Here is a 57,671-nt window from a genome sequence, read left to right as displayed (position 1 = left end):
GGCTTTATTTCGACACTTTTCGAAGGGGGGAGTCGGCCGTGGAAGGCGATCAGCCGGGACCCAGCAGCATTCGTTCGTCAACCCGCACAGAGCAGGACCGCAAGCCGTCGCGAAGGTTCCGCCGCCCGATTTCGCCGCGGCCGGCCCTTCCTTCTTTTGAACGATCGGCATTACGGCCTCCTGCATGATTTTCATGCAAAGGAGCGGATACCGATGAAAATCCGATTGGTAAACAAAGGCGTCTTTACGCCGGTGGAAGACGTACGCGCGGCGCTGACCCCGCCGGAGGACGGCTTTTACTGGATCGACGCGAACATCGAAGACCTTGTCGACCTTCAGCCGCTGTTCGGGCTGCACGATCTGGCCGTGGAGGACTGCATGACCGAGGAAGAGCAGCGGCCCAAGCTGGAGGTTTACGAAAATCATTATTTCATCGTCATCAACAGCATACGTTTCGACGACGAGGAAATTTTCCTCCGGGCGCTCAACATGTTTCTCGGACGGCACTATCTCATCACCGTAACGCGGCAAAAAATCAACGAGCTTCGTTCGATCAAGCCGATTCTGTGGGAGCAGGAAGTCAACAAGGCCGACCGGCTGCTTTATCATCTCGTCGACATCGTCGTAGACAATTACTTTCTCGTCGGCGACCGGATCGAAGCCCGCATCGACAGTCTCGAAGAGGACATTCTGATGCACTCGAAGAAATCGCACCTGACCGAAATCGTCGGTCTGCGAAGCGAAATTTTATGGCTGAAAAAGGTGCTCGGACCGCAGCGCGACGTCATCGGAGCGCTGAACAAGCGCGATCTCCGGCTCATCGACGACGAGCTGCAGAAGTATTTCGTGGACATTCACGAAAACGCGATTAAAATTTACGAAACGTTCGAGACGTACCGCGATTTGATGGGGAACTTGCGAGAAGCCTACCAGTCGAGCATCAACACGAGGGCCAACGAAATCATGCGCGTTTTTACCGCTCTTACGACGATCTTCATGCCGCTGACCTTCATTACGGGCGTTTACGGGATGAATTTCGATTATATTCCGGGCATGCACGAGGAATACGGCTCGATCGTTTTGCTCGTCATCATGGTTTTGATCGGGTTCGGCATGTTTTATTATTTTCGAAAAAGAGATTGGCTGTAACGGCGCAAACGGACCCCGGGCTTCCCGCCTCAGAAGCGGAAGCGCCGGGGTCTGCCGTTACCGTCTAGACCGCTTGCGCGTCCCGGCGATAACGGATCCGGACGAAGCGAACCTTTTCGTAGCAGCGTTCGGCTTCCCCGCCGCCTTCTTCCGTGACGCCGTAAATCCGCTTGACGAGCGGCTTCAAAAAGCGATCGCCCAAATCCTTCATCGCCTTGAGCGCGCCGTCGATTTCCGTCTGGGGCATGCCGGCCAGCTCCTTATCGACCAGCATCGACACGTCGTAGCCTTCCTCGTCCAGCTTCTCGATCCGCTCGATCAGCTGCCTTCGCGGCACATTCAACTCCCGCTCCAGCTCGTCCAACGTGTGCCCCTGGCGAATGCCGGCCAGCAGCTTGCGCTTTTCCCGGACGAGCGACAGGCTTTTCCCGTATTTCTCCTCCTTCTGGCGGAACGTCCACTCGCTCCACGTGTTCAAATCGATTTTCCGCTCGACCCAATTCAGCGGAAACGAATGCTCCCGCGGCAGCGGCTTCAGCAATTCGAGCAGCTCCGCTCCGTAGCGCTCGGTCTTTCTCGGGCCGAATCCCGGAATTTGCCCGAGCTCCTCCATCGTCCGCGGCACGTAAACGGCCAGCATTTGCAATTCGCGATTCGTCGCCACCAAATAAGCCGCCCGGCGCTCTTCCGCCGACTTGGCGCGTCTCCACTGGCGCAGCGGCTCCAGCTCCTTCTCCCTGTCATTCAAATCGGCGTAGCAAGCCAGCAGCCCCGGCAACGCGGGCGTGCGCTCCCAATAAGGAGCATCCTCCAGCATGCTGTCCAGCAGCGGGCGGAATCCGTCCTTCATCCGCTTGGCGATTCCGTACCGGAACGAGGCCAGCAGCTCTTCCCAGCTCGCGCCTTCATACCAAAGCTCCCGTTCCGCCGTCTCCGCGTCCCGGAGCTCCTGCCATCCGGCCGTCCACATTCCCTGCTCTTCGCCGATAAACACTTGCCCCCGCTCGACGTCCGACAGTCCGGCCGTCCGTTCAAACCGATTCAGAAATACGACTTCCATTCGAGATTCCTCCTTGCCCGCTTCCGCGGCATATTGGCATGTTCCGGCACGAACGCCATGCGGAGACACAAAAAAGCACCTCCCGCCGCATGGACGAAAGAGGTGCTTCCTCTCGAATGCCTGAACTATGTATGGCTATTATACTGAATATGGATCGAATTGGCAAGTTAACTTTTTTTGTCCGCCGCTGCCCCGTCCTGTCACAGGTTCTCCTTTTGCCGCGATCTCCGAAATTATGTTAAGGTTAAGTCATCTTCGGATATTTTAGACCGGTTATGGCAGGAAGGCAGGTACGCCCTTATGAACAGCGCGAGAACGTCCGCGACGGGGACGGACAAACGATACGCGGAAGCGGAAACTTTCATCAGACAGGCTTACGGGGAACTGGACAAGTCGCCCGCGGAAGCGGAAAGGCGCATTCGGGAAATCGGACGGCAGCTCGAAACGGAAGGCCGCTACAGCCACACGTTCGAGGAACTGTCGCACGGAGCGAAAATGGCGTGGCGCAACGCCAACCGCTGCATCGGCAGGCTGTTCTGGAACCGGATGCACGTCCTCGACGCCAGGGATTGCGAGACTTCCGACGACGTATACGCCGCGTTGCTGCGGCATATCGAATTCGCCACCAACGGCGGCGAAATCCGTCCGGCGATCACCGTGTTCGCGCCGGCAACCGGCGGAAGGGAACCGGTGCGCATCTGGAACCACCAGCTCATCCGCTACGCGGGCTACCGGACGGAGGACGGCATCATCGGCGACCCCGCTTCGGCAAGCTTTACGGATGTTTGCCGCAAGCTGGGCTGGCAGGGCGCAGGCACTCCGTTCGACGTGCTGCCTCTCGTCATCCAGACGGACGAACAGGAGCCGCGGCTGTATCCGATTCCCGAGCGGCTTGTGCTGGAAGTCCCCCTGTCCCATCCCGAACTCGACCTTTTCGGCGAAACCGCAGTCAAATGGTACGCCGTTCCGATCATATCGGATATGGCGCTTGAAATCGGAGGCGTTCGCTATCCCGCGGCCCCGTTCAACGGCTGGTACATGGGAACGGAAATCGGGGCCCGCAATTTGGCCGACGAGTTCCGCTACGATATGCTGCCTGCGGTCGCACGCAATATGGGGCTGGATACGAGCACCCATTCATCCCTTTGGAAGGATCGCGCCCTCGTCGAGCTGAATGCGGCCGTGCTTCATTCGTTTCGAAAAAGCGGCGTCAGCATCGTCGACCATCATACGGCCGCGCAGCAATTCAAAATGTTCGAGAAAAACGAGGCCCGGGCCGGCCGCGAAGTGACCGGCCGCTGGTCGTGGCTCATTCCGCCGATGTCTCCGGCGACGACCGACATTTTTCACGGCAGCTATGAGGACCGCACGGTTTTCCCGGGGTTTGTTTATCAGGACCGGCCATACGGGCAATAAAGAAAGGAGGCTTGTTTTTTGAAACCGAACGATTTCGACTTTATGTCCGACAGCACCGAGCAGACTTCGACGAGATTCGTAACCTTCATTACGCCGGGCATGCACCGGTTCGACCTGGCCATTACGACGACGAACCGGTTCTACGGCAAAAAGCTGGTTGTCGACATGCAATCGGGACGCAGCGCCGTGCTCGGCGCGGACGATTTGGAGGAAGAGGGCGTTCTGAACTCCGTCTTCAAGCTCGATGACGAGCAGGCGGCCGAGCTGTCCCAATTTTTAAGCCTCGTGCTGGGCGAGCCACACTTTACCGATTGAAAAGCTTTTTGCCGATCCCGCGTTATCTCGCTTTGTTTTTTTGCTTGTGAGCCGCTTCCTCCAGCCGCTGAAAGCGCCGCAAGTCGGCCTTCCGGATCGGCAGCGGCTCTTTGCGCAGCAATTTGACGATCGACCAGATCAAAAGCAAGAGCAGCACGGTAAAAGGCAGCGCCGCGATCAAGGAGGCGGTTTGCAGCGCTTCGAGCCCGCCCGCGTACAACAGCGTCGCCGCGATTCCCGCCATCAGCGCGCCGCAGACGATTTTGGCGGCGAGCGGCGGATTCAGGCTGCCGCGGGTCGTCATGCTCGCCAAAATAAACGTCGCGGAATCCGCCGACGTGACCAGGAAAGTCGCGATGAGCAAAATCGACAGAAAAGACAAAATCGCCGTAAACGGCATATGCCTGTAGAGCTCGAACAAAGCCGAGGTCAGATCCGCATTTACGGCCGCCGCAATGCCGGCGCCGCGATTCAAGTCGTGCCACAAGGCGGTCCCCCCGAACGCCGCCATCCACAGGCAGGCGATCAGCGGCGGGACGACCATGACGCCGATAATGAATTCGCGGATCGTCCTTCCTTTCGATACCCGGGCCACGAATCCGCCCACGAACGGCGACCAGGCGATCGCCCAAGCCCAGTAGAAAATCGTCCAATCCCGAATCCAGGTGCCTCCGGCATAAGGCTGCAACCGCAGGCTGTACTGGATGAAGTTGGCGATATAATCCCCGAGCGCCAGCGTGAACGTCTCCAGAATAAAGACGGTAGGGCCGGCAACGAAAATAAACAGCACGAGAGCCAATGCCGCTGCCAGATTCAAATTGCTGAGCACGCGAATGCCCTTATCCAGCCCCGTCGTCGACGAAAGCATATAGAGAACGAAAAGCGCCGCGATCATGAGCAGCTGTATGCCGACGGAATCCCCGATGCCCCATACGGCTTTCAGGCCTCCGTTCATTTGCAGGACGCCGAGGCCGACGGAAGTGGCGATTCCCATGACGGTGGCAATGACGGCCAAGCTGTCGATCGCGTTTTTCACGATCGGCCTGGAGCCCGTAACCGGTTCGGTCGCGGTCGAAATCAGACCGTTTTTTTGCTTTTTGAACTGCATGAAAGCGATGGCGAGACCGACGATGGCGGACACCGACCATTGGCTGATTCCCCAGTGAAAAAAGGAATAGCCCATCGCGATTCGCGCCGCTTCCTCCGTCAACGGCGGAACGCCCGCGAACGGCGTCGTAAAAAAGTGGCTCATCGGTTCGGCGACGCCGTAAAAGACGAGCCCCGCCCCGAAGCCCGCGGAAAACAGCATCCCGATCCAGGTAAAAAAGGGAAACTCGGGCTTTTCCTTGTCTCCGCCTAGACGAATCGACCCGTATTTGCTGATCGCCAGTCCGATCAAAAAAACGATAATCAAAAAGACGGCCAGCAAATAAAACCAGCCGAAGTTGTCCGTCGTAAACAGAAACAGCCGGTTCGCGATATCGCCGAACGCCGTCGGCGCGAACGCTCCGAACGCAACGAACAACAGGATGACGGCGACCGACACCGCGAACACCGGGTTTTTCCACAGTTTTTGTTCCATGCTGTCCCCCTCGAACACCGTTGTCCCCTAATTGTTTCCTTACGGTTGCTTGTTATGCAGCGGGAGAACAGCGACAAAAAGCGGCGCATGGATCCTATGTTCGGGGAGAAGCTAACGGAAACCCCTTCGAAAAGGAGACGTTACCGATGCCGCGTTCCCGCCCCGAAACCCGGCACCAGGTCCCGGACCTGGCGACCGTGGAATCGCAGCGCAACGACCTGACCGCCGAAGAATTTCCGGAAGGCCCGTACGGCAGCCCGGTTTCCGTCAAGCTTGGCAAAAGCACGCCGTGGCGGGAGGAGCAGCGTCCGCCGAACAGCTATACGTATGAAAACCGGGAGCTTCATGCCGGGATGGAGCGGGACTACCCCGGGGACCATCCGACGCACGCCGAGCGTCCCGAGCCCGAATCCGAATAACGAGCAAACAAAACGACCCTGCTTTTTCCGAGATTCCGTTTTCGGAAAAAGCGGGGTCGTTTTGAAGAGGCGAACCGCGTCACCCGATCCAGCGAAGGCGATCCCGGAACTCCAGCTCCTCGCACATCGCCAGCGCGCGTACCCGGTCGAGGTTCCAGACGCATTGCTCTAGCGGCAAGTCGACGGGCGCGTCGCAGCGGATCGTGGCAAGCTCCCGGGACAGATGAAGCATCTCCAGATCGTCCTCGATTTTGCGCCGGAGCGAGGCCGAAATATGCGGCAAATTTTCCAAAATGCCGTCAATGGACGCGTACTCGCGGATCAGCTTCATCGCCGTCTTTTCCCCGATGCCGCGCACCCCGGGATAGTTGTCGCTCGCATCGCCCATCAGCCCTTTCAAATCGACGATCTGGGCGGGCGTCATTTGCCGTTCTTCCATCAAAACCTCGGGCGTATAAACGATATAATTGCCGTGTCCTTTTTTCATGATCGCGACCCGGATGCGTTCGTCCGTCAATTGCAGCAGGTCGTGGTCGCCGGTCATGATCGTCACCAGCGCCTCGCCGCTGAACCGCCTGGCCAGCGTCCCGATGCAATCGTCGGCTTCGAAATCCCGGACGCCGACGTTCACGACGCCGAAGCTCTCCATCACGTCCCGGATCAGGCCGAACTGGGGAACCAAATCTTCCGGGGCCTCCGGGCGATTTCCCTTGTAGCCCGCGTATTGGCCCGTCCGAAACGTCGTGCTGCCCATATCCCAGCAGCAGACGATATGGGTGGGCGAAAAACGCTGCACCGCATCGCCGAAATACCGCAAATACCCGTGAATCGCATTGACCGGCGTGCCGTTTTGCGTCCTTTTGACCGATCCTCCGTAAGCGGTGGCGTAAAAGGCGCGAAACAGCACGGCCATGCCGTCGATAAGCAGCACGCGCCTCGTCTCGTCCGGCTCCGTCTCCCTGATCAGCGCCATCGGTTTCATCCTTCCCGTTCTAAGTTTTACCTTGGTTCATGTTCCCGCAAAAAGCGGCCGATCCGGCGGGCGGCGCAAACAAGCCGCTCTTCTTCCTCGACCAGCGCCAGCCTCGCATACCCTTCTCCCCGCGCGCCGAACGCATGGCCCGGCACCGAAGCTACGCCCGCGGCCGCGAGCAGCTCCCGGGAGAACGTCCTGGACGTCCACCCGGAGGGAAGCGGCGCCCAGACGAACATCGTCGCTTTCGGAAGAGGAATGGCCCACCCTTCTTCCCGAAGCGCCTCGACGAACCGGTCCCTCCTCCGCTCGTAGAGGGCGGCCACCGGCTCGGGAGCCGCCATGTCCCGCTCCATCGCGGCGACGGCGGCCTCCTGCACGGCGAGAAAAACGCCGAAATCGATATTGTCCTTCAGCGCCCGCAGCGATTCGAGCGCATCCCGATTGCCGACGGCAAAGCCGATGCGGCCTCCTGCCAGATGAAACGATTTCGAGAGCGAATGGAATTCGACCGCTACCTCCTTCGCGCCCGGCACTTCCAGCACGCTCGGCGGGCGGAAGCCGTCGAAGGCCATTTCGCTGTACGCGTTGTCGTGAACGAGCAGCACGCCGCGCCGCCGGGCGACTTCAACCGCCCGCTCGAAAAACGCCAGATCGGCCGTAGCCGAAAGCGGGTTGCTCGGATAGTTGAGCAGCATGAACTTGATTTTGTCCCATGCGGCTTCGGGCACCGCGTCAAAGTCCGGCAAGTAGCCGTTTTCCTCGGTTAACGGCAGGCGGATCGCCTCCACGCCGGCCACGGCGAGCCCGGCCTGGTAGACGGGGTATCCGGGATCGGGCAGCAGGACGCAATCGCCGGGGTTCGTCACCGCCAGCGCAAGGTGGGCAAGGCCGTCCTGCGTCCCCATCAGCGACAGCAATTCCCCGCGAGGATCCAGCGAGACGCCGAACCGGCGCTCGAACCACGCGGCCGCCGTCTCGCGGAATTTCGCCGAGCCTTGCGTGCCCGGGTACCGGTACAGCTCGGACCGCAGGGCCGCCTTCGACAGCGCCTCCATGATCTCCGGGGAAGGAGGACGGTCCGGACTGCCGATGTCGAGCGCGATCACGTCCGTCCCTTGCCGGAGCGCCTCCGCCTTCCACTCCGCCACCTCGGCGAAAATCGCCGAACCGAGCCTGTCCAGCCGATCCGACCTCCATTTGTTCGTCATGTCCATCTTCCTTTCGAAGTTAACCCGGGTGAGGCAGTCCGGTCTCCTGAACCATCCACATCATATAAAGCAGCACGAGCGCGAGTCCTCCGTACATGAGCCCGTACCGCCAGCGCACGCGGCTCGGCACGTCGTAATAATTGCCGGGCTCGTGTCTCGTTCCTTCCACGCGAACCGTCAGCGTCAGCTTGCCGTGTTCGTCGGGCGGCTTGATTTGACGGATATGAACGTTTTTCACAATGCACGGCACGTTCACTTCCAGCTGCCCGCGAAACGACACCGGCTCCCACCAGAACTCCACGACGTGCTGGCCGTCCAAGCGGCAATACGCGGTAAAGGGAAGGTCCCGCCGGTGCGTTTCGCCCGAAAAATACCACGCAGGCAGCGCCGGGGCGACTTCCGCCTCGTAAACGCCTTCCGCGAAATGCGGTTCCCCTCCGTTGCGGTCGCGTTTGAATCGTCTGTACATTTCCCATAGAAACCAGAACCACACGAGCGCAAAAAGGAAACTGCCCGTATACCAGACGACGAACGGACCCAATACCGCCCCGACGACCCAAAGCCACCGGCTTACCGCGGATGCGATCCGGCCCCCGTCGAGCGGATGAATCGGCAGCAGATTGAGAAGGTTCAAAAAGAAACCGACGTAGGCGAGCGCATACCACACTTCCGCGCCGGTGACGTACCCGATGCCGTAGCAAACGAACGCCCCGACCGTCCCGAGCGCCGGACCGCCGATGGCGATGGCCGCTTCCGTTTCCGCATCCTTCGGGTTTCGTTTCATCATGATCAGCGCCCCGACGAACGGAATGAAAACCGGGGCGCTGACCGGCAAACCGCGGCGCTTCGCCGCCCACACGTGGCCCATCTCATGCACGAAAATAAGCGCGACGAAGCCGAGCGCGAACGTCCACGGGTAGATGAGCGCGTAAGCCCCGACCGTGACGGCCATCGAGAGCAGAGGCTTGCCGAACTTCAGCAGCGCCAGCAGCACTCCTTTGCCTTTGGAGAGCAGCAGGAGCAATCCGGCCGCCCATGCCCACGATCCTTTCGCGGGAGCGCGTTTCTTGCTTTGCCCCTCTTCCGCTTGTGCCAACGCGATGCTCCTCTCCTTTACCGCCCCCAGACGGGGAAGATGTCCTGCTCGCGAAAGCCGACCGTCGCCTTGCGGCCGTCGGTCATGACCGGCCGCTTGATCAGCCTGCCGTTTCCGGACAGGAGACTGATTTTCTCATCGTCGGTCAGGTTCGGCAGCTTGTCCTTCAGCTTCTGCTCCTTATATACTTCGCCCGACGTGTTGAACCATTTGGCGACGGGCAGTCCGCTTTGCGCGATCAGCTTCCGCAATTCGTCTTCGGACGGCGGCTGTTCGAAAATGTCCGTAAGCTCCAGCTCATAGCCGTTTTCCTTCAGCCAATTGACCGCTTTGCGGCACGTGCCGCACTTCGGGTAGTGGTAAACGTGCAATTTTTTGCTCATCGCGATGCTCCTTGTGTCTCGTTTCCTCATCCGGGAGTCCGGACGGATGAACGGTCTCGTCGACCGTTCATCCGCCGAATGTTTCAGGTTCAGCCCCATAACGGGCATTTCCGGCCGTTGGTTGCGGCTCCGCGCCAAAGGCGCTTTCGGCGCTTAACGATGCCGGCCGCCGTTTTCGCCGGAAGCTTGCGAAGATCCCGGCCACGGAAGCTCCGGCAATTCCGCGAGCCGCGCCGCCAGCGCCTCCAGGTCCCGCGGCAGCGCGGCTTCGAGCGTCATCGCTTCCTTCGTGACCGGATGGCGAAAGCCGAGCAGCCGCGCGTGCAGCGCCTGCCGCTGCGCCGCGCCGTCCAGCAGACGAGACAGCGCCGACCGTTCCCAGGCCGGGTCGGTATAATAGCCGTCGCCGATGAGCGGGCAGCCGATCGAGGTCATATGGACCCGGATCTGGTGCGTTCGCCCCGTTCCGAGCCGGATCGCCAGCTCCGAGGCTCCGCAGGCGAAATGGCGGGCCAGCGCGTAGTACGTCAACGACGGCGCGCCGTCGTCGCGAATCGCCCGCCGATGCGGGTCTTCCGGGACGCGACCGATCGGCCCGCGCACTTCCCCCGCCTCCAGCGGCGGCTTTCCGTAAACGAAAGCCAGGTATTCTTTTTCCACCGTTCCTTCGATCATCTGTTCCGATAGCTGCTGGTGCGCGTACGGATGTTTGGCGACGATCACCAGTCCCGACGTGTGCTCGTCCAGGCGATGCACCGGGCGAAACCGGCACCGCTCGCCGCGCTCTCGCCAATAATGCATGACCCCGTTGGCCAGCGTGTTCATGTAATGTCCGGTCGTCGGATGAACGATTACGCCGGCCGGCTTGTTCAGCACGAGCAAATGCTCGTCCTCGAACACGATATCGAGCTCCATCGGCTGCGGCAAAATATCTTCCGACGTCTCCTCCGCCATCCGCACCTCGATTTTGTCCCCGGCCGCGATTTTATCGTGCGGGCGCGCCGGTTGCCCGTTGATCTTCAATCCGTCCTCGGACGTCTTCAGCCGGACGTACAGCTTCCGGGAAATGCCGAGCCGCAGCTTCAGCACGTCGCGCAGCGTCCTGCCCTCGTCGGCCGGAAGCGCGACGTGAACGATCGGCGGGTAATACCGGTCCGCCGATTCATGCATCGGCCGGCGGCCTCCGTCCGAACACGCGGGCTCCGCGTTCGTATTCCGTGTCCCGGACGCCGAGCAGCGCGTTCGCCGCGCGAGCCGCGGCGAAAAAATAATCGGAAAGCCGGTTCAAGTAGCGCAGCACCTCTTCCGGGCAGCTTTGCCCCGACGCCGACAGCGTCACCGCCCGGCGCTCCGCGCGCCGGCACACGGTCCGGCACGCATGCAGCGTCGCGGCCGGCGGGCTGCCGCCGGGCAATATAAACCGCTCGATCGCCGGCGCCGCGGCCGCGTGCCGGTCGATCCACGTCTCCAGCCGCTCCGTCATCGCGGCCGATACTTTCAGCTGCTCCGGCTTCGGCTGCGCATACGACAGGTCGGAGCCGCAGTCGAACAGCTCGTGCTGGATGACGGCCAGCTCGTTCAGCATCTCCGCGCCCTTGCCGTCAGGCAGGGCCGCGAGCGCCGCGGCCGCCAGACCGACCAGCGCGTTCAGCTCGTCGATCGTCCCGAAAGCCTCCACCCGCGCATCGTCCTTTAAGACGCGCGAGCCGATAACGGACGTCGTTCCTTTGTCTCCCGTTCGGGTATATAGGTTCACTTTTGAAAAATCCCCCGCTTCGTGCGCAATCCTTTCAATTCCGCGGCCACGCCGGCCGTCAGCCGGTGCATGCCGTCGCAGGCGCTTGCCAGGCGCATGTTCGCCGCCGAGAGCCGGGTCGCATACCAGCGCTCCCACAGACCGCCGGCAAGTCCCGCGGCCGGTTCCTCCGTTACGACGATGCGTCTCCCGGCAAAAGCCAAAATCGCCTCGACGATTTCATCCAGCGCCGCATCCAGCTGCGCGGCCAGGTGGCCCGGATCCATCGCCGCCTCCTCCGCCCCGAAAGCCAATCTGCGGCGCAGCCAGCCGGCCAGCCCGTCGAAGACGACGACTCGCTGGTCGATCCGGAACGGATTCGAGCTCAGATTGATTTCCTGCAATTTGCGGGCCAAATCCGCGTCCGCATCAAGCGTCGCAAGGCGCAAAGAGGAGTCCGGTTTCGGCGAATCGCCTAGCCGCGCCGGCACGATCGCCGGGTCGTCGGGAAAGGCGGGACAAGTCAGCCATATCGCTTCCCGGCCCAGCGCTTCGGCGAGACGCCGGGCGAACGCCGTTTTCCCGCTGCCGACTCCCCCGGTGACGATCCACAGCATCCCGCTCCCCTCCTGTCGCGACCGTTCTTGTTTCACTATAGCACAAAAAGAAAAAGCCCGGAAACGCACCTCCGGGCTTAGCGGGCAATCAAGGCCTGTTTCATATATTCATTTATTTTCATATCCAGCAAGCGGCTGATTTCGATGACAGGTTCCGAGGTAAACGACATTTCCCGCAAAAACACCTCGGTCATGCTCCGCCTCAAAATGTCGATTTCGTCAGCCAAATTGCCGGAATTCGCGTAGGAATCGTAAACATACTCCGCCGTCTCCATGCTCTCTCCCCTTTCACTTGACGAGTCATCATCCAGCGGCTTGAAAAACAAGGGTAATTATAGCAGAACATGGGGAAAATTCATATCTAAATTAGAGAAATTGATCAAAAATCACATTTTGTTCAAAAACTCGCCAATTCTCTCCACCGATTCCGTCAACTGCGCGACCGAGGTCGCGTAAGAGCAGCGGATAAAGCCTTCCCCGCCTTTGCCGAACACGTGCCCGGGCACGACGGCGACTTTCGCTTCCTTCAGAAGACGTTCCGCAAACTCGTTGGAGCTCAGGCCCGACGACTGAATGGACGGAAACGCGTAAAACGCGCCCTGCGGCTCATGGCATTCCAGTCCGATTTCGCGGAAGCCGTTCACGACCAGCCTCCTGCGCTGATTGTAGGACTCGATCATGCGCTGCATTTCTTCGATGCCGTTTTTCAGCGCTTCGAGCGCCGCCACCTGGCTCATGATCGGGGCGCACATGACGGTATACTGATGAATCTTGAGCATGGCGCCGATAATGTCCGGGTGCCCGCACGCATAGCCGAGCCGCCAGCCGGTCATCGCGAACGCTTTGGAAAATCCGCTGACGACGATCGTCCGATCCCGCATGCCCGGCAGCTTCGAGAAGCTGACGTGCCGGTCGCCGTACGTCAATTCCGCATAAATTTCGTCCGAGACGACGATCAGATCGTGCTCTTCGACCACTTTGGCGATCGGCAGCATATCCTCGTACGTCATGATGGCGCCGGTCGGATTGCTCGGATAGCACAAAATAAGCAGCTTGGAGCGCGGCGTAATGGCGGCCCGCAAGTTCTCCGCGGTCAGCTTGAACCCGTCTTTGGCGAACGTCTCGATGCCGACGGCCACGCCGCCTCCGAGCTCGGTGATCGGATTGTAGGAAATGTAGCAGGGCTCGGGCACGAGCATTTCGTCGCCGGGCTCGATCAGCGCCCGGATGGCCAGATCGATCGCTTCGCTGCCGCCCACGGTCACGAGAATTTCGTTCGCGGGATCATAGTCCATCTGGAACCTTCCGTGCAAATAGCCGCCGATCGCTTCCCGCAGCTCCGGCATGCCGGCGTTGGACGTATATTGCGTTTTTCCCTTCTCAAGCGAATACACCGCCGCATCCCGAAACCGCCAAGGCGTTACGAAGTCCGGTTCGCCGACGCCGAGCGAAATGATGCTGCTGTCCTTGCTGGCGCTCACCAGGTCGAAAAATCGGCGAATACCCGACGGCTGAATGGCGCGGGCGCCGGCCGACAAATACTCTTCCATTCGTTTGGTCCGGGTTGTGGGCATTTCCTCGTCTTTGATCATGGGACCTTCTTTCCCTCTTTCGGTTATAAGTTACGGTGAAATCGGCAATCGGTGATCGTCCTCGAATTCTTCGAAGATGATGCCGTCCTGCTTGTATTTTTTCAAAATAAAAAAGGTTTTCGTCGAGATGACCGATTCGATCGTGGACAGCTTGTTGGATACGAACGCCGCGACTTCCTTCAGGTTTTTGCCTTCGATTTCGACGAGCAGGTCGTACGCTCCGGACATGAGGTAGACGGATTTGACCTCGGGATACAAATAAATCCGTTCCGCGATGCTTTCAAAGCCGCGCCCCCGTTCCGGCGAGCACTCCACCTCGATCAAGGCGGTTACTTTTTCGTCGTCGACCTTGCTCCAATTGACGACGGTCGCATATTTGACGATGACATGATCGCTCTCCATCTCCGCGATGGCTTTGGACACTTCGGATTCGTCCGCACCCAGCATCGTGGCGATGACGGATGCGGACAAGCGCGCGTCTTCCTTGAGCAGATCCAGAATTTTCAGTTTTAATTCGTTCATTGGGATCCCTCCTGAATACCTTACATATTACATCAAATACAGGCTTGATGGAAAGGAGCAATTCGATGCGTTTCCCAAATAAAACTCCCCCTCGATCGGGATCGAAAGGGGGTTAAAGAAAACGGCTATGCCGCTTTGCAAGTCCGATTTTTTGCTCGGCTTGGCGGTTTGGCGGACAATTGTCATCTGAACGGAGAGGGCTTGATGGAAAAACAGGGCGCGGCGGAGCTTCGGTGGATTTTATCCAATCAAAACCGGATTTTTCGTAACATTCCCGGGCTTTATTGGATTTTGTCCAATCCAGCTGGGCCATTTCGTCCATTCGGGCCGATATAACCGTTTCTCGTTGGATAAAATCCATTGTAGGCCGAGGTTTTCCCGTTTCCCGCTGCGTCCATTGGATAAAATCCAACATAGGCTTGCCATCGGACAAAAATATCCGGGCTCGGTCCGCGGGACCATGCACAATCAGCGAAGTATTTTGCGCGGACGAAACCGGAAATATGCGGCATCTCTCTACTCGAAAACGCCCATGCTTAAATAACGCTCCCCGGTATCCGGCGCAATGCACAGCACCCGCTTGCCCGCCCCGAGCCGGCGGGCGATTTGCAGGGCGGCATACACGGAAGCTCCCGAGGACGGCCCGAGCAGCAGGCCTTCGCGGCGAGCCAGCAGGCGCATCGTTTCCAGCGCGTCGTCGTCGGTCACTCGAACGATCTCGTCGTAGACCGACGTATTCAGAATGGCGGGCACGAAACCGGGGCTCGTCCCCACCAGCTTGTGCGGACCCGGCTGTCCTCCCGACAGCACCGGAGATCCCGCCGGCTCGACGACGGCGATATGCAGGCCGGGGATGCGGGCTTTAAGCGTCTCTCCCGTTCCGGTAACGGTGCCTCCCGTTCCCGCCGTCGCGACGAACGCGTCCAGCTTGCCTTCCGTCTGTTCGAAAATTTCGACGGCGGTCGTCGTCCGATGGATGTCCGGATTGGCCGGATTTTCGAATTGATTGGGCATGTAGCTTCCGGGGATGGACTCCAGCAGCTCTTTCGCCTTCGCGATCGCCCCCGGCATCCGCAGGCTTGCCGGCGTGAGCACGACTTCCGCGCCGTATCCGCGCAGCAAGGCGATTCGCTCCCGCGACATATTGTCCGGCATGACGAGAATGAGGCGATACCCCTTGGCCGCGGCGTTCATCGCCAAACCGATGCCCGTGTTGCCGCTCGTCGGCTCGATCACGACGGAGCCCGGCCCGATCCGCCCGCGCGCTTCCGCATCGGCGATAAGGGAAGACGCGGCGCGGTCTTTGACGCTGCCGCTCGGGTTCATTTTTTCCAGCTTGACCAGCACTTCGGCCTCTTCCGGGCCGATCAGCCGATGGAGCCGAACGGCGGGCGTATTCCCGATCAATTCGGTAACGGATCGGAAAACCCGGGTCATCGGGAGCGTTCCTTTCGGCGTTTCGCATCGCTGAGCCGCCGGGCGAACGCCATCCGATCTTCCTCCGCCAGAGCGTAATGCATCGTAAAGCAGGACGGGCAGACATAAGCCTGCACCGCGAACGGCGCGCTCAATACCGCTTCGCTTCCGGAAGCTGCCGGGAACGTCCGCGGGCGGAACGATTCGGAACCGACCGTCATTTCCCCGGCATGGAGCATATACTCCTGGCACTGGGGACATTCGGGCACCGTTTCCTGGCCGTCCAGCAGCTTTTCGACCGCTTCCTCGTAATCGAGCAAATTTTCGGCCTTGCCTTCGTACCGCTTCAGCTCCTCGTCTTGATCCCAGTCCGGTTCCTCGTCGTAGGAAATGCCGATTTGCGATTCCGGCATCGCTTCCTCCGGTTCGTCCTCCTCGCCCAAAGCGACCCTGAGCGTCCGGTAACCGCCCAGCTCGTTATCGCAAACCGGACAGTATTTTTCCGGCTCCTGGCCTTCTTCCGTCAAAATTTCGCTTTGACACCACGGACAAATCACGACCGACATGTTATCCCTCCATCACCATATAGACGATGCCGAGCGCGAAAAAAACGAGCGCGCAGGCAAACAGCGAACCCCATAAATATTTCATTCCGCGAAACCTCCCGTTTTCGTCAGCCGTAAGCGACGACCGCCCCGATAATATAAGACAGCGAAACCGACAGCAACAGCGAGATCAAACCGACCGCGCGGTTGTCCTTGGCGATCTCGTCGTCGATCCGAAACACCGGAGTCAGAAACTCGAACAAAAAGTAGGCGGCCAGCAGCAGCACGAAACCGGCGCCCGCCCACAGCATGCTTTCGTAAATCGTGTCGTTGTTCTGGATCGAGAAACGAAACACGTTGCAGATGCCGAAAATTTTTCCGCCGGTGGCCAGCGCGGCGGATACGTTGCCCCTCGCGATTTCATTCCAACAGTTGTATTTCGTCACCAGCTCGAAGCAATAGAGGCAAACGAGAAGCATCAGGATGCCGACCGAAAAATAAGCCAGCATCGCCAGTATCGGATGGGACAATAACGCATCCACCGTGCTCGTCGTGTCTTCCATGCATATCCTCCCCTAACCCGCCGTCATTTCAGTTCGGCGACGGTCACTCCCGCTCCGCCTTCTCCGTAAGCTCCCAGCCGATAGGCTTTGACATGCTTGTGCTTGCGCAAAAATTCCTGGATGCCGGCGCGCAAGGCGCCGGTGCCCTTCCCATGAATCAAATAGACCTGGCCCAAGTTCGACAAAAACGCCTCGTCGAGATACCGGTCCGTCATGAGGATCGCTTCGTCGAGCGTCGTCCCTCTCAGATCCAGCTCGTGCCGGACATCGTCGCTCTTCGTCCGCTTGACGGTCGCCGCGTTCGTCTTGACCGTGTGAGCCGGGGAGGTCGGCTGCTTCGTTTGCGCGAGCTCCAGATCTCCGACGGGCACCTTCATTTTCATGATGCCGAGCTGCACGATCGCCTCGCCCGAGCCCGTCAGCTCCACGACGTGGCCTTTTTGCCCTCCGAGGCTGAACACCTTTACTTCATCGCCCGGCCCGATCGCCGCCGCTTTGCCGCCGGCCGCGCGCCGCGGCTTCTGCACCTGCTCGGGAACCGCCTCCTCCAGCCTGCGGCGGGCTTCGATCAGCTTGTGCTCCTTCACGGACGCGGCTTCCTCCATCGCCATCTTGCGCAAATCGGCGATGATTTCCTCCGCTTCGCGCTTCGCCTTGGCGACGGACTGTCTCGCCTCTTCCCGCGCTTCTTCCAGCAGCTTCGCTTTCTGCTCCTGGAACTTGAACCGCTCGTCCTCGATCTGCCTGCGCAGCGTCTCCACTTCCCGCCGCAACCGTTCCGCGGCCTGACGCTCCGACTCCGCCCGCCTGCGGTCCTGTTCCAGCGAAGCGATCATCGTGTCGACCTTGAGCTCGTTGTCGCCCACTTCGCCGCGGGCGAAATCGATGATCGCCCGAGGCAACCCGAGCCGGCTGGCGATCGCGAGCGCGTTGCTTCGGCCGGGTACCCCGACGAGCAGACGGTATGTCGGCGCAAGCGTCGCCACGTCGAACTCCATGCTCGCATTGATCACGCCTTCGCGGTTGTAGGCGTAAGCCTTCAATTCGCTGTAGTGGGTCGTCGCGATAATCCGGCAGCCGATGCCGTGCAGATGCTCCAGAATCGCGATCGCGAGCGCCGAGCCCTCGGCCGGGTCCGTGCCGGCTCCCAGTTCGTCCAGCAGCACGAGGCTGCGCGGCGTCACCCGATCCAGCATGCCGATCAGGTTCGTCATGTGGCTGGAAAACGTGCTCAAATTTTGCTCGATGCTCTGCTCGTCGCCGATGTCGGCGAAAATGCCGTCAAAGACGCATAAAACGCTTCCTTCATCGGCCGGGACGAACAGTCCGGACATCGCCATCAGGCTCAACAGTCCGACCGTTTTGAGCGAAACCGTTTTGCCGCCGGTATTGGGCCCGGTCACGATGATCGCGGAATAGTCCCCCCCGAGCTCGACGTCGATCGGTACGACGGCTTTCTCGGGGATCAGCGGATGCCGGGCCCGCCTGAGGCTCAGCTTTCCTTCTCCGTTCATGGCGGGAAGGACCGCAAACTGCGACTCGGCGAGCGCCGCTTTGGCAAAAATAAAATCGACGTAGCCGAGCGATTCGTTGTCGGAGGCGAGCAGCTCCGCCTTTTCTCCGACGAGGGCGCTCAGCCGGCGAAGAATCCGCTCGATTTCCTTCTGTTCCTGCAGCTTGTGCTCCCGAAGCTTGTTGCCGAGCTGCAGCACCGCTTCCGGTTCGATAAACAGCGTCGCTCCGCTGCCGGACTGATCGTGCACGATGCCTCCGAAATGCGCGCGATATTCCTGCTTGACCGGAATGACGTAGCGGTCGCCCCGGATCGTCACCAGCGCTTCCTGGAGCATCTTCTGAACGGATGCCGAGCGAATGAGGCTGTCCAGCTTTTCCCGGATGCGGCTCTCTCCCGTCCGGATGTCCCGGCGCGCGGCCGCAAGCTCCGGGCTCGCGGAATCCAAAACGTCGCCCTGGTCGTCGATGCAGCGGCGAATTTCGTCCTCCAGCGGCTTCGCGTCGATAAGCGGCTCGACCAAGTCCTCCAGCAGCGGGATTTCGATTTCTTCCGCGCCCGCGGATACGTATTTGCGGACGCGGCGAATTCCCCGAATGAGCAACGCGATCTCCATCAGCTCGGACGGTCCCAGTGCGCCCCCCAGCTTGGCGCGCTGCAGCTGCGGCCGCACGTCGGTCACGCCGCCGAAAGGCGGAGCTCCCTTGAGCGCGGCCAAACGGAACGCTTCGTTCGTCACGGCGAGGCGACGGTTCACTTCCGCCAAATCCGCGGACGGACGCAGCTTTGCCGCTTCCTCCTTGCCGATCGACGTTGCCGCGAATTCGGTCAGCTTTTGCAAAATTTTATCGTATTCCAATGTATATAACGCCTTGTCGTTCACGGCGAGGTCCAACTCCTCTCAGCCCTTATTATAGCCGAAAGCGGCGCCGCTTGCGAAACCTTCCAACATAGACGCCCCCAGAAGAGGAAACACTAAGCGCACGACCGGTTAATCCGGCCATTCACTTGGCTTAAGGAGGCAAAGACATGAAATTTCTCGGGCATGTCGTTCGCTTTATCGTGTCCGCGCTCGTCCTCATGATCGTCGGCTTTCTCGTTCCCCAATTTTCGGTTGGCGGATTTTGGAGCGCGCTGCTGCTGGCCCTTGTCATCGCCGTCCTCGGATGGATTATCGAGGGGATTTTCGGCAAGCGCGTAACCCCGTTCGGCAGGGGCATCGTCGGGTTTTTGACGAGCGCGATCGTGATCTGGCTGGCGCAGTTCGTCGTGGGAAATGTGGACGTAACGCTGCTTGGCGCCTTGCTGGCCGCGCTGGTGATCGGCATCATCGATCTGTTCATCCCGGTCGGCAATCCGTTTCGCGCCGGGAAGAACCATTCCTGAAGAAAGTTGCGGTATGCGATCGGCTCCCCCTCGACTGCGCCTTATCGGCTGCGGCGGCGGGGGCCGTCGCTTTTTATTGGGGCTTTCCGATATGGTATGATATTGCAGGAGGCGGGACAGCTCCCGCCCTGGACAATGAGACCATACCGGAGGGGAAATCAATGCAAAAGAAATGGGCTGCGTTGCTGACTTCCGCCGCTCTTGCCCTCGCCTTGTCGGCGTGCGGCGGAGGCGGAAACGAGAGCGATTCGAACGCCGCGGAGGAAGCGGCGGCCAGCGCCTCGGAAACGTTGACGATCAAGGCGTCGAACTGGGCGTTCGACCAATCCGAATACGCCATTCCGAAAGATACGCCGGTGGAAATCGAACTCGTCAACGAGGAGGGCGCGCACGGAATCGAAATCGAAGGCGCGGACGTCAAGCTGGACGGCTCCAAAAAGTCCAAAGTGGTCACGCTGGAAGCCGGCACTTATACGATCAAGTGCAACATTATGTGCGGCACCGGTCATTTGAATATGACCGCCAAGCTCGTCGTTCAGTAAAAAGAACCCGGAAGGCCCGCGCAGGGGTCGACCTCGTTTCGCAATCCGCCTTTTGCGGCGAAACGGGTCGGCCCTTTCGTTTGCCGGGCCGCTCTCATGCAAAGCCTTGAACGACACCCATTATTGAAATGCTTTTTCGACGCCGGATTCGGCCCGCTTCTTTAACTCCTCTTTCAAATCGGAGGCGGAATCCTGCTTCAAGCCATTTTGCAAATATTTAAGGACGGCATCCTTGAGCGGCTTGTCATCCTTTTCTTCTTTTTTCATCAGTCTGGACAGCACCGTGTTTTCTTCCGGATCTTTGACCGATCCCGCGGTTGCCCGGGTTGCGTATTCGGCCGCTTGCTTTATGTTGCTTTGTTCGGAAAGCAGCACATCTTCATAAGAGTCCGGATGCTTGTATTTTAAAGTTTGCTGCCTGTCATGGGTCGGCATCATATGGCTGGCCGTCATGACTTCGTCGTAGCTGTGATGCCGCTTGTCCCCTACGAGCGCTCCGAGCATGGCAGCCCTTAAAACCTCCATCGTCGGATACTTGTCCGGTTCCTTGTCCACGATATTTTCCACCCGGCCGCCTTCCGCTTTCGTCAGCGCATCCTCGTAAAGATTCAAATAGCCGAGCGTATGCCCGCTGATCCCCCCGATGATCGGCTTGTGGTTCTTTTTCGCGGAATCGTACCAGTCCTGGTGCTTTTTCTGAAATTCGTCCAGAATTTTATCCTTGTTCAATTCTTCCTCCCCGGAAACATGGTTGAATACGTTGTAGTTGTTTCCCTTGAATTTTTTTCCAAGTTCATCATCATAACGTTTTCTCGCCTGTTCCGGGGTCTCCAGAATATTCCCCATTACGCCCGCGACGTTCAACGGGGCCAAATAACTGAGCAGTTCATACGACAATTGCTTATCGTGATCCTCCGGAAACTGCTGGTTGTATTGATATTGATCCTTGTGAGCGTCCGACCAGGGCAGCCTCATAATATCTCCGTAGATGATCTTTCTCGCCTCTTCGTCGGAAGCGTTCCATAACGCTTTTATATCCTTATTCTTGAAATTTTCCTCGATTTTCAGGAGACTTTTCCACTTTTGCGATTTCCCGGCCATCTCTTCCGCAATCGGACGCTTGAAAACGTCGGGAAGCTCCTCCCAATCTTTATTTGCCGCATATTTTCGCATCGGCTCCGACGATTTCAAAAGATTCTCCGTGTGCTGAAGCTCCTTCTCTGTTTGCCCGAGCCAAAACTTGTCGGAATCGTAATCGATTTTTTGCAGCGAATCGCTCGGATCCAACTGCTCCAGCCGGAGCTTCAGCGCGCTTTTTTTCTCCCTGAGAGCCTTCAGCCGATCCAGCTCCTGGCCGGTTTCTTCATTTTCATGCCGTTCCCTTCGATTTTGACGCAGCCTGGTTTTGACTTGATGCAGCTCCTCGATCGTTTGAATCTGCTTGTCCAGATTTTCGCGATACTTTTCGCGATCATTTTGTCGATATAAATCGGATTCCTCTTCAGACAGGTCCCTCTGCTTTTGCAGCAGCTCCGTTTCCTGTCTTACCAGCGGACCCTCCTCTTCCTTGCGGGCTGACGACGATTTTTCCAGCGATTCCTGAACGTCGGGAATCAACTCGGGCGCCTTCGACCACGGCAGCCTCGTCGTATAATCCCGTCTTTCCGGCTTTCCGGCGTTGTCCCAAAATTCGCCCGCCTGCTTGTCTTGGCCATCTCCGAAAAACTCCTGAAATGGAGTTGAAAACATCTCGGCCTTGAACAGCTCCAGCCTTTCGGAAAAATTCCCTGATATCATGCTTTGAAAGTTTTTCGGCAGTTCGTCCCACGGCAGCTCGACGATTCCGGTTCCCAAATTCCGTTGATTCCGATGGGGAACCAGACCGTCTTTATGCGTTCGGTAGTCGAGAAGAGGCTTCGTCAGGCCGGCTTCCGGCGTGCTTGCCTTGTACTGCCTGTCCGGGTCTTTGGTCAGCGAGCTCATATGATAAATCCAGTATTCGAAATCGCCCGTCTCGTTATGGTCGTATTCTTCCGATCCGCCGAAATATGGCAGCTGCGTTTCCAACATTTTCAGCAATTTGACGTAACCGGTCGTCATCCGTTGCTTCTCTTTGCCGTCCTCCCCCTGGATGGAACTCGTGTCCAGCGTCCAATTGCTCTTGATTAATTTTTCCAGGGTGACTTTGTCGTCGTCAGAGGCGCCTAGCGTTTGATTGATTTGTTTTAAAATCCCGTCGATTCGATCCGCTTTTAAATTCGCGCTCTCCGGATCGATCGAGCCGATCTCAAGATTTCCGTGGATAATATCGACGATCCTCTTGATGCTGGCCGTAAAAAAAGAATCGTGCTCGATGGCCCTCTGAAGGTTTTCTTCATACAGCATATCAATATCCAAAATCAGATTGTCTCCGATATCGTCGTAAGTCGTATCCAGAAATTTGGGGTTGGAACTCGGTTCCTCCAACGCCTCTCTCTGCCCGCCCGCCAGAATCGCATCCGCATCCTTCAGCAGGTCTCTTCCGTTTGCCAATACGGGGCTTGCGTTTTTATTCCGGACAAGCTGTTTCACCTGGGAACGATTGCCCTCCGCCGCTTTAAGCTGCACGGCCCCTTCTGCGCCGGAACGCGCGGCCCTGCTTCCCATCTCGTCGGCTTCCTTCTCCAACCGGGCGTCATCGTTGATCGCCGCTCCCTTCAACTGAAGCGTCGGACGGACTCTTCCTTGCGCCTGCTGGACCACATGCCACGCCTCGTGCGGCAAATGCTCCTCCTGGCCGGGACCGATATGGATATCCGTCCCTTGGGTATAGGCCAACGCTCCGATTTGCGCCGGGGAAGGGGAATTATAATGCACCTTTACGCCATCCAAGCTCAGGCCCGACAAGCTTTCCACCCCGGCTTTCAGCCGTTCGGGCATTCCCGTCGCATTCGCCTCATTGCGCTGCAGTTGGCGCACGGCCTGGTTGCCGATGGCCCGCTGCATTTGCATGATTTCCGTTTCGCGCTCCGTCGAAAACGAACGCCCCTCGGCCAACGGAACGGTTGCTTCGGAATGGCCGGCGTTCCTCAAGGGAGACGGGATCGGCTGCCTGGAACCCGCAGCGTCGGAATCCCGTTTTTGCGGACTGCGCTTTTGATCGAAATGAGCCATACAGCACCCCCGGCTGGAATTCGGATCAGGAAATGGCAATTATAAATTACTTCAGAGTACAACATCGTCATTCGATTGTAAAGCAAAATTTGTAAATATGATGTTAATTAATTGTAAAATAATGTGACGTTTAGGGAGCGGTGAGGCTTCAGTGGATTTTGTCCAATCAAAACCGGTTTTTTCGCAAATCCATCGGGCTTGATTGGATTTTGTCCAATCGGGCGAGTTCGTTTCGTCCATTTCGGCCGGAATCGCCCATTCTCATTGGAAAAAATCCACTGTAGATCGAATTTTTCTCTTTTCTCGGTCCGTCGATTGGACAAAATCCAACCCAGGCTCCCCGGTCGGCCGCGGCCCGGCGCCGCCCCGGAAAAAAGCGGAAGACCCTCCGCGAACGAACTTCGCATCGGGCCTTCCGCGTAATCCTCATTGTTCCTCCAACATGTCGATCCACTCGTTGAACTCGCTCTGCAGCTTGGCGTACTCTTCCTGCAGAGCCTCGAATTGTCCCCGCACCGAAGCGAGCTCCTCTTCGACGCGGGTTGCCCGTTCGCCGTATTCCCGGGCTTTCCGTTCCAGCTCGTCCCGCTCCGACGCAAGCTCGGCTTCGAGCGCTTCCATTGCCGCCGCCTGCGCGCGGGCCGCGTCCAGCTCCCGCAGCGCAAGCTGCGCCGTCTCGTTTTGCCGCTCGGCTTCCTGCTCCAGCTCGGCCACGCGGGTTTCCAGCTCCTGCGCCCAATCGAGCGCTTCGCGGACGCTTTGCTCGGCCTCTTCCTGCTGCGCCTTCAGCTTGCCGAGCGCTTCCTCCGCCGCTTCTTCCCGGGACAAGAGTTCCCGTTCGCTTCGGGCCAGCCGCTCCAGCTCGTTTTCCGCATGCTCGCGGGCAGCCTTTTCGGCCTCCAGCCGTTCCGCGGCTTTCGCTTCCAGCGAGATCAGCGCCTGCTCCCTTTCCTCCGCCGCAAGCCGCAGCTCCTCCACGAGGCGGCCGAGTCGGGCCGCCTCGTTCTCCAACTGCTGCCTGGAGGCTTGCCACTCTTTTTCCGAAGCTTGCCATTCGCTTCGCTCGGCATGCCAGCGTTCCCGTTCGCCGCGCATCGACTCGAGCTCGGCGGCATGCGCATTCCGCAGTCCGTCAAACTGCGACTGCAAAGCATCGAGCTGCGCTTGCAATTCCTCCGTCTGAACCTTCCATGCCTCGGTTTGCGATTTCCAGGCGTCCAGCTCGGATTCGAAACCGGCTTTCAGCTCGCTTACGCGGACGGAGTGCTCCGCAGCCAGTTTGGCCATTTCCTCTTTGTGCGACTGGATCGCTTTTTTCAATTGCTCGTCGTGCGCGGCCGCGCGCTCTTCCAACTCTTCGGCATGCATCAGCTTGAGAAGCTCGAGCTCCTCGTTTTTGGCCTCCGCCCATTTTTCGAGCTCTTCGGTCCTCGAAGCCCGCAGCGTGTCCAGCTCGGTCGAATGGAGCTCTTTGACGGCATGCAGCTCGTCCTGAATTTGGCCGAGCTCGGCGCGAAGCCGTTCCGTTTCGCCGGCATGCTGCGAACGAAGCCGCTCGAGTTCGGCCGCGTGACCGGAACGAAGCTGCTCCAGTTCCCCCGCTTGCTCGGCGTGAAAAAGCTCCAGCACTTCGTCCTGATCCGAACGAAGCCGCTCCAGCTCGCCGGAGAGCTCGCCGCGCACCTTCTCCAGCTCGGCCGCATGGTCGTCGGCCAGCTTTTGCCGCGTTTCGGCATGTTCGAGTTCGAGCGTTTCCAGAGCCAGGGCGTGATCCTGCTTGAGCCGCTCCGCAACCGCCTCGTGTTCCTGCTTCTGCCGTTCGATTTCCGCGGCTTGATCCTGCTTGAACCGCGCGATCGCGTGGGCTTGCTCCCGCTTGACCCGGTCGATCGCTTCGGCTTGTTCCCGCTTCGACCGCTCAAGTTCCGCGGCATGCTCTTGCTTCTGCCGTTCGACTTCCGCTTCATGCTCCCGCAGCAGCGATTCGACTTCCTCGGCATGCTCCTGCTTCAATCGCTCGACTTCCTCGGCATGCCCCTGTTTAAGCCGCTCCGTCTCGGCCGCGTGCTCCTGCCTGGTGCGCCCCGCCATGGCCCGGAAGTCGTTTTTCAGCTTCTCCAGTTCGGCCGCGTGCTGGGCTTTCGTCTGTTGAAGCTCGGCCGCATGCGCTTCCTGAACGCGCGCAAGCTCCGCGCGGTGCGACGCCTTCAGCTCCTGAAGCTGACCGGAATAGGCCGCTCGAAGCTTCCCCGATTCGTCCTTATGATTCGCTTCTGCCGTTTCCAACGCGGCGCGCAGCTCGGCCAGCTCCGCCTCCAGCCGTTCCCGAACCTCGGACTCTTCCGCCTGGCCGGCCGCGACCAGACGGGCCGCCGCCTCCTCGTGCTCCTGCCGCAGCGCGTTCAATTCGGCTTCCTTGGACCTGCGCATGGCTTCGAGTTCGGCTTCCCTGGACTCGCGCAAAGCCTCCAGCTCGGCCTCCTTCGACCTGCGGGCGGCCTCCAGCTCGCCGTCCTTGCTCTTGCGCAGCGCTTCCAAATCCGCCTCGTACCGGCTCCGCTCCCCGTCGAGCGTTTGCCGGACTTCATCCGCCTCCGCCCGCGTTTTGGCCAGTTCCTCCGCGAGCCGTTGCCGCTCCTTCTCTTCCTGAAGCAGCTTTTCGTTCTCCTGTCTGAGCTTTTCGATTTCCTGCTGGAACCGTTCGCTCTCCTGCTGCAGCCGAAGCCGCTCGTCCGCCACGTTGACGGCCGCAAGAACGCCCAGCTTGGACAAATCCATAAACGGCTTCGTGCCGGCGATTTTGAACATTTGCTCGCTGACCAGGGCGGCGACCCGCTTCATGTGGCCCGGGCTGGAATGGCCCGCCAAAGTATACTGCGTTCCGTATATTTCAACCGTTACCCGCGTACGATCGTCAGCATTCACGGTCTAGTCCTCCCAGTCCCATAAGAAAAATAGCAGCGAATCCATCGCTTCGCTTCCGTCAAATCCGCAACCTGCGGAACAAAACCCCTCTGACGGGCGTCCTGATGTATTCGCTGCGCTTTGGCCCGTTTCCTGCTTATTTCCGCAGTTCGGCCGCGAAAGATTGTTCCAATTTTGACAGCGCCCTGCCGTGGGCCGCCGTCACTTCTTCATCCGTCAGCGTGCGGTCCGGGTGCCGGTACACGAGCGCCAGGGCGACGCTCTTCTTGTCCTGGCCGAGCCGCTCGCCCGTGTACACGTCGAACACGCGAACGGACTCGAGCAGCTCGCCGGCCGCCTCGCGAACGCCGGACACGAGCGCGCCGGCCGCGACCGAGCGGTCGACGACGACCGCCAAATCACGCTCGACCGCCGGGAAGCGCGGAAGCGTCCGGTATTCGATCCGGTTTTCCGGCGCGTCGTAAATCGGCGCCAGCTCGATTTCCGCGACGAACGTATCGTCAAGATCCAGCTCCCGCTGCAGATCCGGATGCAGCTGGCCGACAAACCCGAGCGACAAGCTTCCGCCCGTCGTTTCAAGCTTCACCTCGGCGGTGCGGCCCGGGTGGAAATGCTCGGGGCCCGCCGCCTCGTAACGAATCGAATCCGCGAGGCCGAAACGCTCGAACGCGGCGTCGAGCAGCCCCTTCGCATCGTAAAAATCGTACTTCTCGGCCGCCCCGTTCCACGACGCGACGCGCCGGTTGCCCGACAGCGCGATCGCCAGGCGCGGCTTTTCCTTCGGAAGCGTCGTCAGCGTCTCTTCCGCCGAATGGTAGACGTTCGCGATTTCGAACAGGCCGACGTCCGGGCTTTTGCGCGCCTTGTTGTACTGGGCGGCGTCGAGCAGGCTCGGAACGATCGACGTCCGGAGCAGGCTGCGTTCCTCGCTCATCGGCATCGCCAGGGCGATCGGGCGCACGCCGTCGGCGGAACCGTTCAATTGCGGGAACAATGCCGCCCGCTGCGGCGACGTAATCGAATAGGAAATCGCCTCGTGAAGGCCGGCGCGCGTCAGCGCCAGCCTCAGCTCGCGGCGGATCGCCTGCGGTTTCGTCAGCCCTCCCGTCGTCGTCGGACCTTCGATCGGCGTCGCCGCAATGTTGTCGTACCCGTGCAGTCTGGCTGCTTCCTCGATGAGGTCGACGTCCCGCGAAATGCCCGGGCGCCGCGAAGGCACGGTCACGACCCATACGTCGTTCCCTTTGTCGGCCGCTTCGAATCCGAGGCGCGACCAGATCGTCTTCACTTCCAGCGAGGACAGCGAAGTGCCCAAGTACCGGTTGATGCGGTCAAGCGAAACTTCGATTTCGACCGGCTCGGCCGAAGCTTCCCCGGCTTCCGCGACCCCTTCCGTGACCAGGCCTTCGCCGTATTTGCCGATCAGCCCGGCGGCGCGGTCGAGCGCCGCGACGACGCGGGCGGGATCGACTCCCTTCTCGAACCGCGCGGACGCTTCGGAACGAAGCCCGAGCTGACGCGAAGCGGCCCGGACGGCGCCGCCGTCGAACCGCGCCGATTCCAGGACGATGTCGACCGTGTCGCTTGTCACCTCGGAGTCGAGGCCGCCCATGACGCCGGCGAGCGCGATCGGCTTCTCCGCGTCGGCGATGACGAGCATGCGCGGCTCGAGCTTGCGCTCCTGGCCGTCGAGCGTCACCAGCGTTTCGCCCTCGCGGGCCATGCGGACTTCGATGCGGCCCCCGGCTACCTTGGCCGCGTCGAACGCGTGCAGCGGCTGCCCGTACTCCAGCATGACATAGTTCGTAATGTCGACGATGTTGCTGATCGGGCGGACGCCGGCGGCGATGAGCCGGTTTTGCAGCCAGAGCGGAGACGGGCCGATCTTGACGCCCTTGATATAGCGAGCCGCATAATGCGGGCATTGCTCCTTGGCGGCGATCGTTACTTTTACGTAGTCGGACGTTTTCTCCGCCGCGGCGTACAGATCGCCCGAAGGATCGGGCAGCCGCAGAGGCCGGCCGGTCAGCGCCGAGGCTTCGTAGGCGACGCCCAGCATGCTGAGGCAATCGGAGCGGTTCGGCGTCAAATCCAGCTCCAGGACGTAATCGTCCAGTCCGAGCGCCTTCACGACGTCCTGGCCTACCTCAAGGTCGCCGGGCAGGACGAGAATGCCTTCCTGCTGCTCCTTCGGCAGCAGCTTGTCGTTGATGCCCAGCTCGCGCGCCGAGCAGATCATCCCTTGCGATTCGACGCCGCGCAGCTTGGCCCGCTTAATCTGCAGGCCTCCCGGCAGCTTCGCCCCGATCAGCGCGACCGGCACCTTCTGCCCGGCCGCGACGTTCGACGCTCCGCAAACGATTTGCAAGTCTTCGCCGGTCCCCGCGTCGACCGTGCAGACGCCGAGCTTGTCGGCGTCCGGATGCTTTTCCCGCGCTTTCACATAGCCGACCACGACGCCCGAGACGCCCAGGTTGCGCGCCGGAACCGAATCGATTTCGATGCCGCCGCTCGTCATCAGCTCCGCGAGCCGCGACGGCTCGATGCCTTCCAGATCGATATAGTCGTTTAACCAATTATAAGAAACGTTCATGTCGGGTCACCTCCGTCAAATTCGGTTGAACTGGCTCAAAAACCGCTGATCGCTGTAGTAGAAATGGCGAATGTCGTCGATCTCGTACTTGAGCAGCGCAACCCGCTCCACGCCCATGCCGAACGCGAAGCCGGAAACCTCTTTCGAATCGTAGCCGCCGTATTCCAGCACTTTCGGATGCACCATGCCGCAGCCGAGAATTTCGACCCAGCCGGTTTGCTTGCACATCCGGCAGCCGCTGCCGCCGCATTGCGCGCAGGTCACGTCCACTTCGGCGCTCGGTTCGGTGAACGGGAAAAAGCTCGGCCGCAGCCGGATTTGAACCTGCGAGCCGTACATCTTTTGCACGAATTGCAGCAGCGTGCCCTTGAGATCGCTCATGCGGATGTTCGGGCCGACGACCAGGCCTTCGATCTGGTGGAACATGAACGAATGGGTCGCGTCGTCGTCGTCGCGGCGGTACACCTTGCCCGGGCAAATGATTTTGAGCGGCGTCTTGCCTTCGGCCGCCTGCATCGCCCGGATTTGGATCGGGGACGTCTGCGTGCGGAGCAGGATCTCGTCGGTGATATAAAACGAATCCTGCATGTCGCGCGCCGGATGGTCTTTCGGCAAATTCAGCGCTTCGAAGTTGAAAAAGTCGGTTTCCACCTCGGGACCTTCCGCGATTTGATACCCCATGCCGATAAAAATATCCTCGATCTCCTGCGTCACCTTCGTGAGCGGATGCACGGAGCCGACGGAAGGCGCGCGGCCCGGCAGCGTGACGTCGATCGTCTCGGCCTGCAGGCGGCGAGCCGTCTCCTCCCGGTCGAACTGCTCCTGCTTCTCCGCGATGACGGCTTCCAGCGCCGCCCGGACCTCGTTGGCGACCTGACCGATCGCGGGACGTTCTTCGGCGCTCAAGGCGCCCATTCCCCGCAGCACTTCCGTCAGCTGCCCCTTTTTGCCCAAATAGTGCACGCGCAGGTCGTTCAGCTCGCCGGCGCCGTCCGCTTTCGACAGCTTCTCGAGCGCTTCCCGACGCAGCGCTTCCAATCGTTCCTTCATCCTGATCTCTCCTTGTTCGGAAAATAAAAAAGGCCCTTTCTCCCCTTGAAAGAAAAGGGACGAAAGAGCCGCGGTACCACCCTTATTGGAATATCCTCGTCCGGCATGAACCGTTGCGCGAAGCCGCCGGATTCCCGATCGTCATGGCTTCGCGAGCGCTCCTCCGGCGGCGCTTCGCCTTTCATGGCGATTCGCCGGGACATTCCCGCTTGGAGCGGCGTAACGGGCCGCTGCCGGTCGCTCTACTGCCGGCGCGGACGGCCGGGTTCAAGTCGACGCTCCGGAGTGAATTCCGCCGGCCTGATCCTCGGGAACGCTCTCAGTCTGCCGGCGTTCCCTCCCTGGGAGGATGTCTCTGACGTACTTGTCTCCATCGACGCGATGTTCGTTTTAATATCCTAGATTATAGGGCAAGCGGGGGCAAGAAGCAAGCATCGGAGAATTGCTTATTGCGGTTTGCGCAGCGTCGTCATGGAAAAGCCGCATCCCTGCAGCATCGTATCGATAAACCGGTTCAGCGCCGGATTGCCGGTATCCGGAATGCGGGAGCGAACGAGCCGGCTGCCGAACGCTTCGAACAGCTGCCCGGTCAAATGCTTGTTGAACCAGCCCAGCACGAGATCCGCGGCCGCCCGGGTCGCCGGCGTGTCGACCTGCGCGAACGCGGCGCAAAATTCCTCTCCCCAGAACTTGCTGTTCATAATATTGCCGATGTTGAGCAAGGGACGGATCGGGAACGGAAACGTCTGAACGACCTCGAACCGGGGCTCGAACCGGTCCAAAATGTCCTCCAGCGTCTCGACGCCGATGTGGCCTTCCATGTAGACGTATTTGCGCACGACGTCGTCCGGATTTTTCGGATCGCAGTTCAAATAGTCGATAAAGCCCGTTTCGATGCCGTGAAAGCCGTAGCCGCCGGGCTTCGTCACCCGATGCATTTCGGAAATGATGCGGTCCTTGCTCCGGAACTCGACATGGCCGAAAAAGTCCATCGTATATATAAAATCGAACTCGCCGTCCGCGTACGGCAGCCCTTGGACGACGTCGTACGCGACGGCGCGGTCGAACCCGTTCTGCTTTGCGATTTCGATGCAGCTCGAGCTCATGTCGACTCCGTAAAGCCTTACGTTCGGAAAGTCGCGCTTCACCCGCGCCCCGAACGTCCCGGACCCGCATCCGACCTCCAGCACCTTGATTTCCTCGGTTCCGGCGGCGGCAACGCAGCGCCCAAGCGCCTCCATCAGGCAGGACGACTTTTGGTAAACGAGCGAGTTTTTCGCTACCGGTCCTTCTTTCTCCACGATTCCGACCACGTTGCTGTAAGCGTATCTTTCCTCGTAGTAGACGGCCGGGTCCAATTCGAACAGGGCATAAGTAATTTCGTTTTTCGTCGCGGGAGCTCTTTGGCTCAAGGTTCATCCCCTCCATTTCGGTCACGCCGAACGCACAGGCATAAACCACTTTATTCCGGCGCGGGAGGAGACGAAACCCGAACGATGGCCTTATTCGATCAAACCTCCTTCATCGCCTTCAGACGCTTCATGACCGCATTGCCGCCTTGCCCGAAATATTCCTGAAGCTTGACGTACTCCGCATACAGCCGGTCGTAAATTCGCGCATGCTCCTCGGACGGCTTGAACGTTTCCTCCCGGACGCGGGCCATATGCCGCGCCGCCTCCGCGATCGAAGCGTGACCGCCCGCTTCCGTTCCGGCCGCCGCCGCGCCGTGCATCGCGGCGCCGAGCGCCGCCGTCTGCACCGAGTCGGCGATTTTGATCGGGCGGCCGGTCACGTCCGCGTAAATTTGCATCAGCAGGCGGTTCCGCTGCGGGAGCCCGCCGCAGGCGTACAGCTCGTCCGCGCCGATCCCGGCTGCCGCGAAAGCTTCGATGATGGCGCGCGTCCCGAAAGCGGTCGCCTCGAGCAAGGCGCGATACGTCTCCTCCGGCTTCGTTTGAAGCGTATAGCCGATCATCAGCCCCGTCAGATCCGCGTCCATCAGCACGGAGCGGTTTCCGTTCCACCAGTCGAGCGCCAGCAGCCCGCTTTCCCCCGGTCTCAGAAGGGAAGCTTTCCGCTCCAGCCACGCATGAACGCCAACGCCCTCCCGAGCCGCCTCCCGCTTCGCGTATTCGGGTACCGCTTCCCCCACGAACCAGGCAAAAATGTCGCCCACCGCCGACTGTCCCGCTTCGTATCCGTACAGCCCGGGAACGATGCCGTCCTCGGCAACCCCGCAAATTCCTTTCGCCGGCACTTCCTTGTCGCTTAGAAGCAAATGGCAGGTCGAAGTGCCCATCGTCATGACCAGCTTGCCGGGCGCGACGACGCCGCAGGCCGGCACCATGGCGTGCGCGTCGACGATTCCGACGGCGACGGCCGTGCCGGGAAGCAGCCCCGTCCATTCGGCGGCCAGCTCGCCGAGTTCGCCGGCTCTTCCGCCCAGCGGCGCGACCGGGCCTCTCAGTTTGGTTGCGGCGAGACGCTCCAGGCGGGGATCCAGCGCCCGCATGAAAGCCGAAGACGGATAGCCGTCCCGCTTATGCCACAAGGCTTTGTAACCGGCCGCGCAGGCGCTGCGGACAAGCCGGCCGGTCAGCTGCATGACCACCCAGTCCGCCGCTTCCATGAACAGGTCGGCCCGTTCGTAAATTTCGGGAGCTTCGTTTAAAATCTGCCAAACCTTGGGCAGCATCCATTCCGACGAGAGCTTGCCGCCGTATCTCGACAAAAAAAGCTCTCCCCGCTCGCGGGCGATGTCGTTGATCCGGCTGGCTTCCTCCTGCGCCGCGTGGTGCTTCCACAACTTGACCCAGGCGTGGGGGTGGTCCTTCCACTCGGTTCGCAAGCATAGCGGCACTCCCGCTTCGTCCAAAGGCATCATCGTGCAAGCCGTAAAATCGATGCCGACGCCGATGACCCGGTCCGGGCTTACCCCGGACAAGCGCAGCACTTCCGGGACTGAACGGCGCAGCACCTCGAGGTAATCGCCCGGATGCTGGAGCGCCCAGTCGCGCCCGAGCCGGATTCCCGATCCGGGAAGCGCCTCGTCGATGACCCCGTGAGGGTATGCCGTCACGTGAACGGCGACTTCTTCCCCGTTGGAGACATCGACGAGCAGCGCCCTTCCCGATTCGGTGCCGTAATCGACGCCGATGGCATAAAGCTTATCCATTCGTTCTGCCATCCTTTCCCGGCTTGCCGCCGGCAAACCGTTACGCATAAGACGTTTCTTCGTTCAACTGCCGCAGCATTCGTCCGAGCGCTTCCGCCTCCTCGGGGAGCAGGTCCAGTTGGGGAGCGCGCATCGCCCCGGCGTCGACGCCCCTCAGGCGCAACCCTTCCTTGAAGTAGGCCATGTTGCTGCCGCTTTTGAGCGCTTCGCAATACCGGACGGCAATCCGCTGCCATTTTCTCGCCTCGGCCAGATCGCCGCGCTCGTACGCCTCGTACACCGCGACGAACGGTTCCGGATATACGCAGGAGACGCCGGAGACGACCCCGTCGCAGCCGAGAGCGAGCGCCGCCAGAAATAACCGGTCCGCGCCCTGCATAACCGAGAAGTTCCCGCCGTTAACGTTCAAATACTCGCTCGTCCGGAGAAAATCGGGATAGCTGTACTTGATGCCGACGACGTTCGGGCAGCGGTCCGCGACGCGCTGCGCGACGCCGGCCGGCAGGTCGTTTGCCGCGCACTGGGGAATGTTGTACAGATAAACGGGGAAATCCGCCGGCACGCTGCTCGCGACGGTTACGAAGTAATGCTCCAGCTCGCGCTCGCTCGCGCCGAGGAAAATCGGCGTCACGACGCCGATGCCGTCGGCTCCGATCTCGTGCGCATGCCTGGCCAATTCGATCGCATCCGGCTGCGTCGCCGCTCCGACGTGAATGAAAGCCGTCGTTCGTCCGGCTGCCGTTCGGACGACCGTTTCGGCGACCTGCTTGCGCTCCTCGACCGACAAACGGATCATCTCGCCGGTCGTGCCGAGCGGGTACAGGCAATGCACGCCCTTTCCGATCAAAAATTCCGTCAGTCTCGCGACGGCGTCCAAATCGACTTCCCCTTCCTTCGTAAAGGGGGTCACCATCGCCGTCGTCACTCCGTATAATCGTTTCATCCGGGTCGCTCCTCGCAGTTTGAAATAGGGATTACGCCAGCCGATGGGGCGGCTCCTTGCCCGCGAATACGCACAGCAGCGCTTCCGAAACGGCGATGCCGACGCGCCGGTACGTTTCCGCGGTTTCCGCCGCCGTATGCGGCGTCGCAATCAGATTGTCAAGCGCAAGCAAAGGATTGTCGGCCGAAACCGGCTCCTGTTCGTAGACGTCGATCGCCGCTCCCGCGATCGATCGCGTCCGAAGCGCATGAAGCAGCGCCGCCTCGTCCACGAGCGCCCCGCGGGCGGTGTTGACGAAGTAAGCGGTCGGCTTCATCCGCTTGAATTGGGCATGGCTCATCATGTGCCGCGTTTCGGGCAGGCTCGGCAGATGCATGCTGACGACGTCGCTTGCGGCGAGCACCTCGTCCCCCTCGACCATGCGGACCCCAAGCTCCGCCGCTTTCGCCGCATCCGGGTATTTATCGTAAGCGATCAGCCGGACGTCGAACCCGCTCAGCTTTTTCGCCGTCAGGCGGGCGATATTGCCGAAGCCGAGCAGGCCGACCGTCTTGCCTTCCAGCTCTTCGCCGACGCGGCGGTCCCAATATCCCCGGCGCGCAGACTGATGCAGCGCGGGAATGCCGCGCATGGCGGACAGGATCAGCCCGACGGTCAGTTCCGCGACCGCGTTCGCGTTGCCGCCGGGCACGTTGCTGACCCGGATGCCGTACCGCTTCGCCTGGTCCAGGTCGATGTTGTCGACGCCCACGCCGAAGCGGGCGATTGCCGCAAGTCTCGGCGCGAGCTTGAACACCGCCTCGTTCCACGTATCGACGCCCGCGATGACGCCGTCGACATCGCCGACGAGCGGGACGAGCTCCTCGAACGTATGCGGCCGGCCCACCCGGTTTTCGACGATGTCGCAACCGGCTTCCTCCAGCAGCTTTTTCCCTTCCGGACACAGCAGCGAAAAATTCGTCGCCGTCACCAATACTTTTTTCCGGCCGTCCATGCTACTTCACTCCTCCGACGGTCATTCCGCTGACCATATATTTCGAGGTCATCAAATACATGATGACGACGGGAATCGAGGCGATCATCGAGCCGCCCATCAGCGGTCCCCACGCGAAGACGTCGCCGACGATCATGTCGGACAGGCCGAGCGTGATCGTCTTGTCCGCGCTGTCCGTAATGACGACGAGCGCGTACAAATACTCGCTCCAGCAAAGCGTAAACGCGAAAATGAACGTGGCGGCGATGCCGGGCGCGGATAACGGAAAAATGATGTTGAGCAGCGTCCGCGTCCGGCTGCACCCGTCGATCATCGCCGCCTCCTCGATTTCGTCGGGAATCGACTTGAAGTACGAAATGAGCATCCAGGTCGCGTAAGGAATCGTGATCGTCGGGTAGATCAGCAGCAGCCCGAACAGGGAGTCGTTCGCGCCGATCGACGAAATGAGCATGTACAGCGGAATGAACAGCACGGCGCGGGGCATGAGGTAGGCGTAAAGAATGCCGTTCGAGATGAGCCGTTTTCCGCGAAAGCGAAGCTTGGCGATCGCGTAGGCTGCCAGCACGCTGACGACGATCGAGAAGAAGGAAACGACGAGCGCGACGATCAGGCTGTTTTTGATGTTGACCAGGAAATTCTTTTCCGTAATCAGCTTTTCGTAAGCCGACCACGTAAACTCCTTCGGCCAGAACGACGGAACCATGTTGTAAATTTCGCCCTGCGATTTGAACGAGGTGTTGAGCATCCAGTACAGGGGGAACAGGGCGATGACGAGAAGCATCGCCAGTGCGACATAGGTGACGACAAGCTGGATCCGCGATTTGCGTTCCATGCGTATCCCCCTTTCAGCGCTCGGACAGCGAACGCTTCGTGATGAAATGAATGAGCAGAACGAGCGGAGGCAGCGTCAAAATCGAAATCGCGATCGCCTTCCCCAAATCCATGTTCAAAAATCCGATCGTATAGCTGAGCGTAGAAAGCAGCTGCGTGCCGTTCGACGGGCCTCCCCGCGTCAGGAGCCAGACGATTTCGAAATCGTTCAGCGTCCAGATCGTCGTGATGACGGCGGCCATGACGGTCACTTCCCTGATGGAAGGGAGCGTCATCGAGAAGAAACGCTTGACCGGCCCCGCCCCGTCGAGCATCGCCGCCTCGTACATTTCCTTGGATACCGTCTGCAGGCCCGCCAAAATCGCGATGCCGATAAACGGAATCCCCCGCCACACGTTCACGGCGATGACCGAAAGCATCGCCAGATCGGGGCTTGCGAGCCAGCCGACCGGCCGGCCGATCGCGCCGATTTTCATGAGCAGGAAATTGAGCACGCCGCCGACGTCGGAATAGATCCACTGCCACGTAAAGACCGAAACGATCGTCGGGATCGTCCACGGCAGGAACAGCAGGACGCGGAACAGGTTGCGGAAGACGATTTTTTCGTTCAGCACGAGCGCCATGATCATGCCGAACGCCGTCTTCGCGACGACGGCGACGAGCGTGAACACGACCGTGTTGCGGACCGCTTTCCAGAACAAGGGATCCTTGAACAGTTCGATATAATTGTCGAGACCGTTAAAGACGGCGGGGCTTCCGACCATTTTGTTCGTGAAGCTCAAGTACACCGCCCAGCCGAACGGAACGACCATGATCGCCGTCAAATAGATGAGCACCGGGCTCATGAGCGCGTATGCGAGCTTGTTGTCGTCCAACCTTCTCATGATGATTCACCGCCTGACTTTTACGGCTAAGGAGCCGTAATTCCGACTCCTTAGCCGCAGGAATGAATTATTGCTTTTCGTAAATTTCCGCGATTTTCTGGTGAAGGTCCTGCACCGCGATTTCCGGCGTGTAATTCGCTTCGAGCAGCAGCTTCTGGAACGTATCGTTGACGATTCGCAGGTTAAACACTTCGCCGGCCTGCGGGCTGTACTCGTCCGGATATCCGAGGAAATAAAATTCGTCCACGGATTCGACGAACGCCTTGTTCTTTTCCTCCTGCCATACCGGCTCCGATTTCAAGGCGGTGAGCACGGGGCCCGTAAGCGGCGCGCCCTTTTCCACCCACGTCTTGTACCAGTCGGGCTCCAGCATGAACGCGATGAACTTTTTCGCCAAATCCTTGTTCGCGGAATCTTTGAAAATGCCGAGATTGTTGCTGATGCCGGGAATGAACCGCCCCTTCGGACCGGCCGGATACATGGCGATGCCCGTCTTCTCGTACAGGTCCGGGTTTTCGTTCTTGATCGTGGCCAGCGTGCTTCCGACGTTGAAAATCATCGCGGCCTGACCGCTCAAATACGCTTTGTTGTTGCCGCTGTCGTCCCAGCCGACCGCGCTCGGCGGCGTGCTTCCGTCCGTCAGGAAAATATCGCGGATGAACTGCGTCGCCTGAACCGTCTCCGGCGAGTTGACGATCGCGCCGCCGTCCTTCGTGTCCACCGAACCGCCGTAGGACCAGATGATGCCCCGCGTCAAAAATTCGGCGTCGGAGTTGCCTTTGCCGTACCCAATGCCCGCGCCGTACACGCCCTTGCCCGGATCGGTCAGCGCCTTGGCCATCGAGCGGAATTCGTCCCACGTTTCCGGAGGACCGTCGAAGCCGGCCGCTTCCAGCATATCCTTGCGGTAGTACAGCACCTGGCTTTCCGTCCAGAACGGCACCCCGTACTGCTTGCCGTCGAACGTGATGGCCTTTTTCATGCTCGGCTGGATTTCGCCGTTCGCGGCTTCGATTTCCGTAATGAGTCCGCTTACATCTTCGAGCACGCCTTTTCCGTAAAACTGCCCGATTTCCTGATACCCGAAAAAGGAAACGTCCGGCACGGTTTTCGATTCGATCGCCGCGCTCCACTTCGGGTAAAAATCTTCGTATGCGATCAGCTCGACGTTCACGTCGACGTTGTTCTCTTCCCCGAATTGCTTCGCCCGTTCCTGAACCAGCTCGTTCTGGTCGTCGAACAGCTGCTTTTTCATCCAAAACGTCAGCGTCTGCTTTTTGCCGTCCTGCCCCGTCTCCGCTCCGCCGCTTTCGCCGCCGGAGCTGCATGCCGCAAGCGAGAAGACCAAGGCGAACGCGATGAGACCCGAAACCCACTTTTTCATGATGCAACCATCCTCCCTTATGTCTCAAGCCGATAAGTTCCGCCGCAAGAACGCTGGCGCCCGCGGCGTCCTTTACACTTCCATCATAGGCGCCGAGCCGTCGGGAGAAAATGGCGAGGTTTTAATCCGATGGCATAAAATTAGCGTTGCGGTAATCCTGCGGCGTGACCGAATAGTACTTTTTAAACACCTTGATGAAATAATTCGGATTCTGGTAGCCGAGCAGAAGCGCGATCTCGTAATTTTTCAAGGCCGGATCGGCCAGCAGCGAAACGGCCTTTTCCATCTTGAGCCGCAGCACGAAATCGCTGACGTTTTCGCCGGTTTCCAGCTTGAACAAGCGGGACACGTGAACCGGATGAACGCCCAAATGGTCGGCGATCGTTTGCAGGGTGACGTCCTCCACGAGCCGCTCCTGGATAAACTGTTTGATTTTCCCTACCGTGTCTTCCCGCTCGTGCCGCGGCTCGCTTTCGATGCACATTTTGAGCCGGCCGAACGCCCGCAGCATCCAGTCCCGAAGCGAGGACAGGGAACGGATCGGCGCGAGGCCCGCGGTGCCGGACAAATCCGGGCCGATCAGCTCCGCCAGGCTGCGCCCCTGCTTGTGCGCGAGCGAGCTGAACGAAGCGTACACGTAAAAATAAGCTTCGGTAAAATGCTCGAACGATTGGGACCAGTTCGCCCTCAGCTCGTCGCAAACGGACAACAGCTTCGCTTCGGCCTGATCCCAGTTGCCCGACTCCATCAAATGCTGAAGCAGCGGGGGCTCGTACAGCCTTTGCAGGGAGCGGACCGGAGCCGGCTCCGTCTCTTCTGACGCGTAGATGAACAATTCCGCCTGATTGCCGATCCGCTTGCGCAGCGCCAGCAGATTTTCGTCGTACAACCGCTTGACGTCCTGGGGAAACCGGCCCCAACCGCTGATGATGACCGAGACGGTGCCTTTCAAGTATCGGTTTACGTTCAGCTGCAGCTGCGAAGCGGCGAATTGCAGCTGTCGGAACGCTTCCTCCGCCCCGGATTCCGCTGCCGCTTCCAGCCGCCGCTCGTCGCTCAGCGTGGCCATGAACGTCAAATAGCCGTGTACGTCCTTGCAGCTCCAAAGCCGGAACCAGCCGTCGCAAACTTCCTCCGCCATGTTCTGGATCGCATATTCCATCAGGGACGAATGATAGAAATCCAGCTCCGCCAGCTTTCCCTCCAAACGCACGACCATCAGCGCGAACGGTTCGTCCGGGCGAACGTCGAGCCGCAGCGATTTCGTCTTCTCGGCGAGCTGGCCGTGCAAATATTCCCTTCCCTGCAGCAGCCCGTTCAGCAGTTCTCCCCGCAGCAGCGGCAGATGCTCCCGAAACGTCTTGGCGAACCGTTCGTGCGACCGGCTTTCGTCCCTTTCCCGCCGCAAGGCGTCCACCGCTTTTCCGACCGTCCGGACGACATCCTCGTCGCTCGCCGGCTTCAGCAAATATTCGAACGTGTCCTGGGCGATCGCTTTTTGCGCGTAGGCGAACTCGGCATGTCCCGAGAGCAGGATGCATTTGATTCGCTTCCAGCCGGCGCGGATTTTGGCGATCAGCTCGAGCCCGCTGATGCCGGGCATGCGAATATCGGTCATGACGATGTCGATCGCGTTCGTTTTCAATATCTCCAATGCCTCGCTGCCGGAATAAGCCTTGTACACGTTCGAAACGCCCGCCTTCGTCCAATCGATCGTATCGGCCAGGCTGTCCACGACGGTGTCCTCGTCATCGACGATGAGCAGCCGGTAAAGTTCGGTATCGTTCATCTATTCGGCCCTCCAAACAAGTTCTGCGCGAAATCCGTTTTTCGACGATTTCGAAAAATACAGGCCCGAGCCTTCCTCGTACAAGTGAAGAAGCCGCTGGTGGATGTTCCACAGCCCGCAGCCGGTCTCCGCTTCGAGCGGGGCGGAAATCCGCTTCTTCAGCTCGATCATCCGCTCCTCCGTCATTCCGGGGCCGTTGTCCTCCACGACGATGCGGTTTCCGTCCGGGCCCGTTTCCCCCTTGATCGTAACGACCCCGAACCGTTCGCTCGGTTCGATGCCGTGAATGACCGCGTTTTCGACGAGCGGCTGGATCAGCAGCTTCGGAATTTCCAGCTCCAGCATCTCCTCCGGGATGTCGATTTCGTACCGGAATCTCTGGATGCGCAGCAGTTGGATTTCCAAATAGTTGCGGACAAGCTTCGCTTCTTCGCGCACCGTGGCCGTCGTTTTTTCGGTCCGCGTCGTGTAGCGGTAATACTCGCCGAGATTCAGCGCCATCGCCACGACCGCGTCCTTTTCGCCGAGGCTTGCCATCCCCTTGATGTAAAACAGGCAGTTGTACAGGAAGTGGGGATTGATTTGCGATTGCAAATGCTTTAAGGTCGCTTCCTTCGACCGCAGCGTTTCCTTGTATACCTTGTCGATCAGGTCCCCGATTTTTTCGGCCATTTCGTTAAAGCTTCGGAACAAAAAATCGAATTCGTTGTTCGTCCGGGGGTGAAGCCGGATCGAGTAACGGCCGTCCCGGACGCGCTGCACGCCTTTGACGAGCAATTGAATCGGCCTTTGCACGTTCCGGTACAGCAGCAGCGTCGCCAACAGGCTGAGCGCCAGCAGCAGCACGATGGAGGAATAAAACAGATTCCGGCTCGTCACGATCGGCGAAAAAATCGTTTCGAGCGGCACGAGATCGACCATCGCCCAGTCCAGGCTGCCGGAATGGGCATGGTTGATCATGTATTTTTTCCCGTTCAGCGTCACGACCGCGTTGCCGCTTTCCTCGAGGTTCATGGATTCGAGGATGCCGACCGCCGGGTCGATCGTCGTGCGGTCAGCCGTGTAGCTGACGATCGGCGCTTCGCCTTTCCGGTACAGAAACGGCTCCGTCAGCTCCCCCTGCTTGTAGAGACTGAGCATGTTCCGGATGTTGTCCTCGGTAAACCGGACTTCGACGAAGACGTTCGGAATGCCCGCGGGCCTGATTTGCGAAAACAGCATTTGCTTCATGCTGAAGCTGACGGCGCTTCGGTACGTCCATTCCCCGGGGGGCGTTTCGCGGATCGTCCGTTCGTCGTACTTGACGGAATAATCGGTCGAGATGACTTCCTTCGAATCGGTCAAGTGCAAAATGAGCTGGTTGTTCCAGGCGTTCGTCGCGGTTTGCATGTTCAACATCTCGAAAATCCGCAACTGCCGCTGAAGCTGCAAAATCGGGTCGCTTTTCCCCCGCCCGTCCAAATACTCCCGCAAGGTGAAATCCCGTCCTGCCGACGCCGAATATTTCGTCAGCTGGTCGACCATCATGTCCATCTGGCTCATAAAAAAGGAGAGGCGGTTCAAATTGTTGTCCTCGACCGTCTGCCGGACGACGTCGACGCTGACTTGATAGGAGTAACCGTACAAGGCGACCGTGGGAAGGAGAAGCGAAATGACAAGCAGGAAAATTTTGCTGAAGATGTTCAGTTTCACTATAAGCTCCCCCTAAGATGTGCAAGTGAAAGTGCGGTGCGAGTATGCAAGTTTGCAGGCGTCGATCGCGGTCTTCGAACGGGCAGATTCATCTTAGCATTAAAGTCCAGATGATTGAAAGGGCTTTCAATATTGGGCCGCGGGTTGCCGCCGATCGATTGGCTGGTCCCGTTGCACCAGGCGCGTCGTCGATAACGGTCCGGCTCAGCCGTTATTTCCGTTGGGGGCCGTTTTCCGCCTTGATTGACGGAACCGAGGGACGCTATTGGCGGAAGTTCGGCGCGAGTACGGGGATAAGATGGAAGTCAATCTGGCCCTTGACAAAACTAATCACATTAGTTATATTGAAATCACGAAAACTAATAGTATTAGTTTTACTGCAGCGGGTATCATTCCATTGCCGAAAGGGAGAGATTCAATGTTCGCAGGACATTTCGGAATCGCAGCCGCCGTCAAAGCAACGCAGCCCAGGCTTCCGCTTTGGTCTCTTATCGTCGCGACCCAATTGCTGGACATTCTTTTCATTCCGCTGAACTTGGCCGGCGTCGAGCGGACCGACACGTCGATCGGTACCGGATACGGCGAAACGATCTTCCATGCCGATTATACGCATTCTCTCGTCGGCGCTCTGCTGATCGCCGTCGTCGCCGGCTTTGCCGCGCGTCGCGCCTGGGGCGCAAAAGGCGGCTACGCCATTGCGTCCGTCGTCTTCAGCCACTGGCTGCTCGATTTGATCGTCCATCGGGCGGACATGCCGATTTTGCCGGGAAATGCGGGCGAATTGCCGCTGCTTGGCTTCGGACTGTGGAAATATGCGGGGATCAGCATGATCCTGGAAACGGCGATCCTTGCGATCGGATTCGCGATGTATGTGCGTTACGCCATGAAAGGGACGGGAAAAACAAGCCGGAAAAAGGCGACGGCATCGGTCATTGCCATGGGGTTGTTCCTCGCGCTCACGATGATGATAAGCGTCTGACGGCAAGACGCGCCGCGACAACGATTCGGCGGCAAGGAAAGAGGCCGGCCGGATGGCCGGTCGGCCTCTTCCAACGGAGCGCCCCAAACGGAAGCGCCTCCCCGCCAAGCGCATATCGCGGCAAGCAAGCATTTGCCGCGAAGAGGGCAAGGCTCGCCCTACGCCTTCCGGCGAACGAGCGAGACGACAAGCGCCAGCAAGCCCGCGGCGAGGCCGGCGATCGCAAGGCCGAGCGTCAGCGGATCCCGCCCCGCGCCGTCGGACGCCTCATCGGCGGCGCCGGAAGAAGCGGCGCCGTGGCCGTGGCCGTCGGACTCGCCGGTCGACGGCGTCACCGCCGTCACGGAAGCCGGCGTGTCGGCGTCCTCGGCGCCGGTCCATTCGACGACGCTGCCGTCGGAGTACGTCTGGTAAGCTTTCCAGACGAGCTCCGTGGCGTCTGCCGCGACCCGGCCCTGGAAGCGGAACTCGCCAAACTCCGTCGCGCCCAGGCCGCTGCCGGACGTCGTCCAGACGACGGAAACGATTTTGCCGTCCGCGTTCGTCTCCGTCTCGTAGCTCCATTCGGGCTTCGGCTCGAACCGCAGCACTTCGACGCCGTCCGGAACGTCCAGCTTCACTTCGGTCGTAGCCGCGTCCTTCTCGGACGGGACGCGAATCGTAAACACCTGGTACGCGCCTTGCGCCACTTCGCCCGGCGATACCGTCACATGCGCGCTTGCCGCCTGGGCGAACCCGAAGGCGAGAAACAGCGCAAAAACGAGAGACAACCTTTTTTTCATGACAGGACCAATCCTTTCCGTTGATTGCGGATGAGACCAAGTATAAATCGTCCGCAACCCGACGGCATGACCCCAAAGGGCTACTCCGGCGAAAAAAAGATGGCGATCCGAAGGCGGCCCGCCGCTCTACCCGTCCACCAGCCCCCGTTCGTACGCATAACGGGTCAGCTGCACCCGGTTGTCCAAATGCAGCTTTTGCAAAATATTTTTGAGATGGTTTTTGACCGTATTTTCGGACAGGCCGAGACCGGCGGCGATTTCGCGATTCGTCCGGCCCCTGGCCACCTCCAGCAAAATTTCCTTCTCTCGCGGCGTCAGCCCCTCGCGCATGGCGGTTTCGCCGTCCGCGCCCGCTCTCCCCCGCGCCGGCGAAACCGGCGGCTGGGGCCTTGCGGCGAACTCCCGCAAAATCGACATCGCCAGATCGGGGTTCAGCGGCGCTTCGTCCAGGGCCACCGCACGCAAATATTCGCGCCAGGACGAAGGCTCCAGGTTTTTGAGCAAGTAGCCTTGGGCGCCCTTTTTCAGCGCTTCGAACAGGTGGGCCGGCTCGTCGGACACCGTCACCATGATGATTTTGACGTCGGGATAGGCGCCCTTGATCGCTTTCGCCGCCTCGAGCCCTCCCATCCCGGGCATGGAAATGTCCATCAGCACGAGCTCCGGCGTCGTCTCGTCCATCAGCTCGAGCGCCTCCTCGCCGCTGGCCGCTTCCCCGACGACGACAAAGTCGCGGTCGGACGCCACGATTTCCCGCATCCCTTGCCGCGCGTGAGGGTGGTCATCGACGAGCAGCACGCGAAACGGCTGATTCATCGCCTCTTCTCCCTTTCTTCGTCAATTCGATTACCGTACGGTCTCCACGCCGCTCCGCCGCCAGCGTCCAGCCCATCTTCCCCGCGCGATCGCGCACCATGCGCAGGCCGAACCGCCCCGGAGCCGCGAACGGGTCGCCCCCGAACCCGATGCCGTCGTCCTCGACGCGGCAGCGAAAGCCTCCGCCTTCGACCGGTTCGCCGACGACCGTCACGTTTTGCGCCCGCGCATGCTTGCGGACGTTCAGCAGCGCTTCCCGCAGGCAGGCGTGCAGCTCGACCTTTTCCTTGCCGGACAAGCTTTCGTCCGGAATCGTCCAGCGAAAATCCGCCTCGGCGTCGAGAACGCCCGCCGTCTCTCCGAGCAGCTCGCGCAAGGGGAGCACCCAGGCGGCGTCCGCCGCCGACGGCGGCAGCCGCAAATTGGCGATCGCCTGCCGCACGTCCTCGTGCATGACCCGGACCGTCTCGCGAATCTGTCCGGTAAGCTCGCGCACGGGCGGCTCGCACGCGGCTCGATCCAGCTGGTCGAGCTTGACCGCGAGCAGAAACAGCGACTGGGCGATGCCGTCGTGCAACTGCCGCGCCAGCTGTTCCCGCTCTTCGAGCGCCGCCTTGGTCGCTTTCTCCCGCTGCAGCTCGCTCTGCGACTGCTCCATGCGCCGGAACAGCCCCGGCACGAGCGCCAGCGTCACCGCAAGCACGATGAACGGAGCCAGCAAGTTGCCGAGCTCCATCGACAAATAGGGCAGCAAAAACGCATGCCGCACGTACTCCCACAGCCCGATTGTCAGCGTGGGAATCCCGATGATCAGCCATTTGATCCGCTTGTCGCGCATGACGGCTCCCTCTTTCGCATCCGGCCGGCTGCCTCCGCCTTCCGGCCGGTTCAATAAATCCGAAACTCCGTTTCGCGCACGAGCTCGTTGCTTTCCGAATCCGTCACCCGCACCTGCGCCTTCCATTTTCCCGCAAAGGGCAAATACGAGCCTTGCGCGCGGTAGGTCGCTTTTTCATAGCCGGCAAAATCGTCCAGCTCCTCATCCTCGTACGCTTCGAGCGGAACGTCGATCGCGCCGACGTCGTCCCGCCCTTCGGGCATCAGGCGCAGCAGCGCTTGCTTGGGCAGTCCCAGCTCCTCCGGCAGCCATATTTTCAACGTAAACGCGTTTTCCCCAGGGGCGTTCGGCGCGATTCGCAGCGTCAGGTGCATCTCTTCGCCCATCTCGTGATAATGCAGCGGGGCGTTCGAGGGCAGCGGATTTTGATACGTCAGAATGCCGACGCACAGCACGATCGCTCCGAACAGGCCGATGTCGAGCTTCAGCAGCCCGCCGCCGGGAAGATTCCCTTTGCGCAGCCTGAGCCGGATCAAAAAGGCGGCGATGACAACAAGCGCGGACAGCGCCGTTTTGGCGATCAGCCATTTGCCCCAGGACGTGTAGAGCAAATAAGAAAGCGTAGGCAAATATTTCAAAACGCTAAGCGTCCCCGTGATCCAAAGCGCGACAAACGAAAGGAGCGCCCACTTGGAAAACAGCAGGGCAAACCGTCCCGCCTCCGTCCGCTCCTTGCTCCATACGAGAATAAGCAGCGCAAGTCCTCCGCCCCACAATGCGGCTCCGAGCAGGTGGACGAAATCGAGCCCGACCGAATACCCGATCGGCGAAAAAGCCGCCGCGTGGCCGCTCCAGGCCTCGGCGAACAGCGCAGCGGCCGCCCAGAAGAGGCGGGCGTACGCCCCGAGCGACCGAAGCAGCGTCGCCGCGATCGCGAGCAGCAGCTCGGCCAGGTACAGCCGGCCGATCGTCGTCTGAATCAGGATGCGGCCCCATTCGGACATCGGCTCGCCCTGCGCAAGTTCGCTTACATGCAGAACGACGTAAGCGAGCGTCGCGCAAAGCGCGAATTTCCCCATGAAGCCGAGAGCCGCTTCGCGCCGCTCCCGCACGACCGGCGAAGCTCCGCGCGAAAGGCTCCACAGCGCCAGCCCGGCCGTCAGGAGCAGGCCCGCGTAATAGGCGATTCTCGTCGCGTAAAGAACGAATGCCCGGTCGCCCAGCATGTGCTCGCCGTGCCCGTCATGTCCGACCTGGGCGTGAGGATCCAGCCGGTCGGACGTCGTCGCGGCCGGCGGATTGCCGACGGTGAACACGTAGGCCCCGGAAACCGGATGGCCGTCGGCGGAAATGACGCTGTACGACACCGTATAATGGCCCTCTTCAAGCTTCGGAAGGCTGAGCCTCAAGCCTCTTCCCTGTTCGAAACGCTCCGGCTCCGCGTCCGTAACGGACTTCGAAGCGTCATCCAGCACGCGAAGCGAGTATCCGGTGCCGTCCAGCCGCTCGTTGAAGAGCAGCTCGACGGCCTCGGGTGCGGACGCGAGTTTCGCGTCTTGCGCGGGCGAAGCCTGTTCCAGCGTCGCATGCGCGAAGGCGGAAGGAGCCGACAGCCCGATGGCCCCGGCCAAAAAAACGATGAACGCGACAAAGCGCCGCAGCGCCGGCAAAGCGGCCGCATGCTTGCGCCCGTAAGCTGATGCAGTCGACACGAACGAAACCCCTCTTTCGAAAAATCCAAAAATTTCCGCAATCCTTGGACCCTGTCACCGTCCATCGTACCCGAACGCGTCCCTTCGTTCAACTGCCGGAAAAGAATTGTTGCATAAATATTCTTTCGAATGTATAGTTATTGACGACAACCGCATACCGGAAAAGATGGCGACGCAGCTTCCGGCGCTCGTGAAGAGCGCTTGAAGCGGTGAGCGGATGAAAAGGGAAGCCGGTGAGAGTCCGGCGCGGTCCCGCCACTGTAACGGGGGCAAAGGCGCGATATGCGCGCGGCCTTTGGAACCCGAAGCCAGGGATACCTGCCGTCTTTTCTCAAGCCAAGGAACCTACGGTCGATAGGGATGATCCGGCACATCTGATTTGACGTTCTGGACGTCTATTTCGGCATGCCCGTCCTTCCGAAGCTGGGAGGCGGGCATGCCTTTTTTGCTTGCGGCGCCCGGATGTCGGTTGATCAACATTTTGCGAGAGGTGTGGTTTGCGTATGTCTATCGTGGCAACCGCCGCGCTCGGGTATCCCCGAATCGGGGAAAACCGGGAATGGAAAAAAAGCCTGGAGCGCTTCTGGAGCGGAAAGTCGGGCGAAAACGAATTCAGGGAGGAGCAGGCGGAGCTTAGAATCCGCCGGCTGCTGCGGATGAAACGGTCGGGCGTCGCCGTTCTGCCGTCCGGGGACTATTCCCTGTACGACGGCATTCTCGATCATACGGTCGCCTTCGATCTCGTCCCGGAACGATTCCGGGATCTCGGCGCTCCCGGCTCGCTTGAAGTCTACTTCGCCGTCGCCCGCGGCGCGGAAGGAAAGCCCGCTTCCGAAATGACGAAGTGGTTCGACACCAACTATCACTATATCGTGCCCGAGCTGGGCGACCGCCGCGAGCCCCGGCTCGCGTTCAATCCCTGGCTCGACGCTTTCAACGAAGCGAAGGAAAAAGCCGGCCTTCTGACCCGTCCGGTTATCGTCGGCCCCTACACCTATGTCCGGCTGGCCAAAGGGGTGGCCGCCGGGGAATTCGCGGATCGGGTTCGCCGCCTCGTGCCGGTCTACTCGGAAGTTCTCGCCCAGCTGGCGGACGCCGGGGCCGTCTGGGTGCAAATGGACGAACCTTCGCTCGTCACGGACGTGCCGGAAGAGCATCTGCCGCTGATCGACGAGGTTTATGCGGCGCTTTCGTCCGTCCGGCCGAATTTGAAACTGATGCTGCAGACGTATTTCGCCGCGGCGGAGTTTCCGAAGCGGCTGCTCGCGCTGCCCGTCGGCGGCATCGGGCTCGATTTCGCGCGGGACGGAGGCGCGAATCTGGAGGCGCTCCGGCAGGAAGGCTGGCCCGCGGACAAAACGCTCGGAGCCGGCATCGTCGACGGACGCGGCATTTGGCGCGCCGATCCCGACCGCGCTCTCGCCCTGCTCGGCGAGCTGGCGGCGATCGTGTCCCCGGAGCGGCTCGTCGTGCAGACGTCGTGCAGCCTGCTGCACGCGCCCGTGACCGCCTCCGCGGAACGCAGCGGCGACCCGGTTGTGCGCGCCGCCTTCGCCTTTGCCGACGAGAAGCTGCGCGAGCTCGTCGATCTTGCCGACGCGCTCGGCTCGCGCCCGGCCGCCGGCGCCGACAGCGGCAGCGCCGCGCTGCTGGCGCGGCTTGAGGAGAGCCGCGCGGCTTTGGCCGCGCTGCGCGCTCATCCGGCGCGCGGCCGGGAAGCGGCCGGCGCGCGGGCGGATTCGGCGCCCGAGCGGGCGCCGTACGAGCGGCGCCGCGAGCGGCAGCAGGCGCGGTTCGGGCTGCCTCCGCTGCCGACGACGACGATCGGCAGCCTGCCGCAGACGGACGATATTCGCCGCGCCCGGCTGGAATGGCGGAAAGGAAAGCTGGCGGAAGGCGATTATCGCCGCCTGCTGAAGGAAAAAACCGGGCTGTGGATTCGCCGCCAGGAGGAGCTTGGCCTCGATGTCCTCGTGCACGGCGAATTCGAGCGGACGGACATGGTCGAGCACTTTGCCATGCTGCTGGACGGGTATCATTTTACCGACAACGGCTGGGTGCAATCGTACGGCTCCCGCTGCGTCAAGCCGCCCGTTATTTTCGGGGACGTGACGGACAAAGGCCCGATGACGCTGGAAGACACCGTCTACGCCCAATCGCTTTCTTCCCGTCCGGTGAAAGGCATGCTGACCGGCCCGATCACGATGCTCGCCTGGTCGTTCAGCCGCGAAGACCTGCCGCAAAGCCGGATCGCCGACCAGATCGCCAGGGCGCTGAACGCGGAAGTGCTCCGTCTCGAAGCCGCCGGCATCGGCATGATCCAGGTGGACGAGCCGGCGCTGCGGGAAATCGCCCCGCTGAAGCGCCGCGAATGGACGGCCTACTTCGAATGGGCGGTCCGGGCTTTCCGCCGCAGCGTAGCCGGCGTGGCCGACGACACCCAAATTCATACGCATATGTGCTACTGCGATTTCCATGAAATTATCGACGCGATCCAGGCGATGGATGCGGACGTCATTTCGCTCGAAACGTCGCGCAGCCACGGCGCCCTGATCGAGGCGCTCCGCGGCGAGCCTTACGGCAACGGCATCGGGCTTGGCGTATACGACATCCACAGCCCGGTCGTGCCGGGCAGCGGCGACATGCTGGCCGTCATCCGCGCCGCCCTGGAGGTCGTGCCGGCCGACCGGCTGTGGATCAACCCGGACTGCGGCCTCAAGACGCGCAGCGAAAGCGAAACGCTCAAGGCGCTTCGCGAAATGACGGCCGCGGCCGAGCAGGCTCGCCGGGAGCTGACCGCGACGTAAGCGCCGGCCGGGTTGGCCCGCCGGAGCCGCTCGTGACGCCAGCTGCCAGCCGTCTTGGCCCGCCGGGAGCTTCCCTCGACGTACTTAAATTGCCAGCCATCTTGGCTGGCCGGGAGCTGCCCGCGACGCAAGCTGCCGGACCAGTTGTCCCGCCTGAAGCTTTCAGCTGCCGGACGCCTCGGCCCGATGGGAGCTGCCCCGGCACCCATGCTGCCCTTGCGGCAGCCGGCGATGGTAGCGTGCAGCAATGCCGCGACGAAAAGGACCCCATTTCCGCCTGGATGCGGAATCGGGGTCTTTTCGTTCTTTTCGGGGCCACCCGTACGTTCGGGACGAAGTCCTCCCCACCGATGCCCGTCTCCGTTGGATTTTGTCCAACCGAGAGCCCCATTTTCACGACCCGCGCCGTCTTCGATGGATTTTGTCCAATCAAGCGACGCCCCTTTGCAAAAATTGCTCAAAATCCCCGTTCCTCGTTGGACAATATCCAACCTAGACAGCCCAATCCCCGAGTTTCGCTCTGCTGATTGGATGAAATCCAGCGTAGGCGATGCCGCGGCATTTGCCGACAGCATCATGCGTTCGCCTCTGGCCTCCTGGGGCCGCCTCCCGTTCGAGTCGGCATGGGCGGTTTGTACCCTGCGGCTGTCAGACGCCACTCCCGTCCTGGTATTTGTCCGCCCAAGCGTCGAAATCCGCGAACGCCAGCCCGCGCGAATCGGGCCAGATGTAAGTCCAGCCCGCGCAATCCGGGCGGTCCGCGTCGCGCACCCATACCCGCTCGTAGTCGTTCGTTTCCTCGATCCCGTAAAATTCCTCGTACGCGTCGATCTCGGCCAAGGCGGCCCCGCTCAGCTCGCACCACAATCCGCGCACGAAGCGGTCTTCCCCGCCGGTCACCGGCACCAACGCCGGATACGCCCCCGCATCGACCAGCCGTCCGCGCACGCGTCCCGGGAGGGGAGTCCCGCGCAAATAAGGCTCGAGAAGCCGATAACCCGCGAAGCCCGGCAGCAGCGTTCCGTATACGAACAAGCGGACGAGCGGCTCCTGCTCATCCAGGCCGGACCGTTCGATTCGTTTTTCCAAGCGCACGCCTCCTTCCCTATTTCCGCCGTATTTTACCGATAGTTCGTTATAAAGGGGACGTTGTCCGAATCCAATCTCTCGTTTGCCAAACGAACCTTGCAACGGCTACAATTTCGGTATGCCTGCTATTGGATTCAAATGGAGATTCGATTCAAATTGACCGACAAAACCGACAAAGGATGGGACCTATGGAAAGTTACGATTTGGCGTCATTGTCCGTCGCGCATTCGACCGGAAGCTGGGAGCTTGCTTTTTCCCAGGCCAAGCTGTTCGTCATTCAGGAATACGGCACCTTTCTTTGGTACATCGATGCGGAAGGCGTTTCCGACGAACGGCTGCTTGCGCATTTCGCCCAAACCGAGGATATCGGCGTTCGGGTCGAGGCGACGACGATCGGGGGACGCGTGTTGAAGGGCGACGCCTATTTCCATCCGAATCCGCAAAACAAAGCGGCCGCGATCCGCGGTCAAGGCGAACTTTCCGGCTATAACCCGAGCGCCGCGCGCTAAGCCGGGCTTGCCCCTGCCCGGCTATAATGAGCGCCGCGCGCTGAGCCGGCAACTCCCCGATCCGACGCCCCAACCGAACATGGGGCACTCCATAGCGAAAACGGCCCTCCTTCCGGAGAGCCGTTTTCGCCTGCCGCGACGGCCGGATTACTTGGAATACACTTCCGGCGTCGTCATTTTATCGTAGAAATTGACGTATTCGTCGCGTTCGGCCGAAGCCCGGCACGCCATGGCGGAACGGGGATGCTCGTCCAGCGCGCCCGTCACCATGTACGGAATGAGGTAGCCCCATTCTTCCTTCTCGCGAAGCTTGACCATGTGGCGCTCGATCATGCCGAGCACGGGACGAAGGCTGTACTGGGGGTTGTTCAGCTTCGCCAGCAGCAGCTCGGTCGGACAGTTGCCCGCCGCGCGGCCCATGCCGTACACGGAAGCGTCCAGCAGCTCGACGCCCATCTCCGCGGCGACAAGCGTGTTGGCGAACGCAAGCTGCATATTGTTGTGCGTATGGACGCCGAGGCGTTTCGTTTTCAGGTTGCGGCGGAACTTTTCCACCAAATAGCGGAAGTCGTCCGGATCGAGGCTGCCGTAAGAGTCGACGATGTAAACGACGTCGATCGGGCTGTCGGCGATCATCGCCAGCGATTCCGTCAGCTCGTTGTCCATCACGTTGGACAAGGCCATAATGTTGATCGTCGTTTCATATCCCCGATTATGGAACAAGGTGGCCAGCTCGATCGCCTTCGCCGTATCGCGCGCATAGCAGGCGACGCGAATCAGGTCGAGCAGCGACTCGCTGCGGGGCAGCACGTCGTTTTCGTCGACGCGGCCGACATCGACCAGCGCGGAAAGCTTGGTGTTCTTTTTCTCGGGGATGACCTTGCGCAAAAAGTCGTCGTCCAAAAAGCGCCACGGACCGGCATTTTCCGCGCCTTTGAGCAGCTTGGGGGAATTTTTGTAGCCGATCTCCATGTATTCCACGCCGGCCTCGTTCAGCGAGTTGTACAAATCCTGAACGAATTCGACACTGAAATCCCAATTGTTGACCAGCCCGCCGTCGCGTATCGTGCAGTCGACGATCTGGCAATGATCCGTCTTGCGGTGTGCGGCCATATTGACAAAATCTCCTTTGCTTCGTGCTTGACTTGAGTCCGAAAGGAACTTGGTACCTAGTTTATAACGAAACGCGACCAATTAACAAGGGCTTTGTCCGACAGCCCGGGAAAAATCCGCGCAAGCGCGCCGAACCGCCGCGAGCCGTACGACGCTTTCCGTCCGTGCATTAAAAAGGCCCCTGCCGGCCGGGTATCCGATCGGGGGGGCCACATAAGCGTCAAGCAAAACGAAGCGTTACGCCTGCGCCTTGCCGGACAGCCATTCCGCTTCCTGGACGAGCTGGGCGACCGAACGATCCAGACGGGTCGTCGCTTCTTCGGCGATGTCCGCGCCGCCTTGGTCGTTCCAAACGACCTGGGTATCGAGAACGAAGACGCCCGTCAAAATGTTGCGCGCGCCGAGCACGGAAAAAACCGGCTTCATCGCGAAATCGATGGACAGAAGATGGGCGATCGTCCCGCCGACGGCGATCGGCAGCACGAGCTTGTTGTCCAGGCCCTTTTGCGGCAGCAGGTCGAGGAAAGCTTTAAGAATGCCCGTAAACGAAGCTTTGTAGACCGGCGTGGCGATAATCACGGCGTCGGCTTCCTCCACTTGCTTGTTGGCGGAGATAATCGCCTCGCTGTCGAAGCGCGCGTGGAGCAGATCTTCCGCGGGAAGATCGCGGACGTAAAGGACGGACACCTCGTTGCCCGACGCTTCCGTTTGGCTGCGAACCCGATCGACGACGGCGTGCAATCTGGACTTTTGAACCGGACTTCCGACGATAATGACAATTTTGGCCACTTTGATCACGTTCCTTTTCTCGCGAGACGTCAATTCCGATATAACCTCTAGGATTATATTGAATTATAACGTGCAAATATTCTGTCTTCAAGCTCAAGTTATCAAAAACATTTCGATAATGCAAATATTTCTGCCACGCGGTGTCGGGATGCATGCCGTTTCGTCCCTTTCGACGCTTGATGAGCATGAGACAAGTCCTGTATGATTTAGGAGTCGCCGGGAAGCCGGCCGACGGATTTGGAACCCCATTCGCTGCGAGAGGAACATCAACATGAATTCATATACGCTGAAAGTCGCGGGACTTGCGCGGGAACTTCCCGTAATTCCGATCACGGATAAGCTTTGCATCGCCAGCTTCGTCATTTTGGGAGATGCGGAGCTGGTCGAAAAGGCAGCCGAGGCGCTGGCCGGGAAGCTCCCGCCGGTCGATGTCATCGTGACCGCCGAAGCGAAAGGCATTCCGCTCGCCTACGAGCTTTCGAGAAGGCTCGGCCTCGGACGCTACGTCGTCGCCAGAAAAAGCGTCAAGCCTTACATGGCCGCCCCCCTGCTGCACAAAGTCGTTTCGATTACGACGCAGAAGGAGCAGGTACTGGCTTTGGACCGGGCGGACGCCGAGTTTTTGCGGGGCAAACGCGTCGCGATCGTCGACGACGTGATCAGCACGGGAGAATCGCTGCGCGCCCTGGAGGAGCTTGTCGGGCTGGCCGGCGGCATCGTCGAGGCGAAGGCGGCCATTTTGGCCGAAGGCGATGCGGCCGGCCGGGACGATATCGTTTTTCTGGAGAAGCTTCCTTTGTTTCCCCGTTGAACCGAAAGGACCGGGAGGAGCGATTGGGCGCGCTCCTGGCCCGGTCTTTTTCTAGCTGCGGATTTCGGCCCGGCAAGGACGAACGTTCAGCGAAAAAGACAGCGTCTTGTCCGGCCGCAGCAAGTATTGTTCGAGCGTCGGCGCGTAGCCGCAGCTGTGGTTGCCGAGGCCGCTTTGGGCGGCGTCGAGCTTGACGATCGTCTCGCCCAGCCTCGTCAGCAAATGAACGTGACTTGTCCGCATCAGGTCCTCGGTCGAATAGTGGTGCGCGCTGACGTTGAAGGGCCTGCCGCCGGATTCCGCGAAGCGCAGGCCGATTCCCGCGGCGTTCGTCACCGCAGCCCAGCGGACGTCGGCCTTGTTGCCGTTTTCCTGCGGCTTGACGTACGGCACGAACTGCTCCTGCACCGTTCCTCCGTAAACGCCGAGCTTCCCGCTTTCCTTGCGGTCGGCATAGCATTCGTGCGGCCCCCGGCCGAACCAGTCGAGCCGCTCGAAGCCGGCCGGCATCGACAGCTCGAAGCCGAAGCGGGGCAGCGGCGGAAGTCCTTCTCTCGGCTCGACGAGCGCCTCGAGCAGCAGCTCTCCGCCCGCCCGCACGGCAGCGGTCGTCCGCGCCCGGAACGCGACGCTTTCGCCCCTTGCGCCGATGACGGAATCGGCCGTGACGACCAGCTCGGAATCGCCCGTTTTTTTCACCGCTACATTCCGTACGTTGGTGATAAGGCGATCGTAGCCCGCCTTCGCCCATTCCTTGGCCATTCGCACGTCATTGTCGACCGGGGCCCGCCAGAAGTTCGGCTTCGGCCCCGAGGCGAGCACCGGAACTCCCTGAACGCGCCATTCGCAAAGCTGTCCCGTGCGCTTGTCGAACGTTACCGAAAAATCGCCGCCAAGCACGCGAACGTGCCGGCCGTCTTCTTCGACGCGAAGCGCCTCCCGCTTGCCGGACGCTTCTCCGGCGACGGTCGCCGTTTTTCCGCCGGAACGCGCCTCCTCCCGCTCCTTCGCGATGACGAACAGCGGCAAATCCGCCCACGCCGTTTCATGGCCCGCCTCCGCCCACGACGTCCCTTCGCGCAGAACGAAGCTCGCGTGAACCCAGTATTCGCCCGCTTCGGCGGGAAGCCGCTCCGGCAGCGGAATACGCACCGTCTCCGTCCCGCCCGGACCCGCGGAAAGAGCCGGAAGCTCGCCGTTCGCGATCGTTTCTCCGTCCCGCTTCAGCTCCCAAGCTCCCCGCAAATGGGAGAGCGTCAGCGTATCGTAACGGTTGCGGACCGTCCATTCGCCGGTTTCCGCGTTCCAGGCTTCCGTTTTGACGGGTTCGAGAACTTTTTTATATTCCAGAAGGGAGGCTTTCGGCGCGCCGTCCGGAAACAGCAGGCCGTCCAGGCAGAAATTTCCGCTGTGCGGCTCTTCCCCGAAATCGCCCCCGTACGCGTAGTACGGTTCCCCGGTTTCCGTTTTTCGGCCGATCGCGAGGTCCGTCCATTCCCAGATCAGCCCGCCGAGCAGGCGCGGATACGCGTAGACGGCATCCCAGTACTCCCGCAAATTGCCGGTGGAATTTCCCATCGCATGTCCGTATTCGACCATTAAATAAGGACGGCTGTCCGGCTTGTTCGCTTCGGCGATCAGCATGTCGACGGACGGGTACATCGTGCTGACGATATCGACGATCGGCGCGTCGTACGCCCGCTCGTAATGGATCGGCCGGGTCGGATCGGCCTCGCGCACCCATGCCGCCATAGCGTCGTGATTCGGGCCGTAGCCCGACTCGTTGCCGAGCGACCAGACGATGACCGACGGAAAATTGCGATCCCGCTCCACCATTCGTCTGGCTCTGTCGATATAGGCGGCCGTCCAGGCCGGATGCTTGGACAGATAGCTTTCCGCCGCCCCTTTCGCAAACCCCGGCGTCTCCTGGTTGACGCGCTCGCCGGTAAACGCGAAGCCGTGCGTTTCCAAATCCGCCTCGTCGATGACGTAGAGCCCGTGCCGGTCGCACAGCTCCAGAAAGCGGGGATCGTTCGGGTAGTGGGACAGCCGGACCGTGTTGATATGATGCCTTTTCATGAGCACGACGTCCCGCTCCATCTGCTCGACGGATACCGCAAAGCCGCGCCAGGGATCGAATTCGTTGCGATTCACGCCCTTGACGACGATCGGCCGGCCGTTGACGAGCAGCTTTCCGTCCGCGATCCGGACCGTTCGGAAGCCGACGGCGATTCGTTTGACTTCCATTATGCGTCCGTCCGGATCCGTCAACGTCAGCAAAAGCGCGTACAAATAAGGCGTTTCCGCCGTCCAGAGGTTCGGTGCCGAGAGCTTTTCGCCGAGCGTCACGGTCCGTTCCTCTCCCGGAAGCGGAGCCGGAGATACGCTTAGCGTCCGGTCCAGCACCGGGCGGTCGTCCGCATCCAGCAGTTCGATCCGCAAACGGCAGGAAGGCTGCTCATGCCGCGAAAGATTGGCGACGGCCAGCGACACGCTCAGCTCCGCGTCGCCTCCCTTCTCGTTCGCGTCCGTCCTCACCTTCGCGTCCCGAATCGTAACCGGGGCCGGCGCCAGCAAGTACACATCCCGGAAAATGCCGCTCAGCCGCCATTTGTCCTGGCTTTCCAGGTAACTGCCGTCCGACCATTGATACACTTTGACCGCGAGAACGTTGTCCCCGGAAACGAGCCGGTCCGTAATCTCGAATTCGGCGGCCATATGGCTGCCCTGGCTATAGCCGGCAAGCTCGCCGTTCACCCAAACGTGAAAAGCGGAATCGACCCCTTCGAACACGAGCAGGACGCTGCGGCCTTCCCAGGCTTCGCCGAGGCGGAACGCGGTCCGGTAGCAGCCCGTCGGGTTGTCCGCCGGCACATGCGGCGGGTCGACCGGGAACGGATACGGACAGCTGCTGTAGTGCGGACGTCCGTACCCGTGCAGCTGCCAATTGCCCGGCACGGGCAGCGTCGCCCACTCGTCGTCCGCGTAATCCGGCGCTTCGAACCGCGCGGGAGCCTCTTCGGGAGACTCGCAGTACCGAAACTTCCAATCGCCGTTCAACAAACGGAAAAAAGGAGACGCCTCGCGCGGCTCCTTCAGGGCCGACTCGCGGCCGGCGTAAGGAATCATATAGGCATGGGGGGCCTCCGCGTTTCGCGCGAGGACGTCCAGGTTCATCCAATCGGGCTTGCTCGCTTGCGCCGTCGGCGCTTCCTGCATGGCATTTTCCTCCTTCTGGGGCGCGGCTTCCGTGTATTCCGTCCGGGTTTGCGGCCCGGGTCAGGTTCTATTCCCCTCGCCGCACCTTTTCGAAAAAACGGTCTCCGCCGACCTGCCCGCCCTTCAGCACCAGCTCCAGGCCGTCGAACGCAGAGTCGTTCGAAAAAGCCCGGCACAGCGGAGCGCCCGGGGCAAGCGCGGACACGCATTCGAGCGCGTAGATGCCAAGCTCCCGGGTGACGTAGCCGGACGTGTCTCCGCCTGCGATGAGCACGCGCTTCAGTCCCGTTTCCGCCGCAAGCGTCCGGGTCAGCGAGCCCAGCACCGCCCCGAGCACGCGGCTGCTGTCCTCGGCTCGCATGCCCTGGCCCTCGAGCGCCCGACGAAGCTCGGCGATGCTCGGGTCGCCGGGGCCGGAGGCGGAGTACAGCACGACGCTGCGGCCCGCGAGCAGGCGAGACTTCGCCTCCTCCAGCAGCCTCAGCCTCGCCGCTTCGGCGCTGTCCGGACGGATCAGCTCGTGCGCCGGCACCCGAATGCCGACAAAGCCGGCGTCCAGGGCTTGAGCGATCTGCTTCTCCGTTACCGGGGAGCAGCTGCCGGAGACGACAAGGAGCCGGTCGACGGAGCCGACGGCTTGTCGCTCCCGGTTTCCGGCCTGAACTCCGCCGTTCTTCGCATCCGCCGCGAGAGCTGCGGGCCCGCCAGGGCCCCCGTCTTCCCGCCAGCAGGCGCCGAGCGCATACTCGACGCCGGAAG

At 60.6% G+C, this 57,671-nt stretch carries 48 protein-coding genes and 1 riboswitch (1 of these 49 cut by a window edge); of the genes, 10 read left to right on the top strand and 38 right to left on the bottom strand.

Translation table 11 applies throughout. The annotated features are described in order from the left end of the window. Positions 1-213 precede the first annotated feature (213 nt). On the top strand, positions 214-1,149 hold the full coding sequence (corA, locus tag B7E11_RS16730) for a magnesium/cobalt transporter CorA (RefSeq protein ID WP_080836670.1): 936 nt from the start codon (positions 214-216) through the stop codon (positions 1,147-1,149). A 64-nt stretch (positions 1,150-1,213) separates the two neighbouring features. Here corA and B7E11_RS16725 read toward each other — a convergent pair whose 3' ends face one another. After that, entirely contained in the window at positions 1,214-2,209 is a 996-nt protein-coding gene (locus B7E11_RS16725; RefSeq protein WP_080836668.1) for an HRDC domain-containing protein, read from the bottom strand. Between the two features lie 300 nt (positions 2,210-2,509). Between B7E11_RS16725 and B7E11_RS16720 the strand changes: the two genes are divergently transcribed. After that, positions 2,510-3,625: a nitric oxide synthase oxygenase gene (locus tag B7E11_RS16720; protein ID WP_080836666.1), complete on the top strand. Its 1,116-nt coding sequence runs from the start codon at positions 2,510-2,512 to the stop codon at positions 3,623-3,625. Positions 3,626-3,643: 18 nt separating this feature from the next. Then, positions 3,644-3,940: a DUF3055 domain-containing protein gene (locus B7E11_RS16715; protein ID WP_080836665.1), complete on the top strand. Its 297-nt coding sequence runs from the start codon at positions 3,644-3,646 to the stop codon at positions 3,938-3,940. 22 nt (positions 3,941-3,962) lie between these two features. Here B7E11_RS16715 and B7E11_RS16710 read toward each other — a convergent pair whose 3' ends face one another. Further along, entirely contained in the window at positions 3,963-5,522 is a 1,560-nt protein-coding gene (locus tag B7E11_RS16710) for a BCCT family transporter (RefSeq protein WP_080836663.1), read from the bottom strand. Positions 5,523-5,668: 146 nt separating this feature from the next. Between B7E11_RS16710 and B7E11_RS16705 the strand changes: the two genes are divergently transcribed. Beyond that, positions 5,669-5,941 (top strand): hypothetical protein, encoded by a 273-nt coding sequence (locus B7E11_RS16705; protein WP_080836661.1) that lies wholly within the window; start codon positions 5,669-5,671, stop codon positions 5,939-5,941. Between the two features lie 79 nt (positions 5,942-6,020). Here the strand turns inward: B7E11_RS16705 and B7E11_RS16700 are convergent, their stop codons facing one another. From B7E11_RS16700 to B7E11_RS16635, 14 genes are all read right to left on the bottom strand, one after another. Beyond that, positions 6,021-6,914 carry a 5'-3' exonuclease gene (locus B7E11_RS16700; RefSeq protein ID WP_080836659.1) on the bottom strand — a complete coding sequence of 298 codons (894 nt, stop codon included), beginning with the start codon at positions 6,912-6,914 and terminating at the stop codon, positions 6,021-6,023. A 26-nt stretch (positions 6,915-6,940) separates the two neighbouring features. Then, the gene (locus B7E11_RS16695; protein ID WP_080836658.1) at positions 6,941-8,125 is read right to left on the bottom strand and encodes an aminotransferase class I/II-fold pyridoxal phosphate-dependent enzyme; all 1,185 of its coding nucleotides are present in this window, start codon (positions 8,123-8,125) and stop codon (positions 6,941-6,943) included. A 19-nt stretch (positions 8,126-8,144) separates the two neighbouring features. Then, on the bottom strand, positions 8,145-9,221 hold the full coding sequence (locus tag B7E11_RS16690; RefSeq protein WP_080836656.1) for a site-2 protease family protein: 1,077 nt from the start codon (positions 9,219-9,221) through the stop codon (positions 8,145-8,147). A 17-nt stretch (positions 9,222-9,238) separates the two neighbouring features. Then, positions 9,239-9,604, bottom strand: coding sequence for a Spx/MgsR family RNA polymerase-binding regulatory protein (locus B7E11_RS16685; protein WP_080840858.1), 366 nt, complete (start codon positions 9,602-9,604; stop codon positions 9,239-9,241). A gap of 153 nt (positions 9,605-9,757) precedes the next feature. Next, complete coding sequence (locus B7E11_RS16680; RefSeq protein WP_080836654.1) at positions 9,758-10,774, bottom strand: RluA family pseudouridine synthase; 1,017 nt, start codon at positions 10,772-10,774, stop codon at positions 9,758-9,760. Continuing rightward, complete coding sequence (locus B7E11_RS16675; RefSeq protein ID WP_080836653.1) at positions 10,767-11,360, bottom strand: cob(I)yrinic acid a,c-diamide adenosyltransferase; 594 nt, start codon at positions 11,358-11,360, stop codon at positions 10,767-10,769. The genes B7E11_RS16680 and B7E11_RS16675 overlap by 8 nt, the downstream gene beginning before the upstream one ends. Continuing rightward, entirely contained in the window at positions 11,357-11,956 is a 600-nt protein-coding gene (locus tag B7E11_RS16670; RefSeq protein WP_080836651.1) for a bifunctional adenosylcobinamide kinase/adenosylcobinamide-phosphate guanylyltransferase, read from the bottom strand. Before B7E11_RS16670 ends, B7E11_RS16675 begins: the two co-directional genes overlap by 4 nt. Positions 11,957-12,033: 77 nt before the next feature. Next, positions 12,034-12,231: an aspartyl-phosphate phosphatase Spo0E family protein gene (locus B7E11_RS16665; RefSeq protein ID WP_080836648.1), complete on the bottom strand. Its 198-nt coding sequence runs from the start codon at positions 12,229-12,231 to the stop codon at positions 12,034-12,036. A gap of 111 nt (positions 12,232-12,342) precedes the next feature. Beyond that, on the bottom strand, positions 12,343-13,548 hold the full coding sequence (locus B7E11_RS16660) for an aminotransferase class I/II-fold pyridoxal phosphate-dependent enzyme (RefSeq protein WP_080836646.1): 1,206 nt from the start codon (positions 13,546-13,548) through the stop codon (positions 12,343-12,345). A gap of 30 nt (positions 13,549-13,578) precedes the next feature. Further along, positions 13,579-14,070: an Lrp/AsnC family transcriptional regulator gene (locus B7E11_RS16655; protein ID WP_080836644.1), complete on the bottom strand. Its 492-nt coding sequence runs from the start codon at positions 14,068-14,070 to the stop codon at positions 13,579-13,581. 516 nt (positions 14,071-14,586) lie between these two features. Then, positions 14,587-15,507, bottom strand: coding sequence for a cysteine synthase A (cysK, locus tag B7E11_RS16650; RefSeq protein WP_080836642.1), 921 nt, complete (start codon positions 15,505-15,507; stop codon positions 14,587-14,589). Then, a complete protein-coding gene (locus tag B7E11_RS16645) occupies positions 15,504-16,052 on the bottom strand; it encodes a hypothetical protein (protein ID WP_080836640.1) in 549 nt (182 codons plus the stop codon). Before B7E11_RS16645 ends, cysK begins: the two co-directional genes overlap by 4 nt. Before the next feature lie 107 nt (positions 16,053-16,159). Beyond that, positions 16,160-16,594 (bottom strand): DUF350 domain-containing protein, encoded by a 435-nt coding sequence (locus B7E11_RS16640; RefSeq protein WP_080836638.1) that lies wholly within the window; start codon positions 16,592-16,594, stop codon positions 16,160-16,162. 23 nt (positions 16,595-16,617) lie between these two features. Next, the gene (locus B7E11_RS16635) at positions 16,618-18,990 is read right to left on the bottom strand and encodes an endonuclease MutS2 (RefSeq protein ID WP_080836635.1); all 2,373 of its coding nucleotides are present in this window, start codon (positions 18,988-18,990) and stop codon (positions 16,618-16,620) included. 146 nt (positions 18,991-19,136) lie between these two features. Between B7E11_RS16635 and B7E11_RS16630 the strand changes: the two genes are divergently transcribed. Beyond that, a complete protein-coding gene (locus tag B7E11_RS16630) occupies positions 19,137-19,493 on the top strand; it encodes a phage holin family protein (protein ID WP_080836633.1) in 357 nt (118 codons plus the stop codon). 161 nt (positions 19,494-19,654) lie between these two features. Next, entirely contained in the window at positions 19,655-20,035 is a 381-nt protein-coding gene (locus B7E11_RS16625; protein ID WP_080836631.1) for a cupredoxin domain-containing protein, read from the top strand. A 120-nt stretch (positions 20,036-20,155) separates the two neighbouring features. On the opposite strand, the gene B7E11_RS16620 is transcribed toward B7E11_RS16625, so the two are convergent. From B7E11_RS16620 to B7E11_RS16555, 13 genes are all read right to left on the bottom strand, one after another. Continuing rightward, a complete protein-coding gene (locus B7E11_RS16620) occupies positions 20,156-23,188 on the bottom strand; it encodes an eCIS core domain-containing protein (protein WP_139787229.1) in 3,033 nt (1,010 codons plus the stop codon). A 426-nt stretch (positions 23,189-23,614) separates the two neighbouring features. Further along, positions 23,615-26,113 (bottom strand): cell division protein ZapA, encoded by a 2,499-nt coding sequence (zapA, locus tag B7E11_RS16615; RefSeq protein ID WP_080836629.1) that lies wholly within the window; start codon positions 26,111-26,113, stop codon positions 23,615-23,617. 136 nt (positions 26,114-26,249) lie between these two features. After that, positions 26,250-28,706: a phenylalanine--tRNA ligase subunit beta gene (gene pheT, locus B7E11_RS16610; RefSeq protein WP_080836627.1), complete on the bottom strand. Its 2,457-nt coding sequence runs from the start codon at positions 28,704-28,706 to the stop codon at positions 26,250-26,252. 15 nt (positions 28,707-28,721) lie between these two features. Then, positions 28,722-29,756, bottom strand: coding sequence for a phenylalanine--tRNA ligase subunit alpha (gene pheS / locus B7E11_RS16605; RefSeq protein WP_080836625.1), 1,035 nt, complete (start codon positions 29,754-29,756; stop codon positions 28,722-28,724). A gap of 446 nt (positions 29,757-30,202) precedes the next feature. After that, entirely contained in the window at positions 30,203-31,168 is a 966-nt protein-coding gene (locus B7E11_RS16595) for a class I SAM-dependent methyltransferase (protein WP_080836621.1), read from the bottom strand. Between the two features lie 98 nt (positions 31,169-31,266). Beyond that, positions 31,267-32,931 carry a ribulokinase gene (locus B7E11_RS16590; protein WP_080836618.1) on the bottom strand — a complete coding sequence of 555 codons (1,665 nt, stop codon included), beginning with the start codon at positions 32,929-32,931 and terminating at the stop codon, positions 31,267-31,269. A 40-nt stretch (positions 32,932-32,971) separates the two neighbouring features. Beyond that, positions 32,972-33,874, bottom strand: coding sequence for a dihydrodipicolinate synthase family protein (locus tag B7E11_RS16585; RefSeq protein ID WP_080836616.1), 903 nt, complete (start codon positions 33,872-33,874; stop codon positions 32,972-32,974). 31 nt (positions 33,875-33,905) lie between these two features. Continuing rightward, complete coding sequence (locus B7E11_RS16580; protein WP_080836614.1) at positions 33,906-34,868, bottom strand: phosphoglycerate dehydrogenase; 963 nt, start codon at positions 34,866-34,868, stop codon at positions 33,906-33,908. A 1-nt stretch (position 34,869) separates the two neighbouring features. Next, on the bottom strand, positions 34,870-35,700 hold the full coding sequence (locus B7E11_RS16575; RefSeq protein WP_080836612.1) for a carbohydrate ABC transporter permease: 831 nt from the start codon (positions 35,698-35,700) through the stop codon (positions 34,870-34,872). 13 nt (positions 35,701-35,713) lie between these two features. Then, positions 35,714-36,583 (bottom strand): carbohydrate ABC transporter permease, encoded by an 870-nt coding sequence (locus B7E11_RS16570; protein WP_080836609.1) that lies wholly within the window; start codon positions 36,581-36,583, stop codon positions 35,714-35,716. A 67-nt stretch (positions 36,584-36,650) separates the two neighbouring features. Then, complete coding sequence (locus B7E11_RS16565) at positions 36,651-37,967, bottom strand: ABC transporter substrate-binding protein (RefSeq protein ID WP_080836608.1); 1,317 nt, start codon at positions 37,965-37,967, stop codon at positions 36,651-36,653. 121 nt (positions 37,968-38,088) lie between these two features. After that, positions 38,089-39,756 (bottom strand): response regulator, encoded by a 1,668-nt coding sequence (locus B7E11_RS16560; protein WP_080836606.1) that lies wholly within the window; start codon positions 39,754-39,756, stop codon positions 38,089-38,091. Next, complete coding sequence (locus tag B7E11_RS16555) at positions 39,757-41,448, bottom strand: sensor histidine kinase (protein WP_139787228.1); 1,692 nt, start codon at positions 41,446-41,448, stop codon at positions 39,757-39,759. It lies immediately after the preceding gene. Positions 41,449-41,866: 418 nt separating this feature from the next. On the opposite strand from B7E11_RS16555, the gene B7E11_RS16550 reads away from it, so the two are divergent. Continuing rightward, positions 41,867-42,427 (top strand): permease, encoded by a 561-nt coding sequence (locus tag B7E11_RS16550; protein WP_080836603.1) that lies wholly within the window; start codon positions 41,867-41,869, stop codon positions 42,425-42,427. Positions 42,428-42,585: 158 nt separating this feature from the next. On the opposite strand, the gene B7E11_RS16545 is transcribed toward B7E11_RS16550, so the two are convergent. From B7E11_RS16545 to B7E11_RS16530, 4 genes are all read right to left on the bottom strand, one after another. After that, entirely contained in the window at positions 42,586-43,209 is a 624-nt protein-coding gene (locus tag B7E11_RS16545; protein WP_080836600.1) for a YcnI family copper-binding membrane protein, read from the bottom strand. Positions 43,210-43,335: 126 nt separating this feature from the next. Next, positions 43,336-44,025 carry a response regulator gene (locus B7E11_RS16540; RefSeq protein ID WP_080836599.1) on the bottom strand — a complete coding sequence of 230 codons (690 nt, stop codon included), beginning with the start codon at positions 44,023-44,025 and terminating at the stop codon, positions 43,336-43,338. Further along, positions 43,991-44,917, bottom strand: coding sequence for a sensor histidine kinase (locus tag B7E11_RS16535; protein WP_245809748.1), 927 nt, complete (start codon positions 44,915-44,917; stop codon positions 43,991-43,993). Before B7E11_RS16535 ends, B7E11_RS16540 begins: the two co-directional genes overlap by 35 nt. Then, positions 44,914-46,575: a copper resistance CopC/CopD family protein gene (locus tag B7E11_RS16530; RefSeq protein ID WP_080836598.1), complete on the bottom strand. Its 1,662-nt coding sequence runs from the start codon at positions 46,573-46,575 to the stop codon at positions 44,914-44,916. The genes B7E11_RS16535 and B7E11_RS16530 overlap by 4 nt, the downstream gene beginning before the upstream one ends. A 190-nt stretch (positions 46,576-46,765) precedes the next feature. Further along, a riboswitch (cobalamin riboswitch) is annotated at positions 46,766-46,915 on the top strand. A 163-nt stretch (positions 46,916-47,078) separates the two neighbouring features. On the opposite strand from B7E11_RS16530, the gene metE reads away from it, so the two are divergent. Beyond that, positions 47,079-49,382 carry a 5-methyltetrahydropteroyltriglutamate--homocysteine S-methyltransferase gene (metE, locus tag B7E11_RS16525; RefSeq protein ID WP_176220793.1) on the top strand — a complete coding sequence of 768 codons (2,304 nt, stop codon included), beginning with the start codon at positions 47,079-47,081 and terminating at the stop codon, positions 49,380-49,382. Between the two features lie 648 nt (positions 49,383-50,030). On the opposite strand, the gene B7E11_RS16520 is transcribed toward metE, so the two are convergent. Then, on the bottom strand, positions 50,031-50,471 hold the full coding sequence (locus tag B7E11_RS16520) for a gamma-glutamylcyclotransferase family protein (RefSeq protein ID WP_245809747.1): 441 nt from the start codon (positions 50,469-50,471) through the stop codon (positions 50,031-50,033). Between the two features lie 188 nt (positions 50,472-50,659). On the opposite strand from B7E11_RS16520, the gene B7E11_RS16515 reads away from it, so the two are divergent. Continuing rightward, positions 50,660-50,980, top strand: a complete 321-nt coding sequence (locus B7E11_RS16515) for a hypothetical protein (protein WP_080836596.1) — start codon at positions 50,660-50,662, stop codon at positions 50,978-50,980. A 147-nt stretch (positions 50,981-51,127) separates the two neighbouring features. Here the strand turns inward: B7E11_RS16515 and B7E11_RS16510 are convergent, their stop codons facing one another. Together B7E11_RS16510 and ssuE are read right to left on the bottom strand one after the other, a co-directional pair. Continuing rightward, a complete protein-coding gene (locus B7E11_RS16510) occupies positions 51,128-52,093 on the bottom strand; it encodes an aldolase catalytic domain-containing protein (RefSeq protein ID WP_080836595.1) in 966 nt (321 codons plus the stop codon). A gap of 237 nt (positions 52,094-52,330) precedes the next feature. Then, positions 52,331-52,882, bottom strand: coding sequence for an NADPH-dependent FMN reductase (ssuE, locus tag B7E11_RS16505; RefSeq protein ID WP_080840853.1), 552 nt, complete (start codon positions 52,880-52,882; stop codon positions 52,331-52,333). Positions 52,883-53,153: 271 nt separating this feature from the next. Between ssuE and B7E11_RS16500 the strand changes: the two genes are divergently transcribed. Beyond that, positions 53,154-53,693, top strand: a complete 540-nt coding sequence (locus B7E11_RS16500; protein WP_080836593.1) for a phosphoribosyltransferase family protein — start codon at positions 53,154-53,156, stop codon at positions 53,691-53,693. 51 nt (positions 53,694-53,744) lie between these two features. On the opposite strand, the gene B7E11_RS16495 is transcribed toward B7E11_RS16500, so the two are convergent. Together B7E11_RS16495 and B7E11_RS16490 are read right to left on the bottom strand one after the other, a co-directional pair. Next, positions 53,745-56,912, bottom strand: a complete 3,168-nt coding sequence (locus B7E11_RS16495) for a glycoside hydrolase family 2 TIM barrel-domain containing protein (protein ID WP_080836591.1) — start codon at positions 56,910-56,912, stop codon at positions 53,745-53,747. Between the two features lie 67 nt (positions 56,913-56,979). Next, positions 56,980-57,671: the 3' end of a four-carbon acid sugar kinase family protein gene (locus tag B7E11_RS16490; protein WP_080836590.1), read on the bottom strand. Its footprint extends 769 nt past the window's final position; 692 of the gene's 1,461 nt are visible here — the last part of the coding sequence; the start codon falls outside the window, past its right edge; its stop codon occupies positions 56,980-56,982.

The sequence above is a fragment of the Cohnella massiliensis genome (genome assembly GCF_900169535.1).
Lineage (GTDB): Bacteria > Bacillota > Bacilli > Paenibacillales > Paenibacillaceae > Cohnella > Cohnella algarum.
The sequence above is the reverse complement of the archived record's forward strand: the minus strand, read 5'-3'. Positions and strand labels throughout refer to the sequence as shown.

Coding starts and splice junctions, on each gene's coding strand:
- corA (WP_080836670.1), top strand. CDS start 214: ATGAAAATCCGATTGGTAAACAAAGGCGTCTTTACGCCGGTGGAAGAC.
- B7E11_RS16725 (WP_080836668.1), bottom strand. CDS start 2,209: ATGGAAGTCGTATTTCTGAATCGGTTTGAACGGACGGCCGGACTGTCG.
- B7E11_RS16720 (WP_080836666.1), top strand. CDS start 2,510: ATGAACAGCGCGAGAACGTCCGCGACGGGGACGGACAAACGATACGCG.
- B7E11_RS16710 (WP_080836663.1), bottom strand. CDS start 5,522: ATGGAACAAAAACTGTGGAAAAACCCGGTGTTCGCGGTGTCGGTCGCC.
- B7E11_RS16705 (WP_080836661.1), top strand. CDS start 5,669: ATGCCGCGTTCCCGCCCCGAAACCCGGCACCAGGTCCCGGACCTGGCG.
- B7E11_RS16700 (WP_080836659.1), bottom strand. CDS start 6,914: ATGGCGCTGATCAGGGAGACGGAGCCGGACGAGACGAGGCGCGTGCTG.
- B7E11_RS16695 (WP_080836658.1), bottom strand. CDS start 8,125: ATGACGAACAAATGGAGGTCGGATCGGCTGGACAGGCTCGGTTCGGCG.
- B7E11_RS16685 (WP_080840858.1), bottom strand. CDS start 9,604: ATGAGCAAAAAATTGCACGTTTACCACTACCCGAAGTGCGGCACGTGC.
- B7E11_RS16680 (WP_080836654.1), bottom strand. CDS start 10,774: ATGCATGAATCGGCGGACCGGTATTACCCGCCGATCGTTCACGTCGCG.
- B7E11_RS16670 (WP_080836651.1), bottom strand. CDS start 11,956: ATGCTGTGGATCGTCACCGGGGGAGTCGGCAGCGGGAAAACGGCGTTC.
- B7E11_RS16665 (WP_080836648.1), bottom strand. CDS start 12,231: ATGGAGACGGCGGAGTATGTTTACGATTCCTACGCGAATTCCGGCAAT.
- B7E11_RS16660 (WP_080836646.1), bottom strand. CDS start 13,548: ATGATCAAAGACGAGGAAATGCCCACAACCCGGACCAAACGAATGGAA.
- B7E11_RS16655 (WP_080836644.1), bottom strand. CDS start 14,070: ATGAACGAATTAAAACTGAAAATTCTGGATCTGCTCAAGGAAGACGCG.
- cysK (WP_080836642.1), bottom strand. CDS start 15,507: ATGACCCGGGTTTTCCGATCCGTTACCGAATTGATCGGGAATACGCCC.
- B7E11_RS16645 (WP_080836640.1), bottom strand. CDS start 16,052: ATGTCGGTCGTGATTTGTCCGTGGTGTCAAAGCGAAATTTTGACGGAA.
- B7E11_RS16640 (WP_080836638.1), bottom strand. CDS start 16,594: ATGGAAGACACGACGAGCACGGTGGATGCGTTATTGTCCCATCCGATA.
- B7E11_RS16630 (WP_080836633.1), top strand. CDS start 19,137: ATGAAATTTCTCGGGCATGTCGTTCGCTTTATCGTGTCCGCGCTCGTC.
- B7E11_RS16625 (WP_080836631.1), top strand. CDS start 19,655: ATGCAAAAGAAATGGGCTGCGTTGCTGACTTCCGCCGCTCTTGCCCTC.
- B7E11_RS16620 (WP_139787229.1), bottom strand. CDS start 23,188: ATGGCTCATTTCGATCAAAAGCGCAGTCCGCAAAAACGGGATTCCGAC.
- pheT (WP_080836627.1), bottom strand. CDS start 28,706: ATGAACGTTTCTTATAATTGGTTAAACGACTATATCGATCTGGAAGGC.
- pheS (WP_080836625.1), bottom strand. CDS start 29,756: ATGAAGGAACGATTGGAAGCGCTGCGTCGGGAAGCGCTCGAGAAGCTG.
- B7E11_RS16590 (WP_080836618.1), bottom strand. CDS start 32,931: ATGGATAAGCTTTATGCCATCGGCGTCGATTACGGCACCGAATCGGGA.
- B7E11_RS16585 (WP_080836616.1), bottom strand. CDS start 33,874: ATGAAACGATTATACGGAGTGACGACGGCGATGGTGACCCCCTTTACG.
- B7E11_RS16580 (WP_080836614.1), bottom strand. CDS start 34,868: ATGGACGGCCGGAAAAAAGTATTGGTGACGGCGACGAATTTTTCGCTG.
- B7E11_RS16575 (WP_080836612.1), bottom strand. CDS start 35,700: ATGGAACGCAAATCGCGGATCCAGCTTGTCGTCACCTATGTCGCACTG.
- B7E11_RS16570 (WP_080836609.1), bottom strand. CDS start 36,583: ATGAGAAGGTTGGACGACAACAAGCTCGCATACGCGCTCATGAGCCCG.
- B7E11_RS16565 (WP_080836608.1), bottom strand. CDS start 37,967: ATGAAAAAGTGGGTTTCGGGTCTCATCGCGTTCGCCTTGGTCTTCTCG.
- B7E11_RS16560 (WP_080836606.1), bottom strand. CDS start 39,756: ATGAACGATACCGAACTTTACCGGCTGCTCATCGTCGATGACGAGGAC.
- B7E11_RS16550 (WP_080836603.1), top strand. CDS start 41,867: ATGTTCGCAGGACATTTCGGAATCGCAGCCGCCGTCAAAGCAACGCAG.
- B7E11_RS16545 (WP_080836600.1), bottom strand. CDS start 43,209: ATGAAAAAAAGGTTGTCTCTCGTTTTTGCGCTGTTTCTCGCCTTCGGG.
- B7E11_RS16540 (WP_080836599.1), bottom strand. CDS start 44,025: ATGAATCAGCCGTTTCGCGTGCTGCTCGTCGATGACCACCCTCACGCG.
- metE (WP_176220793.1), top strand. CDS start 47,079: ATGTCTATCGTGGCAACCGCCGCGCTCGGGTATCCCCGAATCGGGGAA.
- B7E11_RS16515 (WP_080836596.1), top strand. CDS start 50,660: ATGGAAAGTTACGATTTGGCGTCATTGTCCGTCGCGCATTCGACCGGA.
- B7E11_RS16510 (WP_080836595.1), bottom strand. CDS start 52,093: ATGGCCGCACACCGCAAGACGGATCATTGCCAGATCGTCGACTGCACG.
- B7E11_RS16500 (WP_080836593.1), top strand. CDS start 53,154: ATGAATTCATATACGCTGAAAGTCGCGGGACTTGCGCGGGAACTTCCC.
- B7E11_RS16495 (WP_080836591.1), bottom strand. CDS start 56,912: ATGCAGGAAGCGCCGACGGCGCAAGCGAGCAAGCCCGATTGGATGAAC.